General features: G+C 71.5%; 49 protein-coding genes (2 of these 49 cut by a window edge). 18 read left to right on the top strand and 31 right to left on the bottom strand.

Annotated elements, in window-relative coordinates; all coding sequences use genetic code 11:
• A protein-coding gene (locus ACTT8P_RS01330) for a BMP family lipoprotein (RefSeq protein WP_442829592.1) crosses the window boundary here: on the bottom strand, nucleotides 1-844 show its 5' portion. The gene continues 209 nt to the left of window position 1, outside the view; the window shows 844 of its 1,053 coding nt (coding positions 1-844); the start codon lies at nucleotides 842-844; its stop codon lies off the left edge, out of view.
• Between the two features lie 190 nt (nucleotides 845-1,034).
• Nucleotides 1,035-2,090 carry a BMP family lipoprotein gene (locus ACTT8P_RS01325; protein WP_442829591.1) on the bottom strand — a complete coding sequence of 352 codons (1,056 nt, stop codon included), beginning with the start codon at nucleotides 2,088-2,090 and terminating at the stop codon, nucleotides 1,035-1,037.
• 261 nt (nucleotides 2,091-2,351) lie between these two features.
• Between ACTT8P_RS01325 and ACTT8P_RS01320 the strand changes: the two genes are divergently transcribed.
• From ACTT8P_RS01320 to tgmC, 6 genes are all read left to right on the top strand, one after another.
• Nucleotides 2,352-3,554: a helix-turn-helix domain-containing protein gene (locus ACTT8P_RS01320; RefSeq protein ID WP_442829590.1), complete on the top strand. Its 1,203-nt coding sequence runs from the start codon at nucleotides 2,352-2,354 to the stop codon at nucleotides 3,552-3,554.
• A gap of 112 nt (nucleotides 3,555-3,666) precedes the next feature.
• Nucleotides 3,667-4,206 carry a hypothetical protein gene (locus tag ACTT8P_RS01315; protein ID WP_442829589.1) on the top strand — a complete coding sequence of 180 codons (540 nt, stop codon included), beginning with the start codon at nucleotides 3,667-3,669 and terminating at the stop codon, nucleotides 4,204-4,206.
• A gap of 206 nt (nucleotides 4,207-4,412) precedes the next feature.
• A complete protein-coding gene (tgmA, locus tag ACTT8P_RS01310; protein WP_442829588.1) occupies nucleotides 4,413-4,676 on the top strand; it encodes a putative ATP-grasp-modified RiPP in 264 nt (87 codons plus the stop codon).
• Nucleotides 4,676-5,296: an MvdC/MvdD family ATP grasp protein gene (locus ACTT8P_RS01305; RefSeq protein WP_442829587.1), complete on the top strand. Its 621-nt coding sequence runs from the start codon at nucleotides 4,676-4,678 to the stop codon at nucleotides 5,294-5,296. The genes tgmA and ACTT8P_RS01305 overlap by 1 nt, the downstream gene beginning before the upstream one ends.
• Nucleotides 5,256-5,591: a hypothetical protein gene (locus ACTT8P_RS01300; RefSeq protein WP_442829586.1), complete on the top strand. Its 336-nt coding sequence runs from the start codon at nucleotides 5,256-5,258 to the stop codon at nucleotides 5,589-5,591. Before ACTT8P_RS01305 ends, ACTT8P_RS01300 begins: the two co-directional genes overlap by 41 nt.
• Nucleotides 5,588-6,715: an ATP-grasp peptide maturase system methyltransferase gene (gene tgmC, locus ACTT8P_RS01295; protein WP_442829585.1), complete on the top strand. Its 1,128-nt coding sequence runs from the start codon at nucleotides 5,588-5,590 to the stop codon at nucleotides 6,713-6,715. The genes ACTT8P_RS01300 and tgmC overlap by 4 nt, the downstream gene beginning before the upstream one ends.
• Before the next feature lie 65 nt (nucleotides 6,716-6,780).
• Here tgmC and ACTT8P_RS01290 read toward each other — a convergent pair whose 3' ends face one another.
• The 8 genes from ACTT8P_RS01290 to ACTT8P_RS01255 all read right to left on the bottom strand — a co-directional run bounded on the left by ACTT8P_RS01290 (nucleotide 6,781) and on the right by ACTT8P_RS01255 (nucleotide 16,997).
• Complete coding sequence (locus ACTT8P_RS01290) at nucleotides 6,781-8,016, bottom strand: M20 family metallopeptidase (RefSeq protein WP_442829607.1); 1,236 nt, start codon at nucleotides 8,014-8,016, stop codon at nucleotides 6,781-6,783.
• 219 nt (nucleotides 8,017-8,235) lie between these two features.
• Nucleotides 8,236-9,555: an MFS transporter gene (locus ACTT8P_RS01285; protein WP_442829584.1), complete on the bottom strand. Its 1,320-nt coding sequence runs from the start codon at nucleotides 9,553-9,555 to the stop codon at nucleotides 8,236-8,238.
• Between the two features lie 154 nt (nucleotides 9,556-9,709).
• A complete protein-coding gene (locus ACTT8P_RS01280; protein WP_442829583.1) occupies nucleotides 9,710-10,429 on the bottom strand; it encodes an ABC transporter ATP-binding protein in 720 nt (239 codons plus the stop codon).
• Complete coding sequence (locus ACTT8P_RS01275; RefSeq protein ID WP_442829582.1) at nucleotides 10,426-11,205, bottom strand: ABC transporter ATP-binding protein; 780 nt, start codon at nucleotides 11,203-11,205, stop codon at nucleotides 10,426-10,428. The genes ACTT8P_RS01280 and ACTT8P_RS01275 overlap by 4 nt, the downstream gene beginning before the upstream one ends.
• Nucleotides 11,202-12,821: a branched-chain amino acid ABC transporter permease gene (locus ACTT8P_RS01270; RefSeq protein WP_442829581.1), complete on the bottom strand. Its 1,620-nt coding sequence runs from the start codon at nucleotides 12,819-12,821 to the stop codon at nucleotides 11,202-11,204. The genes ACTT8P_RS01275 and ACTT8P_RS01270 overlap by 4 nt, the downstream gene beginning before the upstream one ends.
• Nucleotides 12,822-12,842: 21 nt before the next feature.
• Nucleotides 12,843-13,748: a branched-chain amino acid ABC transporter permease gene (locus ACTT8P_RS01265; protein ID WP_442829606.1), complete on the bottom strand. Its 906-nt coding sequence runs from the start codon at nucleotides 13,746-13,748 to the stop codon at nucleotides 12,843-12,845.
• A 56-nt stretch (nucleotides 13,749-13,804) separates the two neighbouring features.
• Nucleotides 13,805-15,046: a branched-chain amino acid ABC transporter substrate-binding protein gene (locus ACTT8P_RS01260; protein WP_442829580.1), complete on the bottom strand. Its 1,242-nt coding sequence runs from the start codon at nucleotides 15,044-15,046 to the stop codon at nucleotides 13,805-13,807.
• Between the two features lie 181 nt (nucleotides 15,047-15,227).
• Entirely contained in the window at nucleotides 15,228-16,997 is a 1,770-nt protein-coding gene (locus tag ACTT8P_RS01255) for a PucR family transcriptional regulator (RefSeq protein ID WP_442829579.1), read from the bottom strand.
• Nucleotides 16,998-17,175: 178 nt separating this feature from the next.
• Between ACTT8P_RS01255 and ACTT8P_RS01250 the strand changes: the two genes are divergently transcribed.
• Nucleotides 17,176-18,378 carry an oxygenase MpaB family protein gene (locus ACTT8P_RS01250; protein ID WP_442829578.1) on the top strand — a complete coding sequence of 401 codons (1,203 nt, stop codon included), beginning with the start codon at nucleotides 17,176-17,178 and terminating at the stop codon, nucleotides 18,376-18,378.
• A 10-nt stretch (nucleotides 18,379-18,388) separates the two neighbouring features.
• Here ACTT8P_RS01250 and ACTT8P_RS01245 read toward each other — a convergent pair whose 3' ends face one another.
• Both ACTT8P_RS01245 and ACTT8P_RS01240 read right to left on the bottom strand, forming a co-directional pair.
• Nucleotides 18,389-19,558 carry a TetR/AcrR family transcriptional regulator gene (locus ACTT8P_RS01245; RefSeq protein WP_442829577.1) on the bottom strand — a complete coding sequence of 390 codons (1,170 nt, stop codon included), beginning with the start codon at nucleotides 19,556-19,558 and terminating at the stop codon, nucleotides 18,389-18,391.
• A gap of 52 nt (nucleotides 19,559-19,610) precedes the next feature.
• The gene (locus ACTT8P_RS01240) at nucleotides 19,611-20,753 is read right to left on the bottom strand and encodes an FAD-dependent oxidoreductase (protein ID WP_442829576.1); all 1,143 of its coding nucleotides are present in this window, start codon (nucleotides 20,751-20,753) and stop codon (nucleotides 19,611-19,613) included.
• 92 nt (nucleotides 20,754-20,845) lie between these two features.
• Between ACTT8P_RS01240 and ACTT8P_RS01235 the strand changes: the two genes are divergently transcribed.
• Nucleotides 20,846-21,442 carry a TetR/AcrR family transcriptional regulator gene (locus tag ACTT8P_RS01235; protein WP_442829575.1) on the top strand — a complete coding sequence of 199 codons (597 nt, stop codon included), beginning with the start codon at nucleotides 20,846-20,848 and terminating at the stop codon, nucleotides 21,440-21,442.
• A 32-nt stretch (nucleotides 21,443-21,474) separates the two neighbouring features.
• Here ACTT8P_RS01235 and ACTT8P_RS01230 read toward each other — a convergent pair whose 3' ends face one another.
• Genes ACTT8P_RS01230 through ACTT8P_RS01215 form a run of 4 tightly spaced genes read right to left on the bottom strand, consistent with a single transcriptional unit; the run spans nucleotide 21,475 to nucleotide 26,129 of the window.
• Nucleotides 21,475-22,539 carry a hypothetical protein gene (locus ACTT8P_RS01230; RefSeq protein ID WP_442829574.1) on the bottom strand — a complete coding sequence of 355 codons (1,065 nt, stop codon included), beginning with the start codon at nucleotides 22,537-22,539 and terminating at the stop codon, nucleotides 21,475-21,477.
• Nucleotides 22,540-22,589: 50 nt separating this feature from the next.
• Nucleotides 22,590-23,528 carry an N-acetylneuraminate synthase family protein gene (locus ACTT8P_RS01225; RefSeq protein ID WP_442829605.1) on the bottom strand — a complete coding sequence of 313 codons (939 nt, stop codon included), beginning with the start codon at nucleotides 23,526-23,528 and terminating at the stop codon, nucleotides 22,590-22,592.
• A gap of 10 nt (nucleotides 23,529-23,538) precedes the next feature.
• On the bottom strand, nucleotides 23,539-24,753 hold the full coding sequence (locus ACTT8P_RS01220) for a cytidylyltransferase domain-containing protein (protein ID WP_442829573.1): 1,215 nt from the start codon (nucleotides 24,751-24,753) through the stop codon (nucleotides 23,539-23,541).
• Nucleotides 24,754-24,806: 53 nt separating this feature from the next.
• Nucleotides 24,807-26,129, bottom strand: coding sequence for a DUF6716 putative glycosyltransferase (locus ACTT8P_RS01215; RefSeq protein WP_442829572.1), 1,323 nt, complete (start codon nucleotides 26,127-26,129; stop codon nucleotides 24,807-24,809).
• 198 nt (nucleotides 26,130-26,327) lie between these two features.
• On the opposite strand from ACTT8P_RS01215, the gene ACTT8P_RS01210 reads away from it, so the two are divergent.
• From ACTT8P_RS01210 to ACTT8P_RS01200, 3 genes are all read left to right on the top strand, one after another.
• Complete coding sequence (locus tag ACTT8P_RS01210) at nucleotides 26,328-27,308, top strand: glycosyltransferase family 2 protein (RefSeq protein WP_442829571.1); 981 nt, start codon at nucleotides 26,328-26,330, stop codon at nucleotides 27,306-27,308.
• Nucleotides 27,305-28,633, top strand: a complete 1,329-nt coding sequence (locus ACTT8P_RS01205) for a polysialyltransferase family glycosyltransferase (RefSeq protein ID WP_442829570.1) — start codon at nucleotides 27,305-27,307, stop codon at nucleotides 28,631-28,633. The genes ACTT8P_RS01210 and ACTT8P_RS01205 overlap by 4 nt, the downstream gene beginning before the upstream one ends.
• A gap of 125 nt (nucleotides 28,634-28,758) precedes the next feature.
• Entirely contained in the window at nucleotides 28,759-29,601 is an 843-nt protein-coding gene (locus ACTT8P_RS01200) for an FkbM family methyltransferase (protein WP_442829569.1), read from the top strand.
• Nucleotides 29,602-29,640: 39 nt separating this feature from the next.
• On the opposite strand, the gene ACTT8P_RS01195 is transcribed toward ACTT8P_RS01200, so the two are convergent.
• Complete coding sequence (locus ACTT8P_RS01195) at nucleotides 29,641-31,974, bottom strand: glycosyltransferase (protein ID WP_442829568.1); 2,334 nt, start codon at nucleotides 31,972-31,974, stop codon at nucleotides 29,641-29,643.
• Entirely contained in the window at nucleotides 31,971-33,428 is a 1,458-nt protein-coding gene (locus tag ACTT8P_RS01190; RefSeq protein WP_442829567.1) for a glycosyltransferase family 29 protein, read from the bottom strand. The genes ACTT8P_RS01195 and ACTT8P_RS01190 overlap by 4 nt, the downstream gene beginning before the upstream one ends.
• Before the next feature lie 207 nt (nucleotides 33,429-33,635).
• Here ACTT8P_RS01190 and ACTT8P_RS01185 point away from each other — a divergent pair, with 207 nt between their 5' ends.
• Complete coding sequence (locus tag ACTT8P_RS01185; protein ID WP_442829566.1) at nucleotides 33,636-34,787, top strand: acyltransferase family protein; 1,152 nt, start codon at nucleotides 33,636-33,638, stop codon at nucleotides 34,785-34,787.
• Here the strand turns inward: ACTT8P_RS01185 and ACTT8P_RS01180 are convergent.
• A complete protein-coding gene (locus tag ACTT8P_RS01180; RefSeq protein WP_442829565.1) occupies nucleotides 34,747-35,466 on the bottom strand; it encodes a TetR/AcrR family transcriptional regulator in 720 nt (239 codons plus the stop codon). The two genes, ACTT8P_RS01185 and ACTT8P_RS01180, sit on opposite strands and share 41 nt — an antisense overlap.
• 92 nt (nucleotides 35,467-35,558) lie before the next feature.
• Here ACTT8P_RS01180 and ACTT8P_RS01175 point away from each other — a divergent pair, with 92 nt between their 5' ends.
• A complete protein-coding gene (locus ACTT8P_RS01175; protein WP_442829604.1) occupies nucleotides 35,559-37,004 on the top strand; it encodes an FAD-dependent monooxygenase in 1,446 nt (481 codons plus the stop codon).
• 156 nt (nucleotides 37,005-37,160) lie between these two features.
• Here the strand turns inward: ACTT8P_RS01175 and ACTT8P_RS01170 are convergent, their stop codons facing one another.
• The 5 genes from ACTT8P_RS01170 to ACTT8P_RS01150 form a co-directional block, all read right to left on the bottom strand.
• Nucleotides 37,161-38,066, bottom strand: a complete 906-nt coding sequence (locus tag ACTT8P_RS01170) for a CPBP family intramembrane glutamic endopeptidase (protein WP_442829564.1) — start codon at nucleotides 38,064-38,066, stop codon at nucleotides 37,161-37,163.
• A 101-nt stretch (nucleotides 38,067-38,167) separates the two neighbouring features.
• The gene (locus ACTT8P_RS01165) at nucleotides 38,168-38,848 is read right to left on the bottom strand and encodes a response regulator (protein ID WP_442829563.1); all 681 of its coding nucleotides are present in this window, start codon (nucleotides 38,846-38,848) and stop codon (nucleotides 38,168-38,170) included.
• Nucleotides 38,845-40,086 carry a sensor histidine kinase gene (locus ACTT8P_RS01160; RefSeq protein ID WP_442829562.1) on the bottom strand — a complete coding sequence of 414 codons (1,242 nt, stop codon included), beginning with the start codon at nucleotides 40,084-40,086 and terminating at the stop codon, nucleotides 38,845-38,847. The genes ACTT8P_RS01165 and ACTT8P_RS01160 overlap by 4 nt, the downstream gene beginning before the upstream one ends.
• 40 nt (nucleotides 40,087-40,126) lie before the next feature.
• Nucleotides 40,127-40,777 carry a leucine efflux protein LeuE gene (gene leuE, locus ACTT8P_RS01155; protein ID WP_442829561.1) on the bottom strand — a complete coding sequence of 217 codons (651 nt, stop codon included), beginning with the start codon at nucleotides 40,775-40,777 and terminating at the stop codon, nucleotides 40,127-40,129.
• Between the two features lie 43 nt (nucleotides 40,778-40,820).
• A complete protein-coding gene (locus ACTT8P_RS01150; protein WP_442829560.1) occupies nucleotides 40,821-41,396 on the bottom strand; it encodes a Uma2 family endonuclease in 576 nt (191 codons plus the stop codon).
• Nucleotides 41,397-41,519: 123 nt separating this feature from the next.
• On the opposite strand from ACTT8P_RS01150, the gene ACTT8P_RS01145 reads away from it, so the two are divergent.
• On the top strand, nucleotides 41,520-42,359 hold the full coding sequence (locus ACTT8P_RS01145; RefSeq protein WP_442829559.1) for a L,D-transpeptidase family protein: 840 nt from the start codon (nucleotides 41,520-41,522) through the stop codon (nucleotides 42,357-42,359).
• A 147-nt stretch (nucleotides 42,360-42,506) separates the two neighbouring features.
• On the opposite strand, the gene ACTT8P_RS01140 is transcribed toward ACTT8P_RS01145, so the two are convergent.
• Both ACTT8P_RS01140 and ACTT8P_RS01135 read right to left on the bottom strand, forming a co-directional pair.
• On the bottom strand, nucleotides 42,507-43,793 hold the full coding sequence (locus tag ACTT8P_RS01140) for a hypothetical protein (protein ID WP_442829558.1): 1,287 nt from the start codon (nucleotides 43,791-43,793) through the stop codon (nucleotides 42,507-42,509).
• A complete protein-coding gene (locus ACTT8P_RS01135) occupies nucleotides 43,793-44,509 on the bottom strand; it encodes an RNA polymerase sigma factor (RefSeq protein ID WP_442829557.1) in 717 nt (238 codons plus the stop codon). The genes ACTT8P_RS01140 and ACTT8P_RS01135 overlap by 1 nt, the downstream gene beginning before the upstream one ends.
• A gap of 673 nt (nucleotides 44,510-45,182) precedes the next feature.
• Here ACTT8P_RS01135 and ACTT8P_RS01130 point away from each other — a divergent pair.
• Together ACTT8P_RS01130 and ACTT8P_RS01125 are read left to right on the top strand one after the other, a co-directional pair.
• A complete protein-coding gene (locus ACTT8P_RS01130) occupies nucleotides 45,183-46,079 on the top strand; it encodes an S-4TM family putative pore-forming effector (protein WP_442829556.1) in 897 nt (298 codons plus the stop codon).
• Nucleotides 46,076-49,681: a hypothetical protein gene (locus tag ACTT8P_RS01125; protein WP_442829555.1), complete on the top strand. Its 3,606-nt coding sequence runs from the start codon at nucleotides 46,076-46,078 to the stop codon at nucleotides 49,679-49,681. The genes ACTT8P_RS01130 and ACTT8P_RS01125 overlap by 4 nt, the downstream gene beginning before the upstream one ends.
• Here ACTT8P_RS01125 and ACTT8P_RS01120 read toward each other — a convergent pair.
• The 5 genes from ACTT8P_RS01120 to ACTT8P_RS01100 form a co-directional block, all read right to left on the bottom strand.
• Nucleotides 49,678-49,965 (bottom strand): hypothetical protein, encoded by a 288-nt coding sequence (locus ACTT8P_RS01120; protein ID WP_442829554.1) that lies wholly within the window; start codon nucleotides 49,963-49,965, stop codon nucleotides 49,678-49,680. The genes ACTT8P_RS01125 and ACTT8P_RS01120 overlap by 4 nt on opposite strands.
• 872 nt (nucleotides 49,966-50,837) lie before the next feature.
• Complete coding sequence (locus tag ACTT8P_RS01115) at nucleotides 50,838-52,343, bottom strand: AAA family ATPase (protein ID WP_442829553.1); 1,506 nt, start codon at nucleotides 52,341-52,343, stop codon at nucleotides 50,838-50,840.
• A 398-nt stretch (nucleotides 52,344-52,741) separates the two neighbouring features.
• Entirely contained in the window at nucleotides 52,742-53,152 is a 411-nt protein-coding gene (locus ACTT8P_RS01110) for a hypothetical protein (RefSeq protein ID WP_442829552.1), read from the bottom strand.
• Nucleotides 53,153-53,270: 118 nt separating this feature from the next.
• Nucleotides 53,271-53,777: a hypothetical protein gene (locus tag ACTT8P_RS01105; protein ID WP_442829551.1), complete on the bottom strand. Its 507-nt coding sequence runs from the start codon at nucleotides 53,775-53,777 to the stop codon at nucleotides 53,271-53,273.
• Nucleotides 53,778-54,002: 225 nt separating this feature from the next.
• Nucleotides 54,003-55,649, bottom strand: a complete 1,647-nt coding sequence (locus ACTT8P_RS01100; protein ID WP_442829550.1) for a beta-N-acetylhexosaminidase — start codon at nucleotides 55,647-55,649, stop codon at nucleotides 54,003-54,005.
• Nucleotides 55,650-55,878: 229 nt separating this feature from the next.
• On the opposite strand from ACTT8P_RS01100, the gene ACTT8P_RS01095 reads away from it, so the two are divergent.
• Nucleotides 55,879-56,382, top strand: coding sequence for a 2-oxo-4-hydroxy-4-carboxy-5-ureidoimidazoline decarboxylase (locus ACTT8P_RS01095; RefSeq protein ID WP_442829549.1), 504 nt, complete (start codon nucleotides 55,879-55,881; stop codon nucleotides 56,380-56,382).
• A gap of 246 nt (nucleotides 56,383-56,628) precedes the next feature.
• Nucleotides 56,629-56,957, top strand: partial view of a succinate dehydrogenase, cytochrome b556 subunit gene (sdhC, locus tag ACTT8P_RS01090; RefSeq protein WP_361157227.1) — the 5' portion only. 52 nt of this gene lie beyond the right edge of the window; 329 of the gene's 381 nt are visible here — the first part of the coding sequence; its start codon is at nucleotides 56,629-56,631; the stop codon falls past the right edge of the window.

The raw sequence follows: 56,957 nt of genomic DNA, 5'->3' as shown, positions 1-56,957 counted from the left end.
TCATCGCCGAGGTCAGGATCGAGTCCTTGTACTTGGCGAGGGCCTCCTGCGCGTACTGGTCGGAGTCGACGCCGATCGCCCACACCTTGTTCGCGGCGGCGGCCTCGATCACGCCCTGCCCGGAGAGACCGGCGGCGGCGTAGACGACGTCGGCGTTCTTCTCGATCTGCCCCTCGGCGGCGGTCTTGCCCTTGTCGGGGCTGGAGAAGCCGCCCTCCTCGGCGGTCTGCGTCAGGTACTGCGAGAGCACCTTCGCCTTGGGGTTGGTGGCCTTGACGCCCTGCTCGAAGCCGGCCTGGAACTTGTGGATCAGGGGCACGTCCACGCCGCCCACGAAGCCGACCACGTTGGTCTTGGTGCTCTTGGCGGCGGCGACACCGGCCAGGTAGGACGCCTGCTCCTCGGAGAAGACCAGGTCGGCGACGTTGTCCGCCTCGACCGTGGAGTCGTCCACGATGCCGAAAGTGACGTCGGGGTACTTCTCCGCGGCCCCCTTGAGGGCGGCGGCGTACGCGTAGCCGATGCCGATCACCGGGTTGTAGCCCTGCTTGGCCAGGGACTCCAGGCGCTGCTGCTTGTCGGCGTCGGTCTCACCGTCGGTGGGCTCGATGTCGGCCGTCTCGTACTTGAACTCCTTCTTCGCCTGCTCCAGGCCGGCGAAGGCCGCGTCGTTGAACGACTGGTCGCCCTTGCCGCCGACGTCGTACGCGATCGCGAGGCCCTTGTCGTCCTTCGCGTCCGAGGACGAGGAGGACGAGGTCGAGGTACCACCGCAGGCGGCGAGCGCGAGGGCCAGGGAGGCGGTCGCTGCGCCTGCGACCGTGATCCGGGAAATCCGGCGCATGTGTGGTGCTCCTGTCGTACAAGCGCCGGACGGGGTTCGGCTGCGGCGCTGGGTTCGCCGCAGATTAACGCGCGTAGACCTGCCTGAAAACCCCTTCTGTCCACCTTGTTATCGGGCCGTGCCCAACTCTTGCCGGGAGCAAACGCGAGGTGGCGTTCCGTGACGCCCGGCAAGGGTTGGACAGGGTTCTCTACGGCTCGGTCTGCACCTTGATGTCGCCGCTGATGATCTTTTCCTTGGCCGTGCTGACGGCATCTTCGAGGCCGGCCACCTCGGCGTACTTCGGGTTGCTCTCGGACAGGCCCACCCCGTCGGACTTCAGGTCGAAGGTCTTGGTACCGGTCAGCGGCTTGCCGTCCTCGACCGACTCGGCCAGCGCGAACACCGCCCCGTCGATGTCCTTGAGCGCGGACGTCAGGATCGAGTCCTTGTACTTGGCGAGGGCCTCCTGCGCGTACTGGTCGGAGTCGACGCCGATCGCCCACACCTTGTTGGCGGCGGCGGCCTCGATCACACCCTGCCCGGACAGCCCGGCCGCCTGGTACACCACGTCGGCCTTCTTCTCGATCTGGCCCTCGGCGGCGGCCTTGCCCTTGTCCGGGCTGGAGAAGCCGCCCTCCTCGGCGGTCTGCGTCAGGTACTGCGAGATCACCTTCACCTTGGGGTCGGTGTCGGCGACGCCCTGCTCGAAGCCGGCCTGGAACTTGTGGATCAGCGGTACGTCGACCCCGCCGACGAACCCGACGGTCTTCGTCTCGGTCGCCTTGGCGGCGGCGACCCCGGCCAGGTAGGACGCCTCGTTCTCGGCGAAGACGAGGGAGGCGACGTTGTCGCCCTCGACCACGGAGTCGACGATGCCGAAGGTGGTGTCCGGGTAGTCGGCGGCGACCTTCTGCATCGCCGTGCCGTAGGCGTAGCCGATGCCGATCACCGGGTTGTAGCCCTGCCGGGCCAGCGAGGCGAGCCGCTGCTCCTTGTCGGCGTCGGTCTCGCCGTCGGTGGGCTCGATGTCGGCGGTCTTGTAGCCGTACTCCTTCTTCGCCCGCTCCAGCCCCGCGTAGGCGGCGTCGTTGAAGGACTGGTCGCCCTTGCCGCCGACGTCGTAGGCGATGGCCAGGCCCAGGTCCTGCTTGGAGGCGCCGTCGTCGCCGCCGTCCTCGCTGCTGGTGCCTCCGCAGGCGGTGGCGGCGAGCGCGAGCGAGGCGACCCCTACCGCGGCGCTGGTCAGTCTCGGTATCCGACGCATATGAAGCTCCCCATATCTCCAACACCCCGCAGCGGGCGCCTGGTTCGGCGCACATTAACGCGCGTAGAAACTCCTGGGAACGGGGTTCCTCGGGGCCGTTATGCATTCGTGGCGGAGGGGGTTACGGGGTGGTGAACCAGGGGGTCGAAGGGGGCGGAAAGGGGCGTGGGGGGGGGGCGGGGTGAGGCAGCCGGACCGATACGCGATCCACACGTCCGACCGCAGGTACTGTGCTGTTGTCGAAGCAGAACAGGAGCTGGTATGCACGCTCTGCCCGAAGACCGCACCGGCGTGCGGATGAAGCGACTTCGCCGCGAACACCATCTCACACAACGAGCCGTTTCGGACCTTTCCGGCATTCCGTACAGCACGTACACGAAGACCGAGCAAGGCGTCATTCCGGCAACGCCCCACGTCATCGCTGCTTTCGCCCGAGCCGTACGGGTGGAGGTCGCCACCGTCGTCGGTCAGCCGTACGCCGAGGATCTGCGCAGCGACGCACTCGATGTGCTGATCATGCCGGTGCGTGAGGCACTCGACGTCTATGACCTCGGCGCCGATCCTGACATTCGGCCACGGCCGCTCCCGGAACTGCGCGACGAAGCCGAGGCACTGTGCGCCGCGGTGCGTGCGGGCGAGATCAAGCAGGTCGCGAGCAAGGTCGCCGGGCTCATCGAGGAAACAACGACAGCCGCTCACCAGAACGGCACGAGCGAGGGATGGCTGACGCTGGCCTCGCTCTACCGGACGGCGTACGACATCGCGGTCAAGCTGGGTTACCCGGATCTCGCCCAGCTCTCCCTCGCGCGGATGGACTGGGCCGCGCAGCGCGGCTCGGATGCCGTCCTCGGCGGCATGTACCAGTACCTGCGGGCACTCACCTACATCCGGGAGGGGAAGTACCGTACGGGACAGCGGCTCGTCGGTGTCGGGCTGTCGACGCTCCGGCAGGCCGACGCGACCCGTGAACGGGAGGTCGTCACGGGACAGCTTCATCTCGGCGCGGCGGTCATGTCCGGCCGCGCGCACGACGAGGCTCAGGCTCTCACGCACCTCAGCGAGGCCGAACGGATCGCGGCGACGACCGGGGAGGCCGTCAAGGTCCACTGGCTCACCTTCGGCCCGACGAACGTCAAGGTGCATCGCGTGTCGGTGCTCGCCGAACTCGACCAATACGGCGAGGCCGTCGAGGCGACGACGGGTCTGAACGTTCCGGCGGACTGGCCGAAGTCTCGGACGAGCCACCACTACGCCGAGGTGGCACGGGCGCAGCTGTGGACCGGCAGGATCGACGAATCGTTCAGGAGTCTGGTCATGGCTCGCAAGTCGGCTCCACAGCAGGCGAAATACCACCCGACGGTCCGGGAGACATACGCCGGACTGGAGGCGGCATACCGACGCCTGCCCGAGTCATTCCTGTCGTTCGGTTCGTGGCTGAGCGGCGCCCCCACGCCTGACGAGTGACGCGCAGTCACGCCCTCGCCCCAACTATCAACCATTCATGGTAGTTGGGGCTCTTCCATGTCGCCACCATCGTCTGACTGGCCTTTGCCATGGAACCGATGAGGAGCGTGACATGAACCTGGATCGCAGGGACCGGGACCGTCGGGAGAATGCGGAACAATGGCTGCTGCGGGCGGCACCAGACGTGCGCGTGGCACTCGACGAGTGGACACGCGGCGTGGCGGTACTCGTCGCCGGGCGTTCCTGGGACGCCGTCCGCGTGCCCTACGCGCTGCTCGACCCGGCATTTCACCGTGCCACCGAACCGAGCACCCTGCGTGCCTGGATCACGCAACAGCACCTGGTCGGTCCCTCCTTCTGCGACCCGTACCGCCCCTTCGCCTACTTCCTCGTACCACCAGGCACTGACAGGGAGTGGCCGCGCGGCACGTTCGCAGTGGCAGCGGGCTTGGAGTGCCTCGGCGGCACCGAGCCGTACGTCCGTCACGTCGGCGTGCCGCGCACGGACCGAACCGCGCCACCGGGTCTGTTCTGGCTCATGCCTCCTGACAGCGTCGGCTCCAGGTATGTGGACGCCCGGCATCTGATCTCGGTGCTGCGCGCCCGACAGCAGGAGGAGCCGGTCGAACTCGTGCAAGGGCGCCATCTGTGAACGTGTGCTTCGTCGTCCGCCGTGATCGGGGGCACCTTTGCGCCGTCCTCGGGTCAGCCCTGTTGGTCGTCATGCTCATCGGCACAGATGTGCTGCTCGCCGTCGGAATCACGTACACGCTTTTTGGCTGCGCGCACCAGTCGTCGGCTTGAGCGTCCGTATGCGGATCGGACAGTGCCATGAAAGTCCTGGAGAGAGGGAGTCCCGTGGAAGACACCATGCAGCCCGCCGCACTCGCCCCTTGGGGAATTGGTCGTATGCGGCCCTTCCCCCGGAGTGAAATCCTGCCCGCCGCTCACCTGAGCCTCGACGCCGAGACACAACTGCCGGTGTGGACGGACGCGAGTGGCGTTCCCGTGCCGGCGCTGGAAAGGCACAAGCGGTCGGAGACATCGAAGGAAACGACGACGAGGACCAGTCTCGACGGGGAACCTGACGAGGGCAGTGACCAGCAGGGAGACAGCGACTGATGCCTGTGGGTGGAACACCCGTCCTCGTCGTCACACGTCTGGACGATGCGACCGCCGACGTCGTGATCAGCGAACTCAACCGGCGCCGGATGCCCGTCGTGCGTTTCGACCCGGGAGCCTTCCCGACGAAGGCCATCCTGAGTGCGGCTTGCGACGGCACAGGCACCACCGGAACCCTGGCCACCGAAACGCGCACTGTCGATCTCGACGACGTCCGATCGGTCTACTGGCGGCGGCCCACCCCCTACAGCGCCGATCTGGCCATGACCGGGCAGGCCGCCCGCTGGGCGGTGGAGGAGTCGCGAGCAGGCTGCGGCGGGGTTCTGGCCGCGCTGCCCGGCGCCCACTACGTGAATCACCCGTGGCGCAACCGGGACGCCGAGCACAAGCCAGCGCAACTCGCGACGGCCGCTCGCTGTGGCTTGAACGTCCCTTCGACACTCATCACCAACGACCCGGACCGCGCCCGTGACTTCGCAGAGGCGCACCAACCGGTTCTGTACAAGCCGCTACGCCAAACCGAATACGCTGACGCCGACGGGCGAGCGCTGACCGTATGGGTCGAGGACGTCGCCCCGGGTGTCCAAGGCTGCCGACATCCGGCTGACCGTGGTCGGTGAGCGGATGTTCGCGATCCGGATCGACGGCTCGCCCGGTGTCGACTGGCGGCGTCACTACGACCGGCTCACGTACACCAGGATCGACGTGCCGCCCGAGGTCGCCAAGGGAGTGCGTACCTACCTCGATTCCTACGGCCTCGTCTTCGGCGCCTTCGACTTCGGTCTCGGACTCGACGGCGCGTGGCACTGGTACGAATGCAATCCGAATGGCCAGTGGGCCTGGTTCCCGGACCGCATCACAGCCCCGATCACCGCTGCCCTCGCCGATCAGCTCCAGCATGGAGGCACCGCATGACCGCCGCTGACCGACTACGCAACGCCCTCGCCGCATCCGTCCCCGTCGAGCACCCGGCCTGGCGTGCCGCGCTGGCCTCCGTCCCCCGCGAGGTCTTCCTCGGTGACTGCGTGTTCCGGCCGTCCTCCGGGCTGTGGGAGCCCGTGTGCCGTCCGGCGGTCGGTGACGACGAGTGGCTGCGACTGGTGTACGCGGACCGGACCTGGGTGACGCAGGTGGACGGTGTCGACGCGGCGGACGCGCCTGGTGTGCTGTCCGGGCGCCCCACCTCGTCCAGCACCCTGCCGTCGCTCGTCGTCCGCATGTTTGACCTGGCCGGGATCGGCGGGGGCGACCGGGTGCTGGAGATCGGCACCGGTACGGGGTACTCGACGGCCCTGCTCTGTCAGGTTCTGGGAGCGGAGAACGTGTACTCGGTCGAGTACGACGCCCGGCTCGCGGCAGTCGCCGCCGACCGGCTTCGCGCCGCCGGATACTCACCGGTCCTGCTCGTCGGCGACGGGCTCGCTGGTCACCAGGACGGCGCCGAGTACGACGCCGTCGTGGCCACCTGCGCGGTCCGGTACGTGCCGTCCGCCTGGCTGCGTCAGGTCCGGGCCGGGGGTGGCATCACGGTCTGCTTGAGCGGATGGATGCTCGCCTCCGGGCTGGTCCGGCTCACCGTGCACGACGACGGCACCGCGTCCGGGCGGTTCGCCGGTGACCGCGTCGGGTACATGCTCGCGCGTCCGCACGAGCGACCGCCGCGCCCCGCCGCCTTCCAGCAGCAGCCGGGGCACGTGCGGCCCACCCGGCTGGACCCCGGCCTGGTCGACGACTGGACCGGCGCGTTCGTCGCCCAGCTCGCCGCGCCCTCCGCCGAACTCATGAAGAGCGGTGACGGCGTGATCCTCGTCGATGTGGCGACCGGCTCGCAGGCGTGGACCCGTCCGGAGGGACAGGGCTGGGTCGTGCACCAGCACGGCCCGCTGCGGCTGTGGGACGCCGTCGAGGACGGCCTCGCGGCGTGGCGGGCGGCGGGGGCGCCGTCGCAGGCCGGCTTCGGCCTGACCGTGCGCGACGACGGCACCCAGCGGGTCTGGATCGGTGAGCCGGGTGGGGTGGGCTGGGAGCTGCCGGTCTGATCGAAGGGTGTCCCGGAAATGGATGACACTTCGGGCCGAAGTGTCATCCATTTCCGAAAGCAGGGTCAGACGCCCGCGTCGATCAGCGCCGCCGCGGTGAACAGTTCCACGCCCACCGTGATGGCGTACTCGTCCACGTCGAAGTCGCCCTGGTGCAGGTCGCGCACCGCGCGTTCGCCGGGCGGGCGGACGCCGAGCCGGGCCATGGCGCCGGGGACGTGCTCCAGGTACCAGGAGAAGTCCTCGCCGCCCAGGCTCTGCTCGGTGGACTCCACGGAGTCGGCGCCGCGCCGGGCGATCATCGCGGTCTGGAGGAGTTCGACGCTGGTCACCTCGTTGACCACGGGCGGGACGCCCCGTACGTAGGTGATCTCGGACTTGGCGCGGTGCAGGTTGGCGATCTCGTCGATGGCCGCGACCACCAGGTCGGGGGCCTGGTGCCAGGCGTCCAGGTCCAGGCAGCGCACGGTGCCGGACAGCTCGGCGTGCTGCGGGATGACATTGGCGGCGTGGCCGGACTCGATCCGGCCCCAGGTCAGGGAGAGGCCGCCGCGGCTGTCGACCCGCCGGGCGAGCAGCGCGGGGGCGTCGACGGCGACCCGGGCGGCGGCGGTGACCAGGTCGGTGGTGAGGTGCGGCCGGGCGGTGTGGCCGCCGGGGCCGTCCAGGGCGATCTCCAGCCGGTCGCAGGCGGAGGTGATGGGGCCCTCGCGCAGCCCGATCCGGCCGGCGTCCACCCGGGGGTCGCAGTGCACGGCGAGGATGCGGTGCACGCCGTCCAGCGCCCCGGCCTCCACCACGTCCTCGGCGCCGCCGGGCAGCACCTCCTCGGCGGGCTGGAAGATCAGCCGCACCGGGCGCGGCAGCAGCCGCCGCTCGTGCAGCGCGGCGAGCACCAGGCCGGTGCCCAGCACGACGGTGGTGTGCACGTCGTGGCCGCAGGCGTGGGCCCGGTCCGGCACGGTCGAGCGGTACGCGCAGCCGCTCTTGACGTCCGGGATGGGCAGGGCGTCGATGTCGGCGCGCAGGGCGAGCCGGCCCGGGGCCGCGGCGGCCGGACCCGAAAGCTCCGGGCCGATGTCACAGATGAGGCCGGTGCCGGCCGGCAGGACCCGGGGCGCCAGCCCCGCGCGTTCGAGCCGTTCCTTGATCGCGGCGGTGGTGCGGAACTCCTGGTTGCCCAGCTCCGGGTGCATGTGCAGGTCGCGGCGGAAGGCGATCAGTTCCGCCCGCAGCGCCTCGGGCAGAGTGCCGGGAAGCACCGCTTCCCCAGGGGCGCCGGCTTCGGACTCCAGTGACATCAGTTGCTTCACCCTCTGAAGGGTAGGACGCCCGGGCGGCCAACTGACCCGTCATCAACAAAACTTCAGCCCGTTAGGGGAAGAAAATGTGGCCGCCGGACGCATACGCGTCGGCATGGGTGGGTAAACCTACTCGATTGCCGACCGAGCGGGCCTGCCCACCCATTCCTCACGGCTACCACGCTGCACGCCTTCTACGCGTCCAGGCGGCGGGGGCGGTCAGATACGGTCCAGGTCCCGTTCCCTGGTCTCGGGCAGCGCGAGCACGCACACCAGGGACAGCAGCGCCATCGCGCTCATGAACCAGCCGCCGGCCGACGGGCTGTAGTTCTCGGCGAGGGCGGTGACGACCAGCGGGGCCACCGCGCCGCCCAGGACGCCGCCGAGGTTGTAGGAGAAACCGGCGCCCGAGTACCGCATCCGGGTGCTGAACAGCTCCGGCAGGTACGCGCCGGCGGGTCCGTAGATGATGCCCATGCAGAGCAGCGCGCCGCTGAGCGCGACGGCGATCAGGACGTTGTTCTCCGTGTCGAGCAGGGGGAAGAGGACGGCGCCCCACACCACGCCGAACGCGGCGCCGGCGATGATCAGCTTGCGCCGGCCGATGACGTCGGACCAGCGGGCCACGAAGTACGTGGAGAGCCCGAGCACCGCGACCGCCACCAGGGTCAGCGCCAGCATGGTGTTCTTCGGGATGCCGAGGGTGTCGGTGGTGTAGGTCATGCAGTACGTCGCGGCCGTGTAGAACATGACGTAGACGACCGTGATCATGCCGGCGCCGAGCAGCATCTCTCTGGGGTGCCGGCGGAACGCCTCCAGGAGCGGGGCCTTGGCCTCCTCCTTCTGCTGCTGCACCTTGGCGAAGGACGGCGACTCGGCGATCTTCAGGCGGACCACCAGGCCGACCGCGACCAGTGCGAAGGAGAGCAGGAACGGTATCCGCCAGCCCCAGCTCTCGAAGGCGTCGTCGGGCAGCCAGGCGGACATCGCCAGGAAGGTGAGGGTGGCGAAGAAGTACCCGACGGGCGAGCCCATCTGGGGGGCCGCCGCGTACAGGCCGCGCTTGTGCTTCGGGGCGTGTTCGACGGCCAGCAGGGCCGCGCCGCCCCACTCGCCGCCGAGGCCGAGGCCCTGGATCAGGCGCAGCAGCACCAGCAGCACGGGGGCGAGCAGGCCGAGGGTGTCGTAGCCGGGGAGCAGGCCGATCAGGCCGCTGGACAGGCCCATCATCAGCAGCGAGACGACCAGGACGGCCTTGCGGCCGACGCGGTCCCCGTAGTGGCCGAAGACCGCGGCGCCCAGCGGCCGGGCCGCGAAGCCGACCGCGAAGGTGGAGAGGGTGGCGAGGGTGCCGGCCGTCTTGGACAGCTCCGGGAAGAACACCTCGTTGAGGACGAGCGCGGAGGCGGTGCCGTAGATGTAGTAGTCGTAGAACTCGATGGCCGTGCCGATGAAACTCGCCGTGGCGATGCGGCGCATGCCGCCGGGTGTCCCGGCGGTGGTGGCCTCGCCGGCCGTGGTCGGTGCGGTGGTACTCATGCCTGTCTCTCACTCCCGGGAACATGCTGGGGCGAACGTGGGGTGAACGCTAAGGCGCGGGCGGGAGCCCGGTTCCCGTGCGCGCGGACAGAGATCGGGGGGCCGCGCTGTCCGGCCGGCCAAAGACACGCGGCCCCCGGTGACACGTGCGGCGTCAGTCCTCGCCGAGGTACGCCTTGCGGACGCTCTCGTCGTGCAGGAGTTCGGTGCCGGTGCCGGACAGGACGATCCGGCCGGTCTCCATGACGTGGCCGTGGTCGGCGAGGGCGAGGGCGGCGCGGGCGTTCTGCTCGACCAGCAGGATGGTGGTGCCGGTGGCCTTCAGCTCGGCGACCGTCGCCATGATCTTCTTCATCATGAGCGGGGAGAGTCCCATCGAGGGCTCGTCCAGCATCAGCAGCCGGGGGCGGCACATCAGGGCCCGGCCCATCGCGAGCATCTGCTGTTCGCCGCCGGACAGGGTGCCGGCCGCCTGGGCGCGGCGTTCGCGGAGCCGGTCGAAGAGCACGTAGACGCGCTCCAGGTCGTCGGCGATGTCCGGCGCCTTGCCCCGCAGGTAGGCGCCGAGCAGCAGGTTCTCCTCGACGGTGAGCCGGGGGAAGATGTGCCGGCCCTCGGGCGAGTGGGCCAGGCCGAGGGCGACGACGCGGTGCGCGGGTACGCCGGTCAGCTCCCGGCCGGCGAACCGGACCCGGCCGGCCGCGGGCGGGAGCAGTCCGCTGAGGGTGTGCAGGGTGGTGGTCTTGCCCGCGCCGTTGGCGCCGATGAGGGTCACGACCTGCCCCTCCCGCACGGTGAAGGAGACGCCCTTGACCGCCTCGACCTTTCCGTAGGCGACCCGCAGGTCCTCGACTTCCAGCAGGGCGGCGCTCACGCGGTCGTCTCCTTCTCGTCCGGCGCGCCGAGGTAGGCCGCCACCACCCGCTCGTCGGCCTGTACGTCGGCGGGGGCGCCCTCGGTGAGCTTGGCGCCCTGCACGAGGACGGCGACCCGGTCGCAGAGGTTCATGATGAAGCGCATGTCGTGCTCGATGACCAGGACGGCGGTGCCCCGCTCCCGGACGGCGCGCACCAGGGCCTCGGTCTCCCTGCTCTCGCGCTGGTTCATGCCGGCCGTCGGCTCGTCCAGGAGCAGCAGTCCCGGTTCGCCGGCCAGGGCGCGGGCGATCTCCAGGCGGCGCTGGGCGCCGTAGGACAGGTTGCGGGCCAGGTGGCGGGCCTCGGTGTCCAGGCCGACGAAGGCGAGGAGTTCGTGGGCGCGTTCTTGGGACTCGCGTTCCTCGCGGCGGTAGCGGGGGCCGTGGCCGAGGGCGGCGAGGAAGCCGGCCCGGGTGCGGGTGTGGCGGCCGACGACGACGTTCTCCAGGGCGGTCATGTTGGCGAAGAGGCGGATGTTCTGGAAGGTGCGGGCGATTCCGGCGCGGGTGACCTTCGCCGGGCGGGGCGGCAGCGGGGTGCCGTGGAGGAGGACCTCGCCGCCGGTGGGGACGTACAGGCCGGTGAGGCAGTTGAAGAAGGTGGTCTTGCCGGCGCCGTTGGGGCCGATCAGGCCGACGATCTCGGGCGCGCCGACGGTGAGGTCGACGCCGTCGACGGCGGTGAGGCCGCCGAACCGCATGGTGACGCCGTGGGCCTGGAGTACGGGGGTCATGTGGTCCTCACCTCGTGGAACTCCAACTGGTGCGTGCGGTCGGGGACGAGTCCCTCGGGGCGGAACCGCATCATGAGGATCAGCGCCAGGCCGAACAGCAGCATCTGGTACTGGCTGAAGAACTCGAACTTGGCCGGGATCAGGTACAGCAGCGCCGCGCCGACCAGGGGTCCGGAGACGGTGCCCATGCCGCCGAGCACGACGGCGGCGAGCAGGAACGCGGAGTTGGGCGGGGCGGTGTCGGCGAACTTGTAGTTCTCGGGCACGGCGTTGGTCTGGAGGTGGGCCATCACCGTGCCGGCCAGGCCGGCCAGGGCGGCGCCGAGGGCGAAGGCGAGCAGTTTGAAGCGGAAGCCCTCGATGCCCATCGCGGTGGCCGCCGTCTCGTCCTCGCGCAGGGCGATCCAGGCCCGGCCGATCCGCGAGTCGCCGATCCGGGCGTAGACGAAGACGACGAGGGCGACGACCGACAGGAGCAGCAGGTAGTAGGTGCCGAACCGGCCGAACCCGACGCCGAGGAGGGTGTGCGGCCGGCCGAAGTCGAAGCCGAACAGCTCCAGGTCCGGGATGGAGTTGATGCCGTTGGGGCCGTTGGTCAGGAGTGGTCCCGAGGTGCCGTCGAGGTTGTTGACGGTGATCCGGAAGATCTCGCCGAAGCCGAGGGTGACGATGGCGAGGTAGTCGCCGTGCAGCCGCAGGGTGGGCGCGCCGATGACCAGGCCGGCCACCAGGGAGACGGCCATGCCGAGCAGGGCGACCGCCCAGAACGGCCACGGCTCGGTGTCGAAGGTGGAGAAGGTGGAGCCGGAGACGAGGGCGGCGGTGTACGCGCCGGTGCCGAGGAAGGCGACGTAGCCGAGGTCGAGGAGGCCCACCAGGCCGACGACGATGTTCAGGCCGAGCGCGACGGTGGCGAAGACCAGGATGTTGTCGGCGATCGCGGTGTACTGGTCGCCGGTCTGGGTGAACGGGAAGACCAGCGCGGCGGCGAACGCGGCGACCGCGACGGCGGTGCGGTGGCGGGCGTTCATCGCGCTGACCCGGCGGGTCACGCCGCCGGCCGCGAGAGCGCGGGCGCCGAACCCGGCGGCGGGCAGGAAGGCCAGGAAGTCCTGGGCGGACTCGGTGGTGATGCCGTACGCCAGGACGAACATGGCGCCGAGGAACACGGCGGTGATGACGGCGACTTCGAGCGGGCGGGGCAGCGGCCGGGGCGGCGGCGGGTCGGTGGCGGGGGTGTCGTCGGGCAGGGCGTGGGCGCCGGCGGCGAGGAGCAGTACGGCGCCGGCGGCCAGCCAGCCGCCCGGCTCCAGGTGGACCACGCCGCCGAGTTCGACGCAGATCGCGACGACGGTGACGAGGGTCGCGGTGAGCGCGGCCAGAGCGGCGGCGCGCAAGGCGCGGACCACTGGCTTCCCGCGCGGCAGGGCGACGGTGAACAGGGCCGCGAGCAGACCGCAGGCCAGCGTGACGACCTGGCTGCCGCCCGGGTAGCCGTAGAGGGTGAGGTTGCCGGGGTAGGCGGAGGTCCAGGTCCAGGGCAGGAACGGGGCGGCGACGGTGAGGGCGGTGCCGAGGACGGTGAGGGCGCGGGCGGCGGGAAGCGGAAGTCTCATGGTGGTCGTGGTCCTCCTCAGTCAGGCCCGGTCCGGGACGCGTTCGCCGAGCAGGCCCTGGGGTCGTACCAGCAGCACCACGATGAGGATCACGAAGGCCCATACGTCCTTCCAGACCGAGCCGCCGAACATGTGCAGGGCGGGCAGGTGCGGCAGCGCGCCGGCGGCGAGGGACTCGGCGACGCCGAGGACGACACCGCCGAGCATGGCGCCCTGGATGTTGCCGATGCCGCCGAGGACGGCGGCGGTGAAGCCCTTGAGGCCGGCGATGAACCCCATGTTGTAGGAGACGGTGCCGAGTCTGAGGCCCTGGGTGACGCAGGCGACGGCGGCGAGGACCGCGCCGAGGGCGAAGGCGATGACGATGATCCGGTCGGTGTCGATGCCCATCAGCCGGGCGGTCTTCGGGTCCTGCGCGGTGGCCTGCATGGCCCGGCCGGTACGGGTGCGCTTGACGAAGTACGTCAGGCCCAGCATCGCGGCGGCGGCGATGACGACGGTCAGGACCGCGGCCCACGAGACGGTGACCGGGCCGAGGCGCAGGGGTTTGCCGGGCAGCTGCGGGAAGGGGACGGGGGCGGTGACGCCCAGGGAACGGCCGGGCAGGGTGAAGAAGTTGAAGACGACCTGCTGGAGGAAGAGGGACAGGCCGATCGCGGTGATCAGCGGGGCGAGCCGGGGGGCGCCGCGCAGCGGCCGGTAGGCGAACCGTTCGGCGCCCACCGCGGCGGCGACGGAGACCAGCACGGCGACGACCAGCAGCACCGGCAGCGCCGCCCACAGGGAGATGTCCCGCAGGGCCGGCACCCAGGCGTAGGCGAACAGGGCGCCGAAGCCGCCGAGCATGAAGATCTCGCCGTGCGCGAAGTTGATGATCTGGAGGATGCCGTAGACCATCGTGTAGCCCACGGCGATCAGGCCGTACATGGTGCCGAGGACGAGGCCGTCCGTGAGCAGTTGCAGGAATGCGGTGAGAGTCACGGTCAGTCCTTGACGGTGACGACGTCGATGCCGTTGACCCACTTGCCGTCGCGCACGCCGTTGACGCTGATCACCTGGTTGACGCTGTCGCCGTACTCGTCGAAGCCGATCCGGCCGGTGGCGCCCTCGAAGCCGACGTCTCCCATGGCCGCGACGACCTCCGGGCGCAGTTCGGTGATGTCGCCGGCCTTGCCGTCGTTCGCCGCGACGGCGGCCTTCACGGCCTGGACGAGGGCGGTGGTGGCGTCGTACACGTAGGCGCCGAAGACGCCGTAGGGCTGCTGGTATCCGGCGGCCTCGTAGTCGGCGATGAAGGTCTTGGCGGAGTCCAGCTTGTCGATGGGGGCGCCGTCGGAGTGGGCGTAGGTGCCCTCGGCGGCCTCGGTGCCGGCGAGGGCGACCAGTTCGTCGTCCTTGAGGGCGTCGCCACCGCCCATCGGCCCGTCGAAGCCGGCGGCGACGAGCTGCTTCTTCAGGGAGCCGGCCTGCGGGTACTCGCCGCCGTAGAAGACGCCCTGCGCGCCGGAGGACTTCACGCTGCCCACGACGGCCGCGTAGTCGGACTCGTCGGGGTTGAGCGACTGGTGGCCGACGACCTTTCCGCCGAGCTTCTGGTAGGCGTCGGTGAAGTTGTCGACGATGCCGACGCCGTAGGTCTTCTTGTCGTCGACGGTGGCCAGCTTCCTGATCTTCAGGTCGTTGAAGAAGTACTCCGCCATGACGGGCGCGGCGACGGCGTCGGTGCTGATGGTGCGGAAGTAGTTGTCGTACTCGCGCTTCGGGGCCGTCTCGTAGTCGGCGCCCCGGGTGAGGGTGGCGGCGGTGTTGGCGCCGGAGACCTGGACCATCCGCGCGTCGCGCAGGGTGGAGACCATGGCGGCGGAGACGGAGGAGTTGTAGGCGCCGACCACGCCGATCACGCTGTCGTCGGCGACGAAGGCGGCCGCGTTCTGCTGGCCGATGTTGGGCGTGGCCTGGTCGTCCTTGGCGACGAGCTTGAAGGTGACGCCCTCGACGGTCCGGTCCGCGTTGGCCTTCTTGACGGCGAGTTCGGCGGAGTTCTTCATGCCAAGGCCGACGGCGGCGAGGTCTTTGGACAGCGGGGCGTCGAAGCCGATGGTGACGGTGGTGGTGCCGCTCTCCTGGGCCGTGTCCCCCTCCTCGCGGGAGCCGCAGCCGCTGAGCAGCAGGGCGGCCGCGAGCGCGGTGGCGGTGGTGGTGCCGAAGACATGGAAGTGACGCACAGGTTCCTCCCCAGACGGATCCGCAGTGGCTGCAACCTAGATCCGGCACGGTGATCCGCTGTTTGTCCGGCCGGGAGATTTCCGGGGCCGTTCTCTGTCCGCCCGACCGATGCGCCGAGGGCGTTCGCAGTGTTCGGGCAGTACGTCAACGCGACTTGCGCATAAGTGAGTTGACTGAGCCTCAGTCCGTGGGGTCGACGTCCAGTCCCCGGCGCAGTTCCAGCGCGGTGATCAGCCGCTGCTCCGGGTCGTCGAGGTCGATCCCGGTCAGGTCCACCGCGCGGCGCACGCGGTAGCGCAGGGTGTTGGGGTGGACGTGCATGCGGGCGGCGACCGCGCGGACGTCCCCGAAGGCGTCGAGGTACCCGAGCAGCGAGGCGCACAGCTGCGAGCCGTGCCGGCGGTCGTGCGCGAGCAGCGGTTCCAGCGCGGGGTCGCGGATGTCGGGGCGCTCGCGCAGCAGTTCCAGGATGCGGTGCAGCACGACGGAGGCCCGGGCGTCCTGGTACGTGGCCACCGCGCGGTCGGGGTCCCGGGCGAGGACGGTCAGCACTCGGTCGGCCTCGGCGCGGGCGGCGGGCACGTCCGCGAGCCGGTCCACCGGGGCGGACACCGCCGCCTGGACCGGCGTACCGAGGTGCCGGCGCAGGGTGGCGACCAGTTCCGTGGTCCAGGCGGCGAGGGTCGCGCCGGTGTCGCGGGCCGCCGGGACGTCGCGGGTGTCACGGGTGTCACGGGTGCCTCGGGCGGTGTCACGGGTGTCACGGGTGTCACGGGTGCCTCGGGCGGCGTCACGGGTGCCTCGGGTGTCCCGGGTGTCACCGGTGTCCGGCGCGGTGTCCGGGACCAGCACGTACAGGCGGCCGTCCAGCCGGGCGGCGACCGCGGTGCGCCGGTGCGCGACCGCGTGCAGCGCGACCATGTCGGCGGTCCGGGCCCGGCGCAGCTCGGCCTCCGGGCCGCCGTCCCCGGCGGGCTCGCGCGGTTCGACGGCGATGACGGTGGCGCCGGTCCGCACCGCGATGCCGAGATGGCCGGCGAGCGAGGCCGGCGGCAGCCGGCCGGCCAGCAGACCGGCGGCGAGTTCCTCGCGCCGGCCGCCCTCCGCCGCCGTACCGCCCGGACCGCGGATCAGCAGCAGGGCGGCCAGCCGGGCCGCGCCGCGCAGCGCCTGCCCGGACTGCGCGGTGAGCGGGGTGCCGGTCTCCTGCACCCAGATGCTGCCCAGCAGCCGGCCGCCGGCCGTGATCCCGGCGGCCAGCCGGCGCCGGGTGCCGAGGTCCGGGCGCGGCGCCACCTCGACGACCTGTTCCGCGCGCAGCCGCTCGTAGACCCCGGCCGCGTCCAGCACCGCCAGGTACTGCGCGGGGCACGCCTGGCCGAGTATGGACAGCCGTCGGACGTCGTCGACCTGTTCGTCCGAGCGGGAGTAGGCCAGCACCCGGGACGCCGGGTCCTCCACCGACACCGCTCCCCCGGTCAGCGCGGCCAGCGTCTGGGCCAGCGAGAACAGGTCGCCGTGCGCCGCTCCGCGCCCCAGGTCGGGTGCGCGCCGCACACTGTCCACGACGGTCCGGGCGACGGTGTCCACCTGTTCCCAGCGGGCGCCGTCGCGCACGCCGAGCAGCGCGGTGCCCGACTCGGCGACCGCCTGCCGCAGTTCCTCCGCCGCCTCGGGGTCGTCCCCCATCCGAACGGCGACCGCGGCGGCCCCGGACCGGGCCGCCGCGATCAGCGCGCGCCGGGCGCCTTGGCCGCGGGCGCCGATGAGCAGCACGAGACAGTCCCGGTGGCCGGGTTCCGGCAGGGCGTCGGGCTCGGCGATGACGACGCCGGCCACCGTCCGGTCCAGTCCGCGCGGCGCGGCCAGCAGGTCGGCGAGGGCGCCGGACAGGGCGGGCAGGACGTGCCGCAGGAGAACGGGCGAGGGGGCGGCGGGGGCGCCGGACATGGCTGCTGGCTCTCCGTAGGCGGGCGTGGTGAGTCGTACGCCGGAGGATAGGCGACCGGTGCGGCGGCGGGACGCACGACCTCTGTCACCCCCATTGCCGACCGTGACACGCCTCGCTATGTTAACGAGAAATCACCTGGCTCTCACCATCCGTACCTTCGCAGAAGTGGGTAAGTGAATGCCAAATCTCGACAGACGCAGCGTCCTGTCCCTCGGTGTCGCGCTCGGCCTGGTGGGCGCGGCGGGCCCCGCCACCGGCTGGGCGTCGACGCGCTCGGGGACGAAAGCCGCCGCGGGCACCGGTCCGGAGTGGATCTGGGACGACGCGGCCGACCCCCTGATGGTCAAGATGCTCGACGGCGGCCACGTACCGGCGATCAACACCGCGTGGGCGGCGTGGGAGAACAACAACGATCCGCTGCCCGGCGGCCTGCCGGCCGAGTTCACGGCGTACCTGAAGCAGGTCAACCGGCTGCCGTCCTGGGCCGACCCCGCCAAACTCGCCCGCGCCGCCGACTTCAACCGGCGCCGGGACACGTACCTGTTCATGCTGTACGGCCTCGGCAGCGGCATCATGAGCACGGTGATCCCGCGCGAGGCCAAGAGCGTCTACTGGTCCGCGGGCGGCGCCGACATGCAGGACCGCGCGGCGAAGACGTTCACCTTCGGCTACGACCTGTCCCAGCTGGGCGCGTTCGAGCCGACCGGGCAGTTCGTGGTCACCGCCAACAAGACCCGCGTGGTGCACGCGGCCGTACGTCATCTGCTGCCGCAGTCGCCGCACTGGCGGGCGGTGGCCGACGAGGCGGTCCCGATCAGCGCCGCCGACATCCTGGTCACCTTCCACAGCCTGGGCACCTACGTGCACCGCAAGCTGCTCGACTGGAAGATCCCGTACCCGGCCGCCGACCAGGAGGCGTTCCTGCACTCCTGGCAGGTCGCCGTCCACCTGCTCGGCGTACCGGACGAGCACATCCCGGGGACCTGGGCGGCGGCCGAGCAGCAGGCGGCGCGGGTGCTCACCCCGATCCTCACCCCGTCCACCGAGGGCATCGCACTGGCCGGGGAACTGCTCGGCCTGACCGCGCAGATCGACCTCGGCGTCACCCGCGGCTTCCTCAACGAGTTCGTGCGCTACGTGCTGAGCGACCAGGTCGGCGACTGGCTGGGCCTGAAGCGGGACTACACCTCGGCGGCGCTGGTGCGTACCGTGTGGCCGGCGTTCATCCTGTTCCGGGAGGGGCTGTCGCCCGTCATGCCCGGCGCCTTCTACGTGTTCGACCAGTTCGTGCGGGCGCTGGCCATGCTGTTCCTCAACAAGGGCGCCTCCGCGACCACCACCGGCATCACCATCCCCACCGGCAACAGAGCGGCGGGCTGACCGCGCGCGTTCACAGGCCGAGGGCCCCCACGACCAGCGCGGTCACCGCGCCGCGGTGGTCGGGGCTGTCCCGCCACCCGAGCCGCCGCCCGGCCTCCACCCCCACCCCGAAACCCGCGTGCACCAGCACCCGGGCCCCCCGCGGGTCCAGCTCCGGCCGGGCCAGCCGCAACTGCTGCTCCCACACCGCGATGTGGTCCCGCTGGGCGAGCACCAGGGGCCGCCGCAGCTCCGGCGGCAGTCCGGCCACCTCACCGTCGGCGACGCTGTTCAGGGCGGTGTACTCGAAGCTGTAGGCCACGTACGCCGCCGCCAGCGCGCGCAGCGCGTCGTGCGGTGCGGCCACTCCGTGCAGGCTCCGGTCCACGCCCTGGGCCAGCAGTCCCGCCGCCTGGAGGCAGGCCGCCGCCAGGATGTCGGCCTTGCCGGCGTAGTGCCGGTAGAGCGCGGACGGGGCCAGCCCGACCGCCCGCGCGAGCTGTTCGTTGGTGACGCTGGCGAAGCCGTGCCGGGCGAACAGCGGGACGGCCGCCGCGAGGATCTCGGCGCGCCGGGTGCGCGGCACCGGCCGGTCCGGCAGTTCGACGGGGTGGGCGGCCGGCCGGTGCGCCGCGGGGTCGGTCGCGGCCACGCCCAGCGCGGACGCCGTCAGCAGGTCCTCGGCCCGGCGCGGGGCGATCGAGGTGGCGTGCATGGTGACGGACCCGATCGCGCCGAGCGCCGCCACCGCCCGCAGCCCCTCGTCGGGCCGCGGCAGCGGGTGCGCGCGCCGCACCGCGCCGTCGACCCGCCCGACGACGTGCCCGAACCTGGCCCGCAGTACCCGGCGGTCGACGCGGTTGAGGTACCGGGCCTCCCACCGGTAGAGGCCGCCCGCGGCGCGGTGCGCGACGGTGACCCGGCTGACCGCGGTGAGCACCCGCGGCAGTTCCGCGCCGGGCGGCACCTCGTCCACGGCGGCGACCAGCCGGTCCGCCAGGACGCCGGCGCACTCGGCGAACAGCGCGTACTTGTTGGGGAAGTGCCGGTACAGGGCCGCCGCGGTGATGCCGACGGCGGCGGCGATCTTCTCCATGGACGCCGCGTGGTAGCCGTGCTCACTGAAGACCCGGCCGGCCGCCTCGACGATGAGCTGCCTGCGGTTGCGGGGCCGAACGGCCGCGGTCGGCTCGGCGGTCACGACCGGACGGGCGGCTGCGGGGACGGGACCATGCCGATCAGTCAACCACACGTCACCCCTGGGTCCGAGGGCCCTCGGCATCGTCGTCGGCCACGGACAGCAGGTGCTCCGCGGCGCCCTCCAGGTGCCGGGCGCACTCCGCCGACCGGGGCAGCATCGTCTTCTCGTAACGCCGGACAGCATCCGCCACGGTGTCCGACTCGGCGAGCGCCGCGGCGAGTTCGGCGGCGTCGAGCATGGCGAGGTTGACCCCGACGCCGAGCGGCGGCATGAGGTGGGCGGCGTCGCCGAGCAGGGTGACCGCGGGGTCGGGCTCCCAGGTGTGCGGTACGGGCAGGGCGCGGATCGGGCGGTCGACGTACGGGCCGTCGTTGTCGGTGATCAGCCGCAGCAGCTCGGGCGACCAGCGGGCGTACCGTTCGAGCAGCAGGGCGCGGACGCCGGCGGTGTCCCGGGGCGTCAGACCGGCCGCGCGGAGCCAGTCGGCCGGGACGCGCTGGATCAGGTAGACGCGGATGTGGCCGCCGCCGTTGCGCTGGGCGAACATGGCCCGCTCCCCGTCCCGGACGTGCGCGCCGCCCTGGCCGACCAGTCCGGCGATCTCGGGGTGCCGGCGGTCCACGTCGTCGAACCACGCCTCCAGGAAACTCACGCCGCTGTACTCGGGTACGGCGTCGGAGACGGCCGGGCGCACCCGGGAGAAGGCCCCGTCGGCGCCGATCACCAGATCGGCCTCGACGGCGGACCCGTCGGTGAAGCGCAGCCGCCGGGGCCCGCCGGCCGGCCCGTCGACCGCGTCCAGGCCCTGCCCCCACCGCACGGTGCCGGGCGCCAGGGAACCGAGCAGCAGCTCGCGCAGCTGCCCGCGGTCGATCTCCGGCTTGAACATCTCGCCGGGTGCGGGGACGTGGTGGTCGGTGATGGCCCCCGTGAGGTCCAGTTGCCGCATCTCCTGCCCTTCGGGGCGGGCCAGGGCGAGGAACTCGTCCAGCAGACCGGCGGCGCGCAGGGCGAGTTGGCCGTTGTCGGCGTGCAGGTCCAGGGAGCCGCCCTGGTCGCGGGAGCCGGGGCCGGGCTCCCGGTCGTGGACGGTGACCGGGATGCCGTGCCGCTGGAGGACACGGGCGCAGGTCAGGCCGCCGGGACCGGCGCCGACGACGTGGATCCGGGCGTGAGAGGGATGCGGAGAGGTCATGGCACGACCGTAACCACAAAAGTGTAATCCGACAACTTTTTTACGAACTCAACAAAGCTACGGATGCCAGGCGCGCAGTTACACTGACGTCCATGCCCGAGCCCACACCCCCCGCCGCCGGCCGCCGTGAACGCAAGAAGGCGGCCACCCGGCAGGCCATCGCCGACGCCGCCCTCCGGCTCTTCCTGGAGCGCGGGTACGACCAGGTGAGCGTCCGGGACGTCGCCGAGGCCGCCGACGTATCGGTGACCACCGTGTTCAAGCACTTCAGCGGCAAGGAGGCGCTCGTCTTCGACCAGGAGGAGAGCACGGACGCCGTCCTGGTCGCCGCCGTGCGCGACCGCGCCCCGGGCACGACCGTCCCCGACGCCCTGCGGCAGCACGTGCTCGACACCTGGTTGCCGATCGCGGAACATCCGCGGCGGGTGGAGTTCAACCGGCTGGTGGACACCACCCCGGCGCTGCGCGCGTACGCGGAACGCATGTGGGTCCGGCACACCGACACCCTGGCCGCGGCCATCGCCGACGAGTTCGGCGTGGCACACGGCCATCTCGCCTGCACGGCCCTGGCCCGGTTCACCCTGGACGTCCCGGCCCTCGCCCAGGGCCGGCCGGATCACCGGGCGGCGGTGGAGGAGATCTTCGGCATCCTCACCAACGGCTGGCGACCGCCCGAGCCGACCGACTGAGTCCGGGCGGCTGAGTCCGGGCGGCCCCGCCGTCAGACCCCCGGCACCGCCAGCAACCGCTCCACTCCCCGCGCCGTCCCCGTCACGCCGTCCAGGAAGCCCTGGGCCCGGGGGGACGCGCCCTGGGTGAGCCAGGCCGGGTCGATGTCGCAGACCGCGACGGTGACCTCCGTGCCGGCCAGGGCCAGGGGCAGGGTGTGGACCACCGTGGACGGGAAGCTCAGGATCGTGCGGCCGACCGGGCCGCGGCGGGCGATCAGTTCCAGGGGGAGGTCGGGGCGGACCACCTCCAGGCCGGTCTCCACGGCCAGCCGGTGGAGTTTCTCGGTGGTCTCGCGGCGGTGGGCGAAGTAGCGGGTGGCGCCGTGGGTCTTGGCCAGACGGCGGACCGCGTCCAGGTAGGCGTCGGCGTCCACGACACCGGTCTCGACGAGGGAGGTGCCGACCATGTCGGCGCCCTTGGTGATGCGCGGCGGGCCGAAGCGGGCGCGGGTCCAGGCGAAGGAGTGCGGGGTGACCGTCACACCGTCCGGGACCTCGGTGATCGGCATGGAGGAGAAGACCTCCACCTGGCGGCCCCGGGACGGGGTCAGCCGGCGCCGGGCCGAGGCGGAGACCGGCGCGAAGAGCAGGTCGCGGGGGCCGAGCCGGCGGCCCTTGCGGTGCCAGCGGACCAGGCGTTCGCCGCGGGCCAGCTGCCCGACGAACTCCATCGTGGCCGTGCCGTCGTCGACGACGACCAGTTCGCGGGCGCGGGTGATGGTCAGCAGCAGTTGTACGTAGCGGGAGAACGGGTCGCCCATGACGATCCGTTCGGCGCGGCGGAGCAGGCCCGCCAGGCCCCCGACCGTGCGGAAGGGGGCCGAGGCCCCGCCCCGCGCCTCTTCCCAGCGGACCTCGTGACCGTCCTCGCGGGCCAGCTCCGACATGCGGCGGAGCTGGCCCCGGGTCATGGGGTCCACGGGCGACAGGACGACGAGGGTGAGCCCCGTCCAGGGGGCGCGGGTGTGCGCCCACTCCAGCACGTTCAGGAGCTGTACCGGACTCTCGACGAAGGCGAGAGTGTGGGGGCCGGCATTCCCGGCGCGGGGGCTCATCGGCTGTACGACCGTCCCGTCTTGGGCGTGGGGTGGGGTGGCGGCGCGGGTCAGACGGTGACCGGCTCGCCGGCCGCGGCGGCGATCTCCGCCTCGGCGACCACGCCGGTGACGCGGCGCAGCTTCTTCATCGGGCCGAGCTCCGACTCGTAGACCTTCTTGACGCCGTCGCCGAGGGACGCCTCGATGGTGCGGATGTCGCGGACCAGGCGGACCAGGCCCTGCGGCTCGACGGAGGCGGCCTGGTCGGAGCCCCACATGGCGCGGTCCAGGGTGATGTGCCGCTCCACGAAGGTGGCGCCGAGGGCGACGGCGGCGAGCGTGGTCTGCAGGCCCGTCTCGTGGCCGGAGTAGCCGATCGGGACGTTCGGGTACTCCTGCTGGAGGGTGTTGATGACGCGCAGGTTCAGCTCCTCGGCGACGGAGGGGTACGTCGACGTCGCGTGGCACATGAGGATGTTGTCCGAGCCGAGGACCTCGACCGCGTGGCGGATCTGCTTCGGCGTCGACATGCCGGTGGAGAGGATGATCGTGCGGCCGGTGGCGCGCAGGGCGCGCAGCAGCTCGTCGTCGGTCAGCGAGGCGGAGGCCACCTTGTGGGCGGGGACGTCGAACTTCTCCAGGAAGGCGACGGCCTCGGTGTCCCACGGGGAGGCGAACCAGTCGATGTTCTTGGACTTGCAGTACTCGTCGATCTGGCGGTACTCGTCCTCGCCGAACTCCACGCGGTGCCGGTAGTCGATGTACGTCATCCGGCCCCAGGGGGTGTCCCGCTCGATGTCCCACTGGTCGCGCGGGGTGCAGATCTCCGGGGTGCGCTTCTGGAACTTGACGCCGTCGCAGCCGGCCTCGGCGGCCGCGTCGATCAGCTTGAAGGCGTTCTCCAGCTCGCCGTTGTGGTTGATGCCGATCTCGCCGCAGATGTAGACGGGGCGGCCCGGACCGGCCTCGCGGGTACCGAAGGTGCGGATACGGGAGTTGCTCATCAGAGGGGTTTCCTTACTTGGTGAGGGTGTCGAGAGAGGGGCCGAGCAGCCAGCCGGCGATCTCCCGGATCGCGCCGGAACCGCCGTGCACGGTGGTGACCGCGCGGGCGGCGCCGCGTACGACGTCATGGGCGCCGGCGACCGCGACCGGCCAGCCGACGAGGTGGAAGCAGGGCAGGTCGTTGACGTCGTTGCCGACGTAGAGCACCCGCTCGGGGGCGATGCCCTGTTCCTCGCACCACTGCTTCAGGGCGAGGTCCTTGCGGTCGACGCCGTGCAGCACCGGGATCCGGAGCTTGCGGGCGCGGGCCGCGACGACGGGGTTGACCTCGGTGGACAGGATCAGCAGCGGCAGCCCGGACTTGCGCAGGGCGCCGATGCCGAGGCCGTCGCCGCGGTGCACGGAGACGAACTCGCGGCCGTCGGAGTCGATCAGCACCCGGTCGTCGGTCTGGGTGCCGTCGAAGTCCAGGACCACCGCGTCGATGTCGGCGGCGGTGGGGAGGGCGCCCGGCCGGGCGCCGTCGAAAAGAGGGGCGAGTGCGCGGGCCCGGGCCAGGTCGTGCGGGTCGTCGATCTCCAGGACCCGGGCCGGGTCGGTGCGCACCAGCTCGGTGCGGCCGAAGAAGCGGTGGCCGTGGGTGCGGAAGCCGGCCGCGTCCATCGCGTAGGCGGCGCCGGTCTCCAGGAAGTCCTGCGGGCGGTCCTGGCGGCGCGGGCGGTAGGACTTGTCGTGGTTGACGCCGTGGCTCCCGTCGGTGCTCTCGTCGCCGTCCCGCCAGACGAAGCCGTGGAACGGGGCGACCGTGACGGCGGTGTCCGCGCCGCCCTCGACCACCGCGCCGGCCACCCCGTCGATGTCCTCGCGGACGAGGAACGGGCTGGTGCACTGCACCAGCAGCACCGCGTCGACCGAGGCGCCGTGCGCCGCCTCGTGGGCGTCCAGGGCGTGCCGCACCGCGGCCTCGGAGGTGGCCGTGTCCCCGGCGATCGCGGCGGGCCGCAGAACCACCTCGGCGCCGGCCTGCCGGGCGGCGGCGGCGATCGCCTGGTCGTCGGTGGAGACGGCGACGTCGGTCACCAGCCGGGTGGCCAGGCACTCGCGCACCGCCCGGACCACCAGCGGAACGCCGCCCACGGGGGCCAGGTTCTTCGCGGGTACGCCCTTGGAGCCGCCGCGGGCGGGAATGACCGCGAGCACGCGGCGCACCGGTTGCGGATCGGACATGAGGTGTACCTCTCGGTCGGGGGTCGGGGCGGGTTCATCCGCGTGATGGCGGCTCACAGTTCGCCCATTCGCCGGATGACGGGCGCCACCCGCTGCACGCCGTGCCGGTAGGCGCCGCGGGCCGCGCGGCGCACCACCTGCCGGACCGGTCCTGGCTCCTTGTCGGCGGCGGGCGCGCCGGGCAGCGGCCTGCCGTCGGGGGCGAGGTGGTGCCGGGCGAGGATGCCGGGCAGGTAGCCGGGGGCGGTGACGGGTGTGTAGTACGGGGTGAGCGGGGGCCGGCCGCCGGGGCGGGCCAGCAGCTTGGCGATGCGTTCGCGGGCGGCGTCGAAGGCGGTGTCGTAGGAGCCGTCCGCCGCCACCCCCTGCCGGGCCACCCAGTCCGGGTCGGCGACCGGCCGGTGGCCCTCGTCGAGCTGGTCCCAGGAGGCCAGGCAGCCGGATCCGACGAAGTGGTGGTTGCCGAGCGCCTCGCGCACCCCGAGGTCGGTGAGGACCACGGTCGGGATGCGGCGGTGCAGCGACTCCAGGGCGGCCGTCGAGCTGATGGTGACCAGCAGGTCGGTGGTGTCCAGGACCTCGCCCATGTTCCCGTAGCGCAGCGCGAAGTTGGGCGGCGGATCGGCCTTCTGGACCAGCTTCTGGTACGGCAGTTCCTCGATGTGGGTGGTGTGCTCGCCGGGCTTGGAGCGCAGCTTGAGCACGACCTGCCGCTCGGGGTGCTTGCGGGCGTGCTTGATCAGCCGGTTCAGCAGGTACGTACGGTCCTTGCGGCTGTCCGGCACCGAGGGCTGGGCGGCGAAGACCACCGTGTACGGGTCGTGCTCGCCGGTGTAGGGGGCACCGCCGAGGAACGGCAGCGCGACCTCGGTGACCGAGTCGGCGTCGGCGCCGACCCCCTCGTAGACGGCCCGGAACCGGTCCGCGTCCTGGCGGGAGTTGGCGAGCACCAGGTCCGCGCCGTGCCGCAGCAGCAGGCCGTCGGCGAGCTTCTCGTAGACCACGCCGACGTAACCGGTGACGACCACCGGCCGCTCCGCGCGGTCGGACCAGACCCGGCCCAGACCGTGCAGCATGGCCTGGACGCCGCCGCCGACCAGGGCGAGGACGACCAGGTCGTACTCCTTCTCGCCCATCGCGCGCAGGAACTCCACCGAGGTCACCTCGGCGAGGGCGTCCGCCGTGACGCCGACCTCGCCGAGCTGGCGGGGGGTCGGGGTGGCGCGGCCGCGCAGCAGGTAGCCGTCGAGGCGGATGTCCGTATCGTGGGTGGTCGTGGGGGCGATGCGGCTCGCGGTGAGCGCGCCCCACTTCCACCGGGTGTCGGAATCCGCGAGGACCGCGACCCGCAGGGCCTTCGTTGCACTTACTGGCACAACGAAGACGCTAGGAAGCGATTTCGAGGAACCGCCCAACCACAACACAACAAACGGTTAACAGCAGACCGCCGAATGACGAAGTGGCACGTCCACAGCTCGAAAAAAGGTTCGCGTCACTGCTTCGCCACATGGCGTTCACCCGGTATCAAGGTCCGGGTAAATCGACAGGCCGGGCCGCCCCCTAACGTCCGGGGTGTGCCAAAGCTCTCCGTCATCGTGCCGTTCTACAACGTGCGCCAATACGTCCCCGATGCCCTGCGGAGTCTGCGCGCCAACGCACGCGACGACTTCGAGTTCATTCTCGTCGACGACCGCTCCACCGACGGGACCGCCGACCTCCTCGCCCGCGCGGAGCCGGAGCTGCCGGGGGCGGTGCTGGTCAGACACGAAGTGAACGGCGGTCTGGCGACCGCGCGCAACACCGGCATCGACGCCGCCCGCGGGGAGTACCTGACCTTCCTGGACGGCGACGACTGGCTGGCCCCCGGCTACTACCAGCGGCTGCTCGCCGTCATCGAGACGCTGGGCTGCGACTTCGTGCGCACCGACCATGTGCAGTGCACGGCGCGGGCCCGCACCGTGCACCGGGTGCCGCACGGCCGCCGGAACACGGTGCTGCGCCCGCGCGACGCGATCCTGCCCGCCCACCGCACCACCTCCGTCGACTACGCCTACGCGTGGGCCGGGATCTACCACCGCCGGCTGATCGACCGCGGCCTGCTGCACTTCACCGACGGACTGCGCACCGCCGAGGACCGGCCCTGGATCTGGAAGCTGCACCGGGAGGCGGAGTCCTTCGCGGTGACCAGTGAGCTCGGCGTCTTCTACCGGCGCGGGGTGGCCTCCTCGCTCACCCAGATCGGTGACGCCCGCCAGCTCGACTTCATCCGCGCCTTCGACCAGGTGATCGAGGAGACCGCCGGTGACCCCGACGCGGCGGCCCTGCTGCCGAAGGCCGTGCGCACGTACTGCGCGATCATTTCCCATCATCTCGGCTCCATCGAGAGGTTCGAGGCACCCGTGGCCCGCACACTGAAGGAGATGAGCACCGCCGCGCTGCGCCGGATGCCGCAGCCGGTGCTCGACGACGCGCTGGCGTCGATGGACGCCGAGCGGGCCGGTAAGCTGCGCCGGCTGCGCCGCCGTTCCGCCCAGGCCCCGGAGGTGGCGGCGTGACCACGCAGATCTTCATGGCGTCCACGCTGTACGGCACCGCCACGCTGGCCGCCGCGCTGGACGCGGGCTGCTTCGAGCCGTCCGACCGGCGCATCCTGCTGGTGTCGAACAACGCGATGACGCCCGAGACCACGCCGGCCGTGGACCAGATGCCCGGCTTCGAGCGGCTGCGGTCCCGGTTCGACGAGGTGGTCTCCTGGAACGAGGCGATCTTCCCGTTCCACCCGGGCGCCTGGGCGCCCCGTCCGGACGACATCCCGATGTGGGAGCGGTATCTGCGGCTGGCCTGGAAGCTGGGCGACGACGACCTCGCGCTCGCCGTCGAGTCGATCCAGGTCAACCCGGCGCTCGGGGTGGCGCAGATCCTCACCGACGCGCCGCTCACCGTCTACGCGGACGGCCTGATGAGCTACGGCCCGACCCGCAACAAGCTCGACCCGCTGGTCGGCACCCGGGTGGAGCGGCTGCTCCACCTGGACCTGGTGCCGGGGCTGCGCCCGCTGCTGCTCACCGAGTTCGGCGTCGCACCCGAGGTGGTGCCGACCGGCGCGTTCACCAAGGTGCTGGCCGAACTGGTCGACACCGGCGCCGACCTGCCCCGTATCGAGGAACCCGCGCTGCTGCTCGGCCAGTACCTCTCGGCGCTGAAGATCCTCACCGCCGAGCAGGAGGAGGAGCTGCACGTACGGATGCTGAAGGGCGCCGTCGAACTCGGCCACACGCGGGTGGTGTTCAAGCCGCACCCCACCGCGCCGGCCCGCTTCACCCACACCCTAGAGGAGACCGCCGAGCGGCTCGGCGTGGACCTCACCGTGCTGGACACGCCGGTGCTGGCCGAGGTGCTGTACCAGCGGATGCGCCCGGCGCTGGTGGTCGGCTGCTTCTCCACCGCGCTGCTGACCGCGTCCGCGCTGTACGGCCTGCCGGTGGCCCGGATCGGCACGGACACCCTGCTGGACCGGCTGACGCCGTTCGAGAACAGCAACCGGATGCCCGTCACCATCGTCGACGCGGTACTGCCGGACCTCGCCGACGCCGCGGCGGTCACCGAGCGCCGTCCCGGCCTGGACACCGACGCCCTGGCGGACCTGGTGCGGGCGGTCGGCTTCACCATGCAGCCGCGGATACTGCCCCAGCTGCGCCCGGAGGCGGAGACGTACCTGTCGACCCGGCTGGACGAGCGCACCTGGCGCTACTTCAAGAAGAAGCGGCTGACCTCGCTGGGCCTGCCCGGCGGGGTCCCCGCCCAGCTGGGCTCCCTGACCCGCAACGCGACGGTCCGGCGGGTGGCCCGCAGTCTGCGGCGGCGGGTGGTACGCCGCTGAAACCGACCGGCCCGCGAACACGGAATGTCGACCAGGGAAACACCGGCCGCATGCGGTATTTCCCTGGCGATCATTCACTTCCGAATAGCTGTTCCATGCCGCGTTCCCCGCCCTACGATCGCGGAATGCGAATAGCCCAGCTCGAAGAAACCAACGCCCGGATGCTGGCCCACGCACCAACGGTCCGCCCGGTGTCCACCGGCGACATCATCCGTACCCACCGCAAGAAATTCCCGTACCGGGGGCTGGCCGAGATCGACTCCCCGCACTGCCCGCCGTTCGTCATGCTCTGTGTCAATGACGACGCGGTGGCCCTCGACACCCTGTGGAACGGGGCGTTCGGCTACGAGCCCGGCTCGCTGGCCACCTGGGCCCGGCTGGCCGCGAGCAGCGGCACGATCGCCGACGTCGGCGCGCACGTCGGATACTTCTCGATGATCGCCGCGCTGGCCAACCCGAAGGCCAAGGTGCACGCGTTCGAACCGGTGGACGAGGTGCACGCCCGGCTCGCGGTGAACCTCCGGCTGAACAACGTGCAGAACGTCAAGCGGCACCAGGCGGGCGTGTCCAGCGAGCCGGGCTGGGCCGAGATCAGCGTCCGCTTCGCCGGGAACCTGCTGTCGACCGGATCGTCCCTGGAGCACGCCGCCGACGACGCCCAGTTGAAGCGCATTCAACTGCTCACGCTGGACGACATGTTCGGCCACACCAAGCTGGACCTGGTCAAGATCGACGTCGAGGGCCACGAGATGTCGGTGCTGCGCGGCGCCCGGCAGGTGTTCAAACGCGACCGGCCGACGGTGATGCTGGAGGCCCTGGTGGGCGCCTCGCTGGACCCGCTGCTCGAGGAGTTCCTCCCGCTCGGCTACGAGTGCCACTGGGTGGCCGAGGCCGACGGCGCGCTGATCCCGTGCGCCGCGCCGCGCCCGCGCGGCACCCGGAACCTGCTGTTCACGCCGCTGGACTAGGTCCGGCGGGCCCCCGCCGCCACGGGGGCCCGCCGAACCTCAGCGACCCAGGATCTTCCTGATGTCCGCCGCGTTGGCCTCCGTCACCTTCCACAGTTCCGCCTGGCGGTCGTGGACGTCGGCGACCGTCTTGGCGTGGTTGTCCAGGATGCCGATGGCCCGCTCGGTGAGGATCGCGCCCAGGTCCTTGTCGTGCACCGAGACGCCCCACTCGGGACGCTCGATGTCGGCCAGGAAGTACGCCATCTTCGGGTGCGAGATCAGGCTGATGATCGGCGTCCCGACCCCGAACGGGATCATGCCAGCGTGCCCGCGCATGCCGATGACCAGGCGGGTCTTGGCGTACAGGTCCCGGATCTCGTCGTTGTCGAAGTCGTACATCGGAATCACCGGCAGCGAGATGCCGTGCTCACGGCGCAGGTCGAAGGCGATCTTCTCGTCGTCCAGCGAGTGCGCCACGCACTTGACCTCGGTGTGCGCGCCGATGCCGCGTACGGCCTTGGCGATCTCACCGAGGAAATGCGCGTAGTCGTGGCCGAAGCGCAGGCCCGCGCGGTCGTAGGCCGCGTTGAGCAGGACGGTGTCCTCGCGGTAGGACGGGTCGGTCCAGCCCGGCACCAGCTGGCGGCTGACCGTGGTGGGGCAGGGCTGGAAGCGGACCTTGCCGTGCAGGTGCTCGGGGAGCATGGCCCGCACCTTGGCGATGGAGCCGTGGTTGCGCAGGCCGAAGAAGGACGACTTCTCCACCAGCAGCCGCAGGCTCTCCCGGAACCGGCCGGCCCGGTAGGACTGCCCGTCGAACGCGTTGAACCCGACCGCGTACACCATGATCGGCACGTCGATGGCGCGCAGGTGCTCGTCGGGGACGTTCCACTGCCAGGCGCTGTTGCCGTTCGGCATGGTGTCCGGGATGAACAGGCCGCCGCCGCCGATGACCAGGCCGCGCCGGGCGTTGACCCGCTCCAGGGCCTCCTGGTCGAAGTAGCGGTGGGCGTGCACGGAGTGCCAGCGCCGGGTGGTGGTGTCCGGGCCGAAACCGAGCCGGACCGTCTCCGGGAGCAGCTTGTCACCGGCGTTGCCCTGCCGGTCCATGTAGAACGCGACGTGCGCGAGCTGGTCCTCGGGCGCGCCGAGTTCCTGCGCGGGCACCGAGGCCGCGCGCTGCGCCCACAGCCGGCTGGGCCGGTGGGTGATGTCGACGGCGAGACCGGCGGTGGCGTACTTCAGGGCCGCCGCGTTGTCGCCGTGCACCCAGGACATCTGGGCGAGCCGGGAGTAGGCGGTGGCGGCCCGGTTGGGCGCGGCGGCGGCCAGCAGCAGCTGCGCCTTGGCCTCCTGGTAGCGGGAGACGCTCAGCAGGGCGTGGCCGAGCACCTCGTGCGGCCAGGCCTCGTCCAGCGGGATGCGCACCCCGGTGAGGAGGTCGACGGCGTCCTGGTAGTCGCCGCCTGCGATGTGCGCGGCGGCCACCTTGCGGGCGTACTCGACGTTGCCGGTGCGCTGGACGTGCGGGGTGCCGAAGTGCACCAGCAGGTCGTGGTGGAGGCCGCCGGAGGAGTTGAGGTAGGCCGCGTGGAAGTCGGCGTCGCTCAGGTCGAACTCGCGCCAGCGGTCCTCCGCCTGGGAGTACCCGGACTCGCCGCCCTGCCAGGGCTTGTGGCGTCCGGTGAAGTGCAGGATCGCGGTGTCCTCGGGGACCGGCAGGTCGCCGGAGAGCCGCCGCTTGACGAAGTTGTAGCGGGCGTCCAGGCGGACGAAGTCGCCGTCCAGGACGGCGTTGAGGATGCCCTGGTCGTGCTTGTCCAGCTCGTAGTCGCCGCTGCGGCCGGTGGCGTCCAGCTTGGCGCAGAACGCGTCGGAGAGGTACTCGCGCTGGATGACCAGCAGGCCCGAGTTGAGCTTGTGCTGCCCGTAGAAGAACTGCGGGACGGCCGCCAGTCCCTCGCGGAGCTTGAGCAGCTCGCCGAGGTCACCGAGGACCACCATGTCGGTGTCCAGGGTGATGACGGTGTCGTACTCGCGGATACGGAAGACGTCCAGGATGAAGTACGCCTTGCGGACCAGGTAGTTGTCCTGGTCGCCCTTCTTGTACGAGTCGTAGTGCTCGGCGTTCACCCGGCGCAGCACGATCCGCGGGTGCAGGGCCCGGATCTTGGCGATGGAGCCGGGGCGCAGGTCGTCGTAGAGGACGACGAAGTCCTCGCAGACGCCCGGGTTGGACAGGGCGAGGCTGCGCAGCAGGACGAGGAAGCCGGGGAGGTAGTTCTCGTCGACGTAGGACGCGAAGGCGATGCGGCGCTTGCCGGTCAGGTCGTGGGCCGCGGTCACCGGGGCCTGGGGTGCGGCGGCCGGCGTCAGGGAGGTCGTCGTCATCGCAGGGATATCCTCATGTCGGTCACGCTCTGGGCCCGCTGCATGACCCATTCCTTCTCGCTGGTGTATTCGTGCACGGACGTGATGGCCAGCTTCATCGCCTCGGGCACCCGGTAGGCGCCGGACTCGTAGAAGTCGAAGCCGATCAGGTCGAGCTTCGGGCTGACGTCCAGGAAGTCCAGCAGGAACAGCATGTTGAAGCCGGTGGTCGGGATGCCCGACCAGACGTCGGCGCCGAGCCTGCCGATGTTGCGCACGGGCCAGCGCAGCGACTCGTCGCCCAGGTAGGTCTGGGCACCGGGGACCAGGCGGTTGCGCAGCGACCACTTCCAGTCGCCGGAGATGCCGCCGAAGACCAGCCGGGTGGTGACCTTCTGGTCCCAGTTGAAGCCGTGCTTGTGGATGGTGGCGTGGATGTCGGTGCGGCTGCCGGTGTGCTTGGCGTCGATCTTGTACGAGTTGAAGCGCACCACCAGGTCGTAGTCGTCGATCTGGGAGCCCATCGAACTGGCGCCGACCCGGCCGGAGTTGGCGATCAGGCAGACGGACTTGCCGGCCACCAGGTTGCGGAACTCACCGAGGGTGATCCACTGCACGCCGCCGACGGTGGGGTCGGCGACCGGGCCGCGCATCCGGTTGCGGCGCTGCTCGGCGTAGAGCGCGAGGACCTCGGTGAGGGCCGGCAGATCGGTGTCGACGGCGGTGCGCAGGTCCAGGTACTGGCTGAGCAGGTCCTGCCGGTCGGCGACCGGGGCCTCCTCCTCGGCCTGGATCAGGAGCGCTCCCACCAGCCGCGGCTCGGCGGCCGCCCAGTCGCCGGCGGCGTGCGCGGCCAGTCCCTCGGCCCAGACGTCGGTGGCCTCGCCGCGGGCGTGCTCCCGGGCCGCCGGGCACTGCCGGGCCAGCAGGCCGAGCAGTTCGCGTTCCTGCTCCGCCGCGGCGCGCAGCCCGGCGATCTTGGGGCGGACGCCGAAGCCGTCGGCGTCGGTGAGGGAGGTGTACTTCTCGTACGCCTCGATCGCGTCCGTCTCGTCGCCGAGCGCCTCGAGCAGCCGGGCACGCAGCCGCCAGCCGGCCCGGGAGTTCTTCCGCTGGGCGAGCACGGTGTCGCTGATGACCAGCGCGAGGTTCAGCTCGTCGTCGTAGCCGCACTGGAGGGCCTTGTTGGCCACGGCCAGCAGCGCGTCGAGCAGTTCGGACGCGATGGCGCCGGCCGCCGGGGCCGACGCGCCCTTGACGGCGCGCTTGAGCAGGGCGGTGGCACCGGACGCGGCCGGGGCGGGACCGTCGACGCGGTGCGTGCCCCACACGACGAGCAGCTTGCGCAGCTCCTCGGCGAGTTCTACGCGGCGCCGGTCGAGGCTGCCGACGAGCTTGCCGCTGTGCACCGCGCAGGCGCGCAGGCAGGCGTCCAGCTCACCCCCACGCGCACGTCTGTTCTGGACCCTCGTCATGCCACTCCTGAATTTTCTTCTTGCCGCAGGGGATGTCGGGCGAATTTAGAAAGCCAAAACGACACACGGGTGAACGGGCCGCATCCACAGGGCGAATCGTTGCGTCTTCGAACGGTCATGCCTGTGATTCGGACTGGCGTGCTGGTTACCGTGCTCGGGAGTTCACAGCGGACACACCGCTGTCAGACATCCGGCGAGGAGCCTTCCGTGACCAGCGCGACCGTCCGACCGGTGGCCGAGGCGGCCGACGGGCCCGCCGTGCCCGCCGTGCCCGTCGTGCCGGAGACCGCTTCGGCGCCGCGCCGGGTGTCCCGGCTGCGCGCCCTGGACGGGCTGCGGCTGGTGGCCGCGCTGATGGTGGCCGCGTACCACTACGGCGGCCGCGGCGGCGACGTCACCACCGCCTGGGGCGGTTCGGCCGCCCACCAGTTCCCCACGCTGCACACGCTGTTCTCCTACGGCTGCCTGGGCGTCCAGGTGTTCTTCGTGATCAGCGGGTTCGTGATCTGCATGAGCGGCTGGGGGCGGACCCTGACCGCGTACTTCGCCTCCCGGGTGGCGCGGCTGATGCCCGCCTACTGGGTGGCGGTGCTCCTGGTGACGGCGGTGTTCGCGCTGCCGGTGGTCGCCTATGACGCGGTCTCCCCCAGCGACGCGCTGGTGAACCTGACGCTGCTGCAGCAGCCGCTGGGCGCGGACCGGGTGCTGGGCGTGTGCTGGACGCTGTGGGTGGAGATCCGCTTCTACGCGCTGTTCGCGCTGTGCGTCGTGCTGCCCGGCGCGAACCGCCGCCGGGTGCTGCTGTTCAGCGGCGGCTGGCTGCTGGCCGCGGTGCTGGCGCAGGCTTCCCAGGAGCCGCTGCTCGACCTGCTGCTGATGCCGGAGTACGCCCCGTACTTCATCGGCGGCATCGGCCTGTACCTGGTCCACCGCGACCGGCGGGACGCCCACGCGTGGGCGCTGACCGCCGTGTGCTTCCTGATCGGGCAGCACTACGCGGTGGACAGCCTGTGGAACGCCACCGACCCGAACGCCTTCGCGCACCGCACCACCTTCGGCATCATCGCGGTCGTCGGCTTCGGCTTCGTGGCGGTGGCGGCGATCGCGCTGGGCTGGCTGAGCCGGGCGAACTGGCGCTGGCTGACCGTGGCCGGGGCGCTGACGTACCCGTTCTACCTGGTCCACGAGCATCTGGGCTGGGTGGTGATCCACCTCCTGCACCGCACCCTGGGGGTGCCGTCGGCGGCGACCTTCGTGCTGACCATCGCCTCGATGCTGGTACTGGCCTGGCTGCTGAACCGATGCGTCGAGAAGCCGCTCACCCCGCGGCTGCGGGCGGCGCTGTCCCGGGCCCGCTGACCGGGCCGCCGGCCGGCCGGCCGACGCCGTACCGGGCCGCGATGCCGTCCACGATCAGCGCCAGCCCCTCCGCGAAACGCCGGTCGTAGTCGCCGAAGATCTCCGGGCCGGCCGCCGCGGTCAGCGGGTAGTCGGCCATCGCGGCGGCCCGTTCGGCCAGGTCGTAGCCCTCGCGGCGCTCGCCGGGCAGCGGTTCGACGCCCTGTTCCTCGGTGACGAAGCCGAGGGTGAACAGATAGGTCGTGTTGGTCGCCGCGACGGCCTGGGCGAGGGTGAATCCGGCGGCGGTGAGCAGTCCCAGGGTCTGCTCCATCTGCTCGGCGTGCACCGCGCCGGTGAAGCGGGAGCCGCTGAACACCTTGGCGCCGTCCCGGTAGCCGAGCAGCGCCGCGCGCAGCCCCCGGTTCATCCGCAGCAGCCGCTCCCGCCAGGTGTCGGCCGGGTCCAGGGCGGCCTGGGCGACCATGCGGCGGTACATCTCGGTGGCCATCTCGTCGAGCAGCGCCTGCTTGTCCTTGAAGTGCCAGTACAGCGCGGGCGCCTTGACGTCCAGCTCACGGGCGATGGCGCGCAGCGTCAGACCGTCCAGTCCCGCCTCGTTCAGCAGCCGCAGCGCGGTGTCCGCGACCCGGCGGCGGTCCAGGGGGGTGCGCTGCCGTCCCGTCGTTCCACTTTCCACGTTCACAGCTTGACACCTTAACGGCGTTAAGGGCATGCTCGTCGACGACGCTACTTAACGACGTTAAGGAGAGAAGCGTGAAAACGGACGGTATGGACGTACTGATCGTCGGCGCCGGTCCCACCGGACTCGCCCTCGGCATCGACCTGGCCCGGCGCGGGGTGAGCGCGCTGGTGGTGGAGAAGGCGGCCGGGCTGTTCCCCGGCTCGCGCGGCAAGGGCCTCCAGCCCCGCACCCGGGAGGTCTTCGACGACCTCGGCGTGATCGACGCGATCCAGGCGGCGGGCGGCGCGTACCCGGTGGGGATGATCTGGCGCGCCGGCGAGCGGCTCGGCGAGCACCACATGGCCGACCCGGTGGAGCCGGACGAGTCCGCGCCGTACGCCTCGTCGTGGATGGTGCCGCAGTGGCGCACCCAGGAGATCCTGTACGCCCGGCTGACGGAGCTGGGCGGCCGGGTCGAGTTCGGCCGGGAGGTCGTGGACCTGGTCCAGGACGCGGCGGGGGTACGGGCCCGGTGCGCCGACGGTACGGAGCTGGCTGCCCGGTACGCGGTCGCCGCCGACGGCGGTCGCTCGGCCGTGCGCCGCGCGCTCGGCGTGCGGATGACCGGCCGGACCGTCGACCCGAAGCCGATGCTGGTGGCGGACGTCCGGATCACCGGCCTGGACCGGGACAACTGGCACTTCTTCGCCGCGGGCGAGGGACCGGTCAGCAAGGACAGCGTCGTACTGGCCGCCTGCCCGCTGGCCGGCACCGAGGACTTCCAGGTCTACGCCGACTTCCCGGAGGGCACCGCGGTCGACCTCTCCCCCGACGGCGTCCGGCGGCTCGTCGCCGACCGCACCCACCTCGCCGCCGAGGACGTCACCGAGGTGCGCTGGGCCTCGGACTTCCGGCCCCGCGAGGCGCTGGCGGACCGGTTCCGGGCCGGCCGGGTCTTCCTGGCCGGGGACGCCGCCCACGTGCACTCGCCGGCCGGCGGACAGGGCCTGAACACCAGCGTCCAGGACGCCTACAACCTGGGCTGGAAGCTGGCCGCGGTGCTGCGCGGCGGCGCGGACCCGGCTCTGCTGGACACCTACGAGGAGGAGCGCCGCGCGGTCGCCGCCGACATGCTCGGCCTGACCAGCGGCGTGCACCGCGGGGAGGTGCGGCGCGGCGCGGCGACCTCGCAGCTCGGGCTGCACTACCGGGACTCGTCCCTCACCCGGGAGACCCGCACCGCCCCCGCCGGCCCGGTGCTGGCCGGCGACCGCGCCCCCGACGCGACGGTGGCGGGCGTCCGGCTGTTCGACGCGTTCCGGGGGCCGCACTGGACGCTGCTCGCGCTGGACACCGAGGCACCCGCGTCGCTGCCGGAGGCGGTACGGGTGGTGCGCGGACCGGCCCACCCGGCGTACGGCGGCGGGCTGTTCCTGGTCCGGCCGGACGGGTACGTCGGCTGGACCGGGGCGCCGGGGGCGGCCGTTCCGGCGGAGTACCTGGAGCGGGTGGGGATGGGGACGGGGGTGGGGGTAGGGGTGCGGGTGGGCTGAGGCTGCGGCTCGGGGGGGCCGGGCGTTTGGGGGCCGGGTGTTTTTTTGGGGGGGGGCCGGGCGTTTTTTGGGGGGGCCAGGCGTTTTTTGGGGGGGGGCCGGGCGTTTGGGGGGGGGCCGGGTGTTTGGGCCGGGCGTTTGGGCCGGCCCCTCCGCTCAGGCGGCGCGGCGTCGGCGGGTCAGGATGCGTCCCCGGCGTCCCGCCGCCCGCAGGTAGATCACCGTGGGCACCGCGCAGACCAGGATGGCGAAGACGCTCGCCTCCGGGCCGAAGGTGCCGCCGGTGAGGGCCTCCGGGCCGGTGAGGGTGCCGTGCAGCAGGCCGGCCGGGGCGCTGTCGTCGCCGGAGACGGTGACCCCGAAGACGCCGCTGAGGGCGAAGTTCCAGCCGAGGTGCAGGCCGATCGGGACCCAGAGGGAACGGGTGGCGGCGTAGGCGGCGCCGAGCATCAGGCCGGCCTCGACGGCGATCGCCAGCCCGCCCCACAGGGTGGCCTCGGGGTTGACCAGGTGCAGCCCGCCGAACAGCACGGCGGAGACGGCCAGCGCGCCCTTGGTGCCGGCCAGTTCCTCCACCAGCCGGAAGACCACTCCGCGAAAGAGCAGTTCCTCGGTGACCGCGACCCCCGCCATCAGCCCGAACACGGTGAGCAGGCCGCCGACGGACACCCCGCCCTCGGTGTCGTACCCGCCGCACAGGACGATCAGGACGAAGGTCACGGCGAACAGCCCCAGTCCGGCCAGGGTCGCGAACCGCAGGTCCGGCCAGGCCCGCGCGGGGTCCAGTTCGGTGACCGGGCGCTGCTCCAGGGCCCGGACGACAGCCGCGTAGGCGGCGAGCGCGCCCACCGCGACGAGTCCGCCGCCGATCAGGGACAGCACCGGGTTGTCGCCGGCCACCGCCCGTACCCCGGCGGCGACCGACGTCAGCACCAGGAACACCACCACCAGCAGCACCAGCCGGACCCCGGCCGGGCGCACCGGGCGGGTGGCGTCGACCGGTGTCTGGGCGAACAGGGGCTTCAGCGGTGCCAGCGGCGCCGCCGCCTTCGAGAGATCCATGTCCGGCACGCTACGAGCGGGGGCCGGGCCGGCACGTCCCCCCGCGGTGGACAGTGCGGGTAGCTCTCCCGGGGGACAACACCCCCGCGTCCGCGCCCGGTTCAGTCGGCGGCCGACACCAGGCCCACCCGGTGGGCGAGCACCACCGCCTGCACCCGGTCGCGCAGGTCGAGCTTGGTCAGGATGCGGGAGACGTACGTCTTGACCGTCTCGCGGCTGAGCACCATCCGGTCGGCGATCTCGGCGTTCGACAGCCCCTCGGCGATCAGCCGCAGCACCTCCCGCTCGCGCGGCGCGAGCCCCGCCACCGCGTCCGGTACGGCCGCCGCGCGGCGGCCGCCGGCCGGGCGGATGCGGTCGGCGAACCGGCCCACCAGATGCCGGGTGACGGCGGGCGCCAGCAGCGACTCGCCGGCGGCGACGGTCCGGATGCCGTCGATCAGTTCGCGCGGCGGCGCGTTCTTCAGCAGGAAGCCGCTGGCGCCGGCCCGCAGCGCCTCGTACACGTACTCGTCGAGGTTGAAGGTGGTCACCACCAGGACCTTCACCGGGTCGGTGACCTCGGGTCCGGCCAGCAGCCGGGTCGCCTCGATGCCGTCGAGGACCGGCAGCCGGATGTCCATCACCACCACGTCGGGGCGCAGCCGCCGGGCCCGTTCGACGCCGGTGCGGCCGTCGGCGGCCTCGCCGACCACCTCCAGGTCGGGCTGGGCGGAGAAGATGGTCGTGTAGCCGGCCCGCACCAGTTCCTGGTCCTCGCAGACCAGCACCCGCAGGGTCATACCGCCTCCGTCAGTGGTATCCGGGCCCGGACGCCGAACCCGCCGTCCGGCCGCGCGCCGGCCAGCAGTTCACCGCCGCACACACTCACCCGCTCGCGCAGCCCGAGCAGCCCGTGCCCGCCGCCCCGGCCGAGCGGCCGGGGACCCGGCACGGCACCGGACCGAGGACCCGGCGCAGTGCCGGACCGGGCACCCGGCACGGCACCCACGGGTCCGGCGGCCGGCGCCGCCCCGGTGATCACCTCGACCTCCAGCAGCCGCGCCCCGTACTCCACCCGGACCCGCGTCGGTTGCCCCGGGGCGTGCTTGAGCGCGTTGGTCAGCGCCTCCTGCACCACCCGGTAGGCGGCCAGCTCCACCGCCGAGGCCACCGGCCGCCGCTCACCCCGCTCGGTCAGCTCCACCGGCTGCCCCGCCGCCCGGGTCCGCGCCACCAGGTCCGCCACACTGCCCGGCCCGGCCACCGCCGTCCCGTGGTCCGCCTCGTCGGCGGCCTTGAGCACGCCCAGCAGGTACTGGAGGTCGGTCAGCGCGTGCCGGCCGGCGTCGCCGATCGCGCCGAGCCCGGTGGCGACCCGGTCCGGGGCGTCGGCGAGCAGGTACTGCGCGGCGTCGGCCTGCACCACCATCGCGGTGACGTGGTGGGTCACCACATCGTGCAACTCCCGGGCGATCCCGGCCCGTTCCCGGGCCACGGCGGCCTCCGCGGCGAGCCGCCGCCGGTCCGCCTCGGCGGCCCGCCGGGCCCGTACGGTGCGGCCCGTGCCCCAACACGCGGCCAGCACCAGGTACATCAGGACGTACGCGGCTCCGTTGTGCGGCGCGCCCCGGGCGTGCAGCCCGAACGCGAACGCCAGGTACAGCGCGCTGCCCGCGACCGGCAGCACCCGGTCCGCCGTCCGGCCGCCGTGGGCGCCCACGCCGTACAGCGCGGCGTACACCCCCACGCTGGCGAACACCGGCGGGTACGCCACCAGTTCGCGCACCCCGAAGGCGAGCGCCACCACCGCCAGACAGAGTCCGGGCCACCGGCGCCGCACCGCCAGCGGCAGCCACAGCAAGGCGCTGAGCAGCACCCCGGGCAGGTCGTACGGCCGCGGCGGCAGATCCCCGAACTGCGCGCCGATCGACGCCGTCACCGGCGCGAACACCACGGGCGCCAGCAGTACGGTGCCCAGCGCGTCCCGGGTCGGCACGCCGAGCGCGCTCCAGCGGGCCGCGACGCCACGCGGGTCCATCGGGGGCCACCTCTCCGGGCGTTGGATCAGGGGCGTCGGATCAGGCACTCGCCAGCGACAGCTTCACCGCGAAGCCGAGGAACAGCGCCCCGGCCGCCGAGGTCGCCGTAGCCGACAGCCGCCTGCGGCGGCGGAAGGCGGCGGCCAGCCGGGTGCCGCTGAAGATCAGCGCGCTCAGGTACAGGAAGCTGAACAGCTGGGCGAAGGCGCCGAGGACGACGAAGGAGAGCGCCGGGTAGGCGTATCCCGGGTCGACGAACTGCACGAAGAAGGCGACGAAGAAGAGGATGGCCTTCGGGTTGACCAGACTGACCACCAGGGCCCGTCGGTAGGGCCGCTCCTCACCGGCGGGCGCGTCCGGCACCTGCGCGGCGGCCCGCTCGCGCCGGGTCCGCCACATCGTCCAGGCCGCCCGCAGCATGCCTATCGCCAGCCAGGTCAGGTATCCGGCGCCGGCGTACTTCACTATCCCGAACAGCACCGCGTTGCCCTGGAGCAGCGAGGCGACCCCGGCCGCCGAGAGCGTCATCAGCACGGCGTCCCCGCACCAGACCCCGGCGGCGGCCCGGTAACCGGCACGGACACCGCGCCGGGCGGCGACGGAGAGGACGTAGAGCGAGTTGGGCCCCGGGAGCAGCACGATGAGGACGAGGCCCGCGAGGTAGGTCGGAAGATCGATGACGCCGAACATGCAAGGAGTGTCGCACGGGGGTACGACAGCGGGCCGGGGTGTTTCAGCCGTCGAGAAGGGTGTCCACGGAGAGCTCCGCACGGACGCCGACCGATTCCGGCAACGGCACGTCCTGGCCGCGCTTGAAGCACTCCGGGTCGGGATACTTGCCGTCGGCCGGTTCCGTGTAGAGCAGCACCACGTCGTGCTTGCGGTCCACGATCAGGTAGGCCGGGATACCGGCCTGGGCGTAGCACTCGACCTTGGGACCGAGATCGTCGGACCAGTTCGACGAGGTGATCTCGACGACCATCCGGAAGACGCTCGGGGCGTAGTGGTTCTTGGTGACGTGGGCGTCGCGGAAATCCTCGTCGACGATGGACAGGTCGGGAATCGCGAAGTCAGCGGGCAGTGTGGGCAGCCATAGACCCGCACCTTGAATCCATTCGATGCCGCTTCCCTCGATACCCGCCCGCTCCAGCGCCCTGCAGAGCTTGGTCAACGACAGCCCGTGCGAGCCATCCGGCGGCGGTGTCACAGTGAGCCTCCCCTGGAGAATCTCCACGCGGTGGCCAGGCAGTGCGCGGGCCAGCCGGTCGGCGGCCTCGCCGAGGGTCATCTCCTGCTGCAGTACGGCCATGGCGTCCTCCTTGTCCGGAGCTCACTCTCCAGGAAGCGTAGCCGCGCCGGACGACGTCCCGCCCGCGATCACCCGTTCGGGTATGGAGCCGCCCCGCGCGGGGAGACATCCGGGGTGACGTCGATGCGTGAGGCGCGTACGGGAACCCGGTTCGCCGCGTTGCTGGTCCCCCTGGTCCTGGCGGCCGCCGTCTGCGGGTGCACGGTGCAGCCGGTCGACGGCGACAGGAAGGGCCGTTCGCCGGTGCACATAGAGCTGCCGGGCAGCGCCACCCCGGCGACCACCGGGCCCCCGGAGCGGAGCTCCGCTCCCGTGCCGCCGGCCGCCCCCGCCGCCGTGCTCTGGGCCCCCGGCGCCAGCGGCCGGGACGTGCGCGAACTCCAGGCCCGGCTGCGCCAGATCGCCTGGCTGCACGACGGCCCGACCGGCAGCTACGACGAGCTGACCGAGCAGGCGGTGGCCGGCTTCCAGCGCAAGCGCGGGCTGCCGGTGACCGGCCGCACGGACACGGTCACCTGGGACCGGCTGCGCGGCATGACGAGCGAGCCGGGCCACTGGGAGCTGTACCTCATGGGCGGCCAGCCCGCCGCCGCGCCCGACCCGCGCTGTCTGACCGGCCGGGTGCTGTGCGTCAGCAAGGAGAGCCGGACGCTGCGCTGGATGATCGACGGCCGGACCGTGTCGACGATGGCGGTCCGCTTCGGTTCGCGGGGCACCCCGACCCGGGAGGGCGTCTTCTCCGTCTACTGGAAGTCCCGGAACCACTGGTCGACGCTGTACGACTCGGCCATGCCGTACGCGATGTTCTTCAGCGGCGGCCAGGCCGTGCACTACTCGTCCGACTTCGCGGCCCGCGGCTACGCGGGCGCCTCCCACGGGTGCGTCAACGTGGGCGACGAGGCGGCGGTCAAGGAGCTGTACGCGCAGGTCCGCGACGGCGACAAGGTCGTCGTGTACCGGTGAGCGACGGTAGGGGGCGCGGACGGGACCGGGGGAACGTGTCCCGCCCGCGCCGGGTGCACGAGCCACGGGTACGGGGGGAACCCCGGCTCGGTGCGAAGCCGATGACCAGTCGGCTCACTTCCTACTGCGTCGGGGCGCCCGAAAGTGTCACACCCACGCGGCGGACACCGCCCCGGCCTGGGTGAAGTCCCGGCCGGAACCCGTCACCGCCTCGTGCGAGGCACGGTCCGGCCGGGTCCCAGACCGGGGCTGGGACTGGGACTGGGACTGGGACTGGGACTGAGGCTGTGCCTGGGACCGCGACTCGGACCGGCGGGTGTCCGGCCGGTCGGAACGGCCGCCGGAGTCGTGGTGGCCGTCGCTGTCGCCGCCCCGGTCCCGGCCGCCGGAGTCGTGGCGACGCCCGTCGTCCCCCTCCCCGTCCGCACCGGTGTCCATCAGGACGCTGGCGTTCCGCGTCGGCCGGGCGCCGTCCGCGCCGGACGCGTGATCGTCCTTGCCCTCGTCACCACCGTCGTCGCCGTCGTCGCCGTCGTCGTCGCCCTTGACGGACCCGCCACGGCCCTTGCCCGAGTCGTGGTCGTCGTCGCCGTCCTTCCCGGACTTCGCCCCGGAGTCGGCGAGGACCTCGGCGCAGTAGCCGCGGACCCGGGCGGAGCCGCCGGCCGCCTCCGTCAGGGCCCGCCCGCGGGCGCGGTCCAGTTCCTCGCCCGAGCGCAGGTCGCGGCAGGCCCCGGCGAGGCCCTCGCGCGCGTCGGCGCCGGCGTCCGCCGGGTCGTCGCCGCCGGCCCCGAGGCCGGTGTCCGTGCCGGGGTCCTGGGCGGTGGCGCCGCCGCTCCCCTTCTCCGCGGTGTCCTCCCCGGTCGGGGTGGTACTGGCGGAACCGTCGGTGCCCTCGCCGTGCGGGGCGTCGCGCGGGGAGGGCGACATCAGCGGGCGGTCGGGCGACACCGCGCCGGAGGCGGAGGAGGCGGGTTCCGGAGCGTCGCCGAAGGGCGTCAGCGCCCCGGTCCCGGCCGCGACGGCGACCCCGCCGACCATCCCGGCGGCCAGCATCGCGGCCAGCCCCAGCCGCAACGGGCGGGGCCGCCGGAGCCGCCGGGCATCGTTGTCACGTCCACCGGTCCGCCCGGTCCGCCCAGTCCGCCCGATCCGCACGAGGGGAGTACGCGAGCCATCCGGGCCACCGGCCCGGACCGTCTCCCCCGCCGCTTCGGGTCCGGCCGCCCGCGCCGCGCGGTAGGCGGCCAGCGCGGCGGCCTCGCCGGGGAGTTCCGGGCCGGCCGGCGGGGCGGGCGCGGCCAGCGTCGCGAGGGAGGCGGCGAGCCGTTCGGCACGGGCCCGGGCCACCGGATCGCCGGTCACCGGCGGCTCTCCGCGCAGCATCCGCTCCGCCGTCTCGCGGTCCAGCCAGCCGCCCTGCTTGTCCGCCATCACATGTCCTTCTGCGTCCGCGCGCCGCTTTGCGTCACAGTCGCGGACGTCACCGCGGGGCCGCGCGGTTCTCGCTGCGCGGGCACCGCGCGGATACGGACGGCCGACTCCGGATCACCGTCCGCTCCCGCCCCCGCTCCCGCCCCCGCTCCCTCGTCGGTGCCCGCTTCACCGCCGAGCAGTTCGGCCAGCCGCTTCAGACCGCGGTGCGCGGCGGTACGGACCGCCCCGGGGCGTTTGCCCAGCGTCTCGGCGGCCGTCTTGGCGTCCAGTCCGACCACCACCCGCAGGACGACGGCCTCGGCCTGGTCCTGCGGCAGGCCGGCGATGAGGGAGAGGGTGGTGCCGGTGGTGAGCGCCTCGATGGCCTCACCGGCGGTGTCGGAGGGCGCGGCCCGCCCGGTCAGCTCCGTCTCGTCGCCGCCGATCACCGGCCGGCGCCCGCGCATCCGGATGTGGTCCAGCGCGCGGTTGCGGGCGATCCGGGCGGCCCAGCCGCGGAACCGGTCGGCGTCGCCGTCGAACCGGTGCAGGTCCCGGGCGATCTGCAACCACGCCTCGGAGGCGACGTCCTCGGCGTCGGGATCGCCGACGAGGGTGCGTACGTAGCCGAGCAGCCGCGGCTGCACCGCGCGGTACACGGTCCGGAACGCGGTCTCGTCCCCGTCCTGTGCCGCGCGTACGGCGGCAGTCAGCTCCGCGTCGTCCCCCAGCACCGCGCGCGCCTCTCTTTGCGCCTGATTCTCCGTGGGTGGTTGCGGTGGTCTACCGCAGCTCGGGACGGGGGCACCGCCCTCCGCACTCCGGCGCGAAAGGCACGTTACGTCGTGAAACCGGTCCCCGTCCATGCCCTGCGGATGGGCCGTACAAGACGCAACTAACCCGTGACGCGCGGGAGTGTGACAGAAAACGCGCGCTTGACGCAGAAGAAGATACGGGTCGCCGCGCGGCCCGTACCGCGCGACGGCCGGGGCCTCTCCTGTGGGGGGTGGCGGCCCCGGCCGTTGCCGCGATTCCATCCCTTTGACCTGTGGCGATGCGTGGTTCCGCGGCCAACGTGACCAACGCGTGACCATCCTCACGGCATCCTCTCCGATCAGGGTCACGGCATACGAGGGCCTGCTCAGTGAGCGCTGCAGGCCGCAGGCGCCAGTCCGGACAGGTGTCCAGTTTCCGTCCGGCACCATGCGCCGAACTGCCGCGCACGATGGGCTTCCGGCCCCTTCACTGCTCGACCATTCGCCGTACCGGGCCGACGCGACTCGCGTCGACAACAGTGAGCGGGACAGCGAAGAGGCACACCCTCAGCCATGAAGACAACGGACAGTACCGCCAGGGCCGCAAGGCGTGTGACACTCATCACGCCAATGCGCGCACGGGGGAGGGACGTTGACGAGGACGCATCCCATCGCGACTCAACAGGAAAGCGTTGCGGCCGTGCGCTTGCTCAAGGCCGTCGCCGTGTCCCACCTCCGCAATCAGCGGGCACAGACGCTGAGCGTGAGCGTCTCGGTCGCCCTGGCAGTGGCCGGCCTGCTGACCGGCCCGGGTTCACGCTACGGCACCGCGGTCACTCTCGGCGGCACGCTGTGGGCCGCGTTATACATGGCGGTGATGGCACCCTGGGCCGAACGGTACCTGCAGACCGCCGCGACTCTCCAGGAGATGTTCGACGCCGACGTACTCGGCCTGCCGTGGAACAACGTGGCGGTCGGAGCCCGGATCGGCAACGACGAGGTGAGCCGGCTCAGCAGGAGCTTCCGCGGCAGTGAGGTCCGGCTGCGGGGCTATTACCTGGTGGTGGAAGCTGCCGCACCGTACGACGTACTTTTCTGCCTGGAACAGAACCTGGCCTGGGGATCGCGAATCCGGCTTCGCTTCGCCCAGCTCACGCTGGGCGTACTGGTGCTGTGGTCCACCGTGGGAGTCCTGCTGGCCCTGGCTACCGGCGGGACTGTGAGCCGACTGATCACCGGGTGGTTCATTCCCTCGCTCGGCCTGCTGCTCCTGTGTCTGCAGACCTATCGCGCGCAGATGGCGAGTGTCCAAGAGCGGCTGCGGGTTCTCGGCCTGGTGCGTTCGGTCATCGATGAACCGGCGTCGCCGGTGATCACCACACCGGACGCACTGCCTCGTTTCGTCCGCCAGGTCCAGGACGCTCTCTTCCAAGTGAGACGGCTCCAACCACGCCTACCGATCTGGTACTTCCGCCGCTACCACGACCAGGACAAGAACGATTTCCAGATCCGGATGCACGAGCTGGAATCGAGGTATCCCCGGCCATGACCGCTCTACAAGAGCTGACTCACGAGTTCGGGGACGCCGCGGTCGCTTCCGCGATCATCGAGTCCCTGCACGACCACGGGCTCAAGGTTCTCAGTGACACCATCGAAGGACGCAGCCGCGGCTTCAGCGGGGCGCAACTGGTGAAGGCACAGATTGCCGATGCCTCGAACCTGCACCGACCGCGTTGGTGCGTGATCAAGTACTGTCCCTCGGCTCCGTCGAGGCACCAGCGGGAGACTCGACGGCACTGGGCGGCCCTGCAGGAGGCATCCGCTGAGTTTCGTCAGGACCATCTCACGGACATCGCTTTTCCGACGGTCCCATGTCCTCAGGACGGTTACGTAGTAGGCCAGTTCATGGCCGGCGGCGTCCCACTGGGGAACGTGGAGCTCAACCGACTCGCCGACTGCTGCGAGACGGTCTGGTACACGCTGCTCCATCGGTGGACCGGCGACGCGTACGGCAGTAGGCCGACGACGGTGGCCGAGTTGCTCATGTCCGAGTTGGGCGACGCCTTCGGCACCGACGGGTGGCTGCGCGACTGGGCACGATCACGCGGTCTCCTCGCAGCCGACCTCCTCCAGTTGCCGGGCGAGAGTGAGCCGTTGCCCAACCCGTGGCGGCTGTTCACCGGAGACCCGCCTGCGGCCCTGGACAGAATCCACTGCCTGGTGGGCCGGGCACACGGCGATCTGCACGGGGACAACGTCCTCATACCCAAGCGCAACGGGGTTCCCGATCCAAGCCGTTTCCGGCTGATCGACCTGGCCACCTATGACGGGCAAGCACCGCTCAGCCGGGATCTCGCCACATTGCTGATCTCGCTGTGCTGGCGGCAGATCGGGGAGTCGTCCACAGACAGCCAGTCGACGTTCCTCACCTATCTGGAGCACGACGAGCGCGACGAGGAGCTCGGGGAAGGCATACCGCCCAGAGTGCGGAAGATCATCGACGCGCTCAGGGAGCCGACACTCCGGTTCGTCGTCGACAAGCACGGCGATACGGATCACTGGCACAGGCAGTTGAAGATCTCCCTGCTGGCCCAGGCGATGCTGCACAGTGCGTACGAAAACGGAACGCCGGACGCCCGTCGCTGGTGCGCACGGCTGGCGGGGCGTCTCACCCGACTTCTGCTTGGGTCCGCGCACACGTGGGCAGCCGGGTCGACGGCTTTCGACGCGGGCGAGGAACCGGGACGGGCCGGCATGGTGCCGACACGGACGATCGGCCGGCTGGCCCGGGGCGGCTCTGCCTTCGTCGACCGCACGGGTCCACGGGGCGTTCTCCGCGCGGCGCTGGACGATCGGGTCACCGCTGTCATCGTGGTCAGCGGTCCGGCCGGAATAGGCAAGACGGCTTTGGTCCGCGAGGTGCTCATGGGCCTGTCCAGGGTTGATCCGGACGACGAGACCGCGGCGCTCCACTGGCACGACGCCACTCCGTACGGTGACATCGACGTGGCGACCTTGGTGCAGGCCATCGAACCGCCCGGACTGAGCCAAGCGGCCGGACCCTACGCCCGGGCACGTCTTGAGATGGCCCTGGACAGCCACCGCGCATCCGGTGGCCTCTGGCCGGTCGTCGTGATCGACTCGGCGGAGAACCTCCTGGACGACGACCACACCTTGCGCGACTCGGAGCTCGACCTGGCGTTGGACACCGTGCGCAACCGGCCGCACCCGGTCATCAAGGTCGTTCTCGTGACACAGCACGTACCCAAGGCCACGACAGGCGTCGCGTGGCCGGAGACTGCCGTCCATATCAGTCTGGAAGGACTTGAACCGCTCAGCCTGAAGGAGTACTTCGCCGCACTCGACCCGCGCGGCACCTACGGGCTCGCCGTTCTGCCGGACGATGATCTGCGGCGCGTTCACGGCCGTCTGGCCGGCAACCCGCGCCTGGCCGAGTTGCTTTCCGCGGTCACCAGCAGCGGGTCGACAGGGCTGCAGACTCACGAAGTCGGCTCTTGGCTGTCTCTCGTGCCGGAGAACGAGGTGCACCATCGCCTGGTGCTCAAGTTCATCGACCACCTGCCCGTCGAACAGCAGCGAGTGGTGGAGGCACTGGCGGCACTGGGCATTCCGGCCGACACTCAGTTGGTCACCAGGGTAGTGGAGTCCTCTGTGCCGGCGCCCCGGGTCGAGCCGGTGCTGCGGACGCTCGTGGCGGTCCGCCTTGTCCTGGAATGCCGAGACGGCCGTCGGTACGTGCGAAAGAGTGAGATCGATGCGGTTCTCAGCCGTCTGGCGGACGGTGAACGGCGAATGGAGCAGGGCGGAGCACCGCCCCGGCGTTCCCTCCTGCTCGAAGCGGTCGCGGCGTTGCAGGAAAGACAGAAGGACGAAGCCGACATTCACGGCCTGGGCGACCTGGAAGCCCACTTCGCGCGCGTCGACGTCTGGCTTCGGGCAGGACTGTACGACTACGCGCACTCCCTCATCGAATCGATGAACGCCCTGGTGTGCCGTTGGAGCAGCGGTGTCGAGTTGCGGGCTCAGCGGGAAGCCGTGCGAGGACGACTCAGCGAGGAACAGGCCGAGATGGTGAATCTCGCTGGGCTGGGGAACGTCTACTCGTTCGACGGCGACTTCGCCTCCGCCAGGTCTGCCTACGAGTCCGCGCTCACCATGGCTCAGAAGGAACAGGACCGTGAGGCGATACGCGCCATTCACATCGGCATGGGCGTCATGTTCGGGGAGCACGGCCACGTCGCGGAGGCCGAGCGACACTACGGCTGGGCGTGGGCACTGGCCTGCGAGGACGACGACGAAATCGACCGTGCGGCCGCGCTGACCGGACTGGCCGTCTGCCGACAACGGCGCGGCGACTACTGGCAAGCAATCGCGGACGCACGCTCGGCCTTCATGGCCGCCTACGACAGCGATGCCGAAGCGGCGTTCGGCGCGGCCCTGCGGTTGGTCCGTTGGTATGCCGAGTTGAACGAGATCCGATACGCGCGAGCGATGCTGGACAGGTGTGACGAACTGGTCACTGCCCACCCCGATCCCTCGAAGCAGGCGGACCTGCTCTGCGTGAAGGCCGAGCTGTACCTCTGGCAGGACAAATACGGTGAGGCGCGGGGGACGGCCGAGCAGGCGATCAGCGTCGCGCGCGACTACCGGTACCCGGTCACTCTGCGGCGCTCACTCACCGTACTGGCCACCGCCCACGTGCACATGAGCGATCTACCGGCGGCCCGGAAGGCGATCGAGGAGGCGGCTCGCTACCGAGTAGCCGGCAAGGAGACCGTGGAGCTGGCATTGCGGGCGATCGTCGCACACCGCTCCGGGCGACCGGGCACTGCGGCAGATCTCTTCCAGCAGCTCCACGACGAGACCGGTTGGCGCACCGGGGCAGACGCTTCCGACCTGATGGCTTGGGACTTCACCGGCATCGCCCGGTGTTACTCGGTACTCATCGGTCAGGAGGAACCCTCGACGGCGCTGGAGGCGTTCAAGCGGGCTCGGCCTGAACACGCCGCTCAGACACCCGGGCTGGATGACCGGCTGAGGTTCCTGGTGGAAATGTTGGCCAATGGTGACCCACGGCTTGAGCCGGTACTCAGGGAGCTGGCACGCATGCGGCCGGGCCGCACCGGCTAGTCCTCGAACCAGCCCATGTCGTACGCCAGCATCACGGCCTCCAGACGGGTACTGACGCCCATTTTCTGGTAGAACGCCCGGAGCAGCCGGTACATCGCCCGCTCCGAGTAGCCGGAGACCGAGGCCAGCCGGGACACGGTCCAACCGTCGGCGAGCCGACGCAGCCAAGTGATCTCGTCGCTGGTGGGCTCCGGGCCGCGCGGGGTCCGGCCGCCCCGGCCGGTCAGCAGGAGATCGGCGACCTCGATGGGCATCACCGCCTCGCCGTCCAGGGTCGCGGACACCGCCCGTTGCAATGCCGGCGTGGTCGCCTCGCGCAACACCACTGAGCGGGCACCCGCCCGCATCGCTCGCGCTCCCAGGGACGCGTCAGCGGCAGGCGACAGCGCGACTACCAGCGGGCGGGGCCGTAGACGGCACAAGGCGGTCAGCCGGTTCAGGTCCTCCGCGCAGCGCAGAGTAAACAACACGAGCCCGCCCGGACGCTCACGCAGCCAGGCTTCGGCGTTCGGAGGCTCTTCCACGAGGTGGCCCAAGCTGGACAACGACGCCGCGACGCCATGCCGGAACATCGGCAGGGGATCCAGGACGGCGACATGAACGGTTGCCGTGGCCTGCCCCTCTCTGTGACCGCCGCGCCACTGGCCGGAAAGCAGCCGACAGCATAAGGCGTGACAGCAACCTGCCGACGAAGGGACATGGTCGCGCCACGATCAGTCATGGACCTGCACCGTTGCGCACACCTAGCTTCGGCTCATCCATCGACGTCAGGGGGAGGCGCGCACGGTGTACTCCGACAATCCCGGTCGCCGTATCCATCGGCCCGTCAAGCTCCGCACCTCGTCGGCCGGCGGCAGGCCCGACGATGCCAAAACCCGGTACATCCGTGCAGTCGCGGCGCGTTACCCGAATCTCACGCCTGACGAGGTGCACGGCATGATTCACAATTACTGCAACCGCCATGACATACCTAAAGACATGGTGCGCGCGGTACTCGCCCCGTCCCTCCCCGAACTACAGCCCCGCCCCCGGGCGCAGACTCGCCCCCAACCACAACCTCGCTCGCAAGGTCACCCCCGTCCCAGGATGTGACTACGGCGCTTCGCCTCCCTGCCGATCACACCATTTTCGGACATCAGGGCCGGCCGCTCCGGTGTCAGTCGCCGTACAGCTCGCTCAGATCGACCAGCATGACGTCACCACGGCGGTCGGCCAGTTCGACCAGGTCGGGATAGAAGCCGTGCAGGGAGTACAGGGCCAGAGTGGTGGCCGCGGTGTCATACCCCTGATCTCTGAGCAGGGCACGGAGATGCTCCAGGCGCTTCAGGTCACCGGTCCCCCGGCGGGCGGCCGTCGCCTTGGCTTCGCCCAGCAGCGCGATCCTTGCACGGGGGGCTTGCGGGCGTTCGCCGGCCGCAAGGGCGATGACATCGACCTCATGCCTGGTCCGTGCCGCCGGGTCGGCAACCTCGGTGGTGCCGACCGGGCCGGGCAGACCGTCCGGCAGCAGGGTGTGGGCATAACGGCGAGTGAAGTCACGGGCCAGGTCCTCGAAGTGTGGCCCGAGGATCTTGGAGTTGAAGGTCGGGGCGGCCTGCTGCCAGACCTGCTCGGTGAAGCCCTGCTCCACCGCGGCGGCCTGCGGGAGGGTGATGAGCTGGTTGAAGCGGATAACCGGGTCGGCGAGGGTGATGACGGGGTGCTTGGAGCGGAGGATGTCCTGCTCGCGCCGGATGTAGCCAGTGGATTCCAGGACTCCGAGGGGGTGAGCGACAGCGTTGCGCGGACGCTCCAGAGCGGCACCGATCTTGCTGGGCGTGGTGGCACCGTTCGCGATCGCGGTGAGGATGTCGTAGTACAGCGTGTGCTGCGTGATCCTGGGGTCCTCGCGCAGCAGGTACTCGGTTTCGGTGCGCGAGTACACCGCCCGGCCCGGATCGAGCAGTGTCCGGGTGAGCCACGTGTCGAAGCCATCATCCGGATGCGGTCGGCCCGCCACCGGCCGATAGCCGGGGGCCCCGCCGAGGACCGCGTGCACCTTCAGCGCCGTCAACGGGTCTGCGATCTGCCAGAAGTCCCGGCTGTCCCGGTAGTCGAAGGCGCCCAACCGTAGATCGACCACGGCCCTGCCCCGCAGCGGCTTGGTTCCCGAGAGCAGTTCGTGCATGACGCTCATCGCGGAGCCGCACAGGATCAGTCGGGGCCCCGGCCCGGCTCCAGGCCGAGCGCCGCGCTGGCGTTCGTCGTAGAGCTGCTGAAGCAGTCCCGGGATCTCGGGCGAGTGCTGGAGCAGGTAGGGCAACTCGTCGATCACCAGGAGCGGATGCGCCGAGCGGGCCGTCACGTCAAGGGCATTGGACAACACGTCACGCCAGTCGGTCAGGCGCAGACTGCCCGGCCTCAGACCGGCATGCGTAGCGACCGCGTCAGTGAACCGCTGGATCGCGGGCAGCCGCCCCTCCTCCCGGACCGCTGTGACGTACAAGCCGCCGACCTGCTCGGACAGGGCCTGAAGGAGGTACGACTTCCCGTGCCTCCGCCGCCCGGACACGATGCCGAGCCGCATCGCCGGGTCCGGATCGGTGAGGAACTCCGCGAGCAGACCCCACTCCCGGTCCCGGTCGACCACGTCGTCCGGCTTGGTCGGCAGACTCTTCCTCACACACCCTCCAGCACATCGACTGCGACGAAATATGTCTAAGTCTACTTCGACAGATATCGGCCTACCGGAATTCTCCTCCGAGCCGCTCATTCCGACGGCCGGCAGTGGCCGCCCCTGGCCGTTGGTCACGTGACCAGCGCGTGACCAGTAGCGGTCAGGAACAGCAAGAAATACCCAGATGAGGGCCAAGGCAGGCAGGGCGCGGGAATCTGTACCGAGACAGCAAAGTGCCTGTTCAGAGGCCCTTTACGCCTCTGCCGGACCAGGGGTGGCGGCCCCGGTCGTCGCCTCGGTTCCGTACGGGTCGCCTGCTGGTAGTGGCGCGACCGGTTCCGGCCGTGCCCTCGTCCCCACGGTCATCAGCGTCGGGCCGCACCGAAGTGTCACAGGCGCGGACGTCAGGAACGGGTGGCCGTCGCCTCCCGGCACAGCAGCCGGAGCGAGCCGTCGCCGGTGTAGCAGCGGCGGGCCTCGTCGATCGGGTCCCACAGCCGGCCGTCCGGGGTGCGGACCCAGTGGTCGCCGCCGGACGTCCACCACTCGCCGCCCGTCGCCCGCGCGATCACCTCACCGGCGTAGGCGCCGAACCCGCGCAGCACGGTCTCCACCGCCGCGTACGGCGCCTCCTCGCGGCGGATGCCCTCGATCGTCCGGTCGACCCGCCACAGGCTCTGCGCCGAGTAGTCCAGGTGCAGCCGCGCACCCTCGCGCAGGGCGCTCACCGCGTCCGCCGCCCACCGCACCGGCCGGGCGGCGGCGGAGGGCCGGGGGCCGGGTGCCGCCGTCGCCGCCGTTGCCGTCGCTGTCACTGGCGTACTGATCCAAGTCGTCACATCGGCAGCAGCGTCGCCCGGCGGTCTTTCGTCACCCGGATCGGGGCGGCTGCCCGCAACCGGCGCAGGACCGCCACATCTCGGCCCCGGACGGTCACGAACGCAACACGCCCAGCCGGTCCAGCAGCCGGAAGAACAGCTCCTCCGCGCCCTCGGCCGACGGTTCGGCCGTCAGGACGCCGAGCAGGTCCCCGGGGTCCGCCGGATGCCCGGCCTCCACCGCCCAGGCGGCGGCCCGCTCGGCGGCGTCGGGCGGTTCCAGGAAGTAGTCCTCCAGGGTCAGGCCGTCGTCCGCCACCCCGAGGTACCCGGCCATCGCCTTGCGGCCCAGGCAGGTCGTCCACGCCCCGCTGCGCGGCGCCGCCGCCTCCACGACCACGCAGGCGCCGTCCATCACGTACCCGAACAGCGCGGGCGCGCCGGTCCGGGCCGCCAGGCCGTTCATGCTGCCGACGCCGGACCGGCCCGGGTACTCCCACACCTGCCAGCCGTCCGGGCCCGACGCGCGCGCGGTCATGCCGTCGGCGGCGCCGGACAGCACGTCCAGCGCGGCGAGCGGCCGCTCGGCGCGGCCCACGACGAGATACCCCCAGTAGCCCATGTCCGGCCCCCCGTGTTCCGTTCACGTACGACTCGCCCAAACACCACCACAGTCGAGTGAAGTCCGCAGCAAGTCCCGGACAATTCCCCCGCCGTTCCGGTCCGGAACGGCGCGGGAACGGGGGTGGGAACGGGCGTGGGAAGGTCCGGGTGCGCGCGGGCGTACGCCGGACCAGCCGAGCCGGCCGAGTCAGTCAAGTCGGCCGAGTCAGTCAAGTCGGCCGAGTCAGTCGAGCCGGCCGGCCAGTGTCCGGAACTCCGTCCAGGACAGCTCCGGGTCGCCCGGGTCCCAGAGTTTCTGCACGGTCGCCGCCAGCGGCAGCCGGATGCCGTCCGCCACCTGGTCCTCGGTCTGGGCGCTGGGGTAGTCACCCCAGACCGCGAAGCTGCCGCCGAGGATCTGGTCGTCGTACTTCGCGTCGACCGCCGAGGTGCCGCGGATCACCCGCGGGGTCCACTGCTCGTAGATCCGCTCGCCGGTCGGGTAGACGAAGGTCTGCGGCTGGCCGAGCACGTAGTAGAGGAACTCGTCGTTGTAGTTGATGACGTCCCGGCCCTCGGCGAGGTACTCGGCCGGCTGCCGGGCGCCGATCTCCTTGCCGGTCCAGTAGGCCACCTTGATGGCGTCGGCCGCCTTCGGGTCGCTGTCCTTGAAGAAGCCGTCGTTCCAGGCGCGCGGGGTGCGGTCGTTCTTCTGGACGGTGGCCGCGCGGTCGTTGAGCCAGCCCGCGGTGAGGTCCTCGACGGTCGCGCCGGAGCCGTACTTCTTCCGCGCGGCGGCGGCGAGCTGCGGGTACGACGTCTGCGGGTCGGACACGGTCAGCGCCTGGTACTCGTCACCGCCCAGGTGCCACTGGCCGCCCGGAAAGACGTCCGAGTACTCGTCGATCAGGTCGTCGACGATGTCGGCGGCGGCCGGCTTCGAGATGTCGATCGCGCCGCTGGTCGCCGTGGACTGCGCGTCGCGCAGCTGGAGGTCCGGGTGCGCGTCGATGACGGCGCCCAGGTGGCCGGGCGAGTCGATCTCGGGCACGACGGTGATGTGCCGCTGGTCCGCCAGCGCGACGATCTCCTTGACCTGGGCCTTGGTGAGGTGGTCGCTGGAGACGATCTCCGGGTGGGACGAGCTCTCGATACGGAAGCCCTGGTCGTCGGAGAAGTGCAGCCCCAGCTCGTTGTACTTCAGGTCGCCGATCTCACGTATCCGGTCCTTGATCCAGTCCGCCGAGTAGTGCTTGCGGGCGATGTCCAGCATGAACCCGCGCCGCTCCTTGGCGGGCTCGTCCTCCACCACCCCCTCGGGCGCCGCGCCGTCCGCCGCGACCGCCTGCTTCAGGGTCCGGGTCCCGTAGAAGACCCCGCTCTCGCCCGGCGCGCTGACGGTGACCCGCCCGTCCCGCACGGTCATGGTGTACGACTCGGCGCCGGCCCCGTCGGCCTTCTTGGTCTCCAGCCGCAGGTCGCCGGAGTTCTGGTCGTCCTTCTCCCCGGCGTACGACAGCCCCAGCTCACTCGCTATGAGCTTGCCCTCGTCGGCGAGGGCGGCGTCGGAGACCACGACCCGATGGTTGTCGGCGGGCTTCCAGCCCGGTCCGCGCGCCGGGGTGTGGTCGCGTACGGCGGGTATGGTGCGGGGCTCGCTGGACAAGGCGTAGGAGCGGCTCGGGGAGGGGCCGGTGGTGGCCGCGGCCACGCCCCCGGAGGACCGCTCCGCGGACTGCGGCCCTCCGTCGCAGGCCCACAGGCCCGCGCCGAGCGCGGCCACCGCCGTACCGGCGGCCACCGCGCGCCGCCGCACCTGCTGCCGCGCCTGCTGCCGCACCTTCTGCCGCGCCTCCTGCCGCGCCGGATTCCGGCGCCCGTGCTGACTCACGACGCCAACCTACGGCCGGCGGCGGAACGGTGTCCGGTGACGACGGGAGACGTCCACCACTCGTTCTGAAACTCTCCCGTTCGGGTGAAATTCAGGCATCGCTCGGACATGTCATGCCCTCACTCGCTAACGTGACGCCACACAACTCACACAAGCCCCTGCCGACACACACGTGACGCAACAAGGACCCACGCTGCCTGCGCACCGTCTTCCAGATCTCCCCGGCCGGGTGGCCATACCCGTACCGGCCCAAACCCGTACTTCCGCGACCCCGCTGCACTCCTTCAACACCGCGAGCGCCGAGGACGCCGTCCACGCCCTCCTCACCTGCCTGCACAGCGCCCCCTGGGCGCACCGGCTCGCCGCCCACCGCCCCTACCCCGACCTCCCCGCCCTCCTCGCGGCGGCCGACGAGGCGGCGTACGACCTGGCCTTCGGGGACCTGGCCGAGGCCCTGGCAACCGAGACCCTCCCCGCCCTCCCCGAGGACACGTACGCGGCAGCCGGCACGGCGCTGCGCGCGGCGCACGCCGCCTACGAGTCCCGATTCGGACACGTGTTCGTCATCTGTCTCGACGGCATCCCCGCGGGCGAACGCCTGGACCACGTCCTCACCGCCATCCGATCACGATTGGCAAACGATCCCGAGGACGAACGAGTGGTCACGGCGGAGGAACTCCGGCACCTGGCAGGGCAACGGCTGAGGCGCGCTCTAGGGGCGCGGGGGCTGTGACATGGCGGCTCCGCCGCGGGCGCGACAAGCCACCGAGCACCCACACCCGGCAAACGAGACAAGCCACCCACCCCAGTAGCCGCCCGGTACTCCGTTGCGTGCAACTTTGATCACACCGGTAGGCCCGCTGTAAGCACCGCGCGGACGGCTGGCTACGATGCTGGGGGCCGGTGGACCGTACCCGGCCGGGCCCGACCGACAGAGAAGCCGGCGCGGCCCCAATCCCCGCTCCCGGAGGAAACTTCCGTGCCGGCTGGAACGCTGTACCGCGGCCGGGAAGGAATGTGGTCCTGGGTGGCTCACCGAGTCACCGGCGTCCTCATTTTCTTCTTCCTGTTCGTACACGTACTGGACACCGCTCTCGTGCGTGTCTCCCCCGAGGCCTACGACAAGGTCGTGGCCACCTACAAGTCGCCCATCGTCGCGCTGCTGGAGTACGGCCTCGTGGCCGCCATCCTCTTCCACGCGCTCAACGGTCTGCGCGTCATCGCCGTCGACTTCTGGGTCAAGGGCGCTCGCTACCAGAAGCAGATGCTCTGGTCCGTCGTCGTCGTGTGGCTGGTGCTGATGATCGG

The sequence above is a fragment of the Streptomyces sp. JW3 genome, assembly GCF_052216785.1.
Lineage (GTDB): Bacteria > Actinomycetota > Actinomycetes > Streptomycetales > Streptomycetaceae > Streptomyces.
This window is presented reverse-complemented; position numbering and strand designations above follow the sequence as displayed.

Coding starts and splice junctions, on each gene's coding strand:
- ACTT8P_RS01305 (WP_442829587.1), top strand. CDS start 4,676: ATGCCTGTGGGTGGAACACCCGTCCTCGTCGTCACACGTCTGGACGAT.
- ACTT8P_RS01315 (WP_442829589.1), top strand. CDS start 3,667: ATGAACCTGGATCGCAGGGACCGGGACCGTCGGGAGAATGCGGAACAA.
- ACTT8P_RS01145 (WP_442829559.1), top strand. CDS start 41,520: ATGCGTGAGGCGCGTACGGGAACCCGGTTCGCCGCGTTGCTGGTCCCC.
- leuE (WP_442829561.1), bottom strand. CDS start 40,777: ATGTTCGGCGTCATCGATCTTCCGACCTACCTCGCGGGCCTCGTCCTC.
- ACTT8P_RS01290 (WP_442829607.1), bottom strand. CDS start 8,016: ATGTCACTGGAGTCCGAAGCCGGCGCCCCTGGGGAAGCGGTGCTTCCC.
- ACTT8P_RS01170 (WP_442829564.1), bottom strand. CDS start 38,066: ATGGATCTCTCGAAGGCGGCGGCGCCGCTGGCACCGCTGAAGCCCCTG.
- ACTT8P_RS01220 (WP_442829573.1), bottom strand. CDS start 24,753: ATGTCCGATCCGCAACCGGTGCGCCGCGTGCTCGCGGTCATTCCCGCC.
- ACTT8P_RS01165 (WP_442829563.1), bottom strand. CDS start 38,848: ATGACCCTGCGGGTGCTGGTCTGCGAGGACCAGGAACTGGTGCGGGCC.
- ACTT8P_RS01255 (WP_442829579.1), bottom strand. CDS start 16,997: ATGTCCGGCGCCCCCGCCGCCCCCTCGCCCGTTCTCCTGCGGCACGTC.
- ACTT8P_RS01325 (WP_442829591.1), bottom strand. CDS start 2,090: ATGCGTCGGATACCGAGACTGACCAGCGCCGCGGTAGGGGTCGCCTCG.
- ACTT8P_RS01190 (WP_442829567.1), bottom strand. CDS start 33,428: ATGACGAGGGTCCAGAACAGACGTGCGCGTGGGGGTGAGCTGGACGCC.
- ACTT8P_RS01175 (WP_442829604.1), top strand. CDS start 35,559: ATGGACGTACTGATCGTCGGCGCCGGTCCCACCGGACTCGCCCTCGGC.
- ACTT8P_RS01105 (WP_442829551.1), bottom strand. CDS start 53,777: ATGGGCTACTGGGGGTATCTCGTCGTGGGCCGCGCCGAGCGGCCGCTC.
- tgmC (WP_442829585.1), top strand. CDS start 5,588: ATGACCGCCGCTGACCGACTACGCAACGCCCTCGCCGCATCCGTCCCC.
- ACTT8P_RS01320 (WP_442829590.1), top strand. CDS start 2,352: ATGCACGCTCTGCCCGAAGACCGCACCGGCGTGCGGATGAAGCGACTT.
- ACTT8P_RS01230 (WP_442829574.1), bottom strand. CDS start 22,539: ATGAGCCCCCGCGCCGGGAATGCCGGCCCCCACACTCTCGCCTTCGTC.
- ACTT8P_RS01265 (WP_442829606.1), bottom strand. CDS start 13,748: ATGTACGGCCTGATCGCCGTGGGCTACACGATGGTCTACGGCATCCTC.
- ACTT8P_RS01240 (WP_442829576.1), bottom strand. CDS start 20,753: ATGACCTCTCCGCATCCCTCTCACGCCCGGATCCACGTCGTCGGCGCC.
- ACTT8P_RS01125 (WP_442829555.1), top strand. CDS start 46,076: ATGACCGCTCTACAAGAGCTGACTCACGAGTTCGGGGACGCCGCGGTC.
- ACTT8P_RS01285 (WP_442829584.1), bottom strand. CDS start 9,555: ATGAGTACCACCGCACCGACCACGGCCGGCGAGGCCACCACCGCCGGG.
- ACTT8P_RS01150 (WP_442829560.1), bottom strand. CDS start 41,396: ATGGCCGTACTGCAGCAGGAGATGACCCTCGGCGAGGCCGCCGACCGG.
- ACTT8P_RS01195 (WP_442829568.1), bottom strand. CDS start 31,974: ATGACGACGACCTCCCTGACGCCGGCCGCCGCACCCCAGGCCCCGGTG.
- ACTT8P_RS01235 (WP_442829575.1), top strand. CDS start 20,846: ATGCCCGAGCCCACACCCCCCGCCGCCGGCCGCCGTGAACGCAAGAAG.
- ACTT8P_RS01275 (WP_442829582.1), bottom strand. CDS start 11,205: ATGACCCCCGTACTCCAGGCCCACGGCGTCACCATGCGGTTCGGCGGC.
- ACTT8P_RS01140 (WP_442829558.1), bottom strand. CDS start 43,793: ATGGCGGACAAGCAGGGCGGCTGGCTGGACCGCGAGACGGCGGAGCGG.
- ACTT8P_RS01200 (WP_442829569.1), top strand. CDS start 28,759: ATGCGAATAGCCCAGCTCGAAGAAACCAACGCCCGGATGCTGGCCCAC.
- ACTT8P_RS01250 (WP_442829578.1), top strand. CDS start 17,176: ATGCCAAATCTCGACAGACGCAGCGTCCTGTCCCTCGGTGTCGCGCTC.
- ACTT8P_RS01270 (WP_442829581.1), bottom strand. CDS start 12,821: ATGAGACTTCCGCTTCCCGCCGCCCGCGCCCTCACCGTCCTCGGCACC.
- ACTT8P_RS01160 (WP_442829562.1), bottom strand. CDS start 40,086: ATGGACCCGCGTGGCGTCGCGGCCCGCTGGAGCGCGCTCGGCGTGCCG.